The 57,671-nt window shown below is 74.4% G+C and carries 52 protein-coding genes (1 of these 52 only partly in view); 22 read left to right on the forward strand and 30 right to left on the reverse strand.

Annotated elements, in window-relative coordinates:
- Positions 1-48: 48 nt before the first annotated feature.
- Positions 49-204: a hypothetical protein gene (locus tag SJY06_RS18975; protein WP_380169094.1), complete on the forward strand. Its 156-nt coding sequence runs from the start codon at positions 49-51 to the stop codon at positions 202-204.
- A 22-nt stretch (positions 205-226) separates the two neighbouring features.
- Here the strand turns inward: SJY06_RS18975 and SJY06_RS18980 are convergent, their stop codons facing one another.
- Complete coding sequence (locus SJY06_RS18980) at positions 227-523, reverse strand: hypothetical protein (protein WP_380169095.1); 297 nt, start codon at positions 521-523, stop codon at positions 227-229.
- A 166-nt stretch (positions 524-689) separates the two neighbouring features.
- Complete coding sequence (locus SJY06_RS18985; RefSeq protein WP_380169096.1) at positions 690-1,997, reverse strand: hypothetical protein; 1,308 nt, start codon at positions 1,995-1,997, stop codon at positions 690-692.
- A 139-nt stretch (positions 1,998-2,136) separates the two neighbouring features.
- Here SJY06_RS18985 and SJY06_RS18990 point away from each other — a divergent pair, with 139 nt between their 5' ends.
- Entirely contained in the window at positions 2,137-2,865 is a 729-nt protein-coding gene (locus SJY06_RS18990) for an HAD family hydrolase (protein ID WP_380169097.1), read from the forward strand.
- On the opposite strand, the gene SJY06_RS18995 is transcribed toward SJY06_RS18990, so the two are convergent.
- Entirely contained in the window at positions 2,855-3,604 is a 750-nt protein-coding gene (locus tag SJY06_RS18995) for a helix-turn-helix domain-containing protein (RefSeq protein WP_380169098.1), read from the reverse strand. The genes SJY06_RS18990 and SJY06_RS18995 overlap by 11 nt on opposite strands.
- Before the next feature lie 159 nt (positions 3,605-3,763).
- Between SJY06_RS18995 and SJY06_RS19000 the strand changes: the two genes are divergently transcribed.
- Genes SJY06_RS19000 through SJY06_RS19020 form a run of 5 tightly spaced genes read left to right on the forward strand, consistent with a single transcriptional unit; the run spans position 3,764 to position 8,312 of the window.
- A complete protein-coding gene (locus SJY06_RS19000; RefSeq protein WP_380169099.1) occupies positions 3,764-4,186 on the forward strand; it encodes a hypothetical protein in 423 nt (140 codons plus the stop codon).
- Position 4,187: 1 nt separating this feature from the next.
- Positions 4,188-4,490: a hypothetical protein gene (locus SJY06_RS19005; protein ID WP_380169100.1), complete on the forward strand. Its 303-nt coding sequence runs from the start codon at positions 4,188-4,190 to the stop codon at positions 4,488-4,490.
- Positions 4,490-6,220, forward strand: coding sequence for an FtsK/SpoIIIE domain-containing protein (locus SJY06_RS19010; protein WP_380169101.1), 1,731 nt, complete (start codon positions 4,490-4,492; stop codon positions 6,218-6,220). Before SJY06_RS19005 ends, SJY06_RS19010 begins: the two co-directional genes overlap by 1 nt.
- The gene (locus tag SJY06_RS19015) at positions 6,217-6,585 is read left to right on the forward strand and encodes a WhiB family transcriptional regulator (protein ID WP_380169102.1); all 369 of its coding nucleotides are present in this window, start codon (positions 6,217-6,219) and stop codon (positions 6,583-6,585) included. The genes SJY06_RS19010 and SJY06_RS19015 overlap by 4 nt, the downstream gene beginning before the upstream one ends.
- The gene (locus tag SJY06_RS19020) at positions 6,582-8,312 is read left to right on the forward strand and encodes a replication initiator (protein ID WP_380169103.1); all 1,731 of its coding nucleotides are present in this window, start codon (positions 6,582-6,584) and stop codon (positions 8,310-8,312) included. The genes SJY06_RS19015 and SJY06_RS19020 overlap by 4 nt, the downstream gene beginning before the upstream one ends.
- Positions 8,313-8,571: 259 nt before the next feature.
- Here the strand turns inward: SJY06_RS19020 and SJY06_RS19025 are convergent, their stop codons facing one another.
- Together SJY06_RS19025 and SJY06_RS19030 are read right to left on the reverse strand one after the other, a co-directional pair.
- Positions 8,572-10,005 (reverse strand): recombinase family protein, encoded by a 1,434-nt coding sequence (locus tag SJY06_RS19025; protein ID WP_380169104.1) that lies wholly within the window; start codon positions 10,003-10,005, stop codon positions 8,572-8,574.
- 18 nt (positions 10,006-10,023) lie between these two features.
- Entirely contained in the window at positions 10,024-10,515 is a 492-nt protein-coding gene (locus SJY06_RS19030) for a hypothetical protein (RefSeq protein ID WP_380169105.1), read from the reverse strand.
- Between the two features lie 209 nt (positions 10,516-10,724).
- Here SJY06_RS19030 and SJY06_RS19035 point away from each other — a divergent pair, with 209 nt between their 5' ends.
- The 3 genes from SJY06_RS19035 to SJY06_RS19045 all read left to right on the forward strand — a co-directional run bounded on the left by SJY06_RS19035 (position 10,725) and on the right by SJY06_RS19045 (position 16,647).
- Complete coding sequence (locus tag SJY06_RS19035; RefSeq protein ID WP_380169106.1) at positions 10,725-15,176, forward strand: FtsK/SpoIIIE domain-containing protein; 4,452 nt, start codon at positions 10,725-10,727, stop codon at positions 15,174-15,176.
- Positions 15,177-15,331: 155 nt separating this feature from the next.
- Complete coding sequence (locus SJY06_RS19040; protein WP_380169107.1) at positions 15,332-15,808, forward strand: hypothetical protein; 477 nt, start codon at positions 15,332-15,334, stop codon at positions 15,806-15,808.
- A 2-nt stretch (positions 15,809-15,810) separates the two neighbouring features.
- On the forward strand, positions 15,811-16,647 hold the full coding sequence (locus tag SJY06_RS19045) for a SigB/SigF/SigG family RNA polymerase sigma factor (RefSeq protein WP_380169108.1): 837 nt from the start codon (positions 15,811-15,813) through the stop codon (positions 16,645-16,647).
- 18 nt (positions 16,648-16,665) lie between these two features.
- Here the strand turns inward: SJY06_RS19045 and SJY06_RS19050 are convergent, their stop codons facing one another.
- Entirely contained in the window at positions 16,666-17,124 is a 459-nt protein-coding gene (locus SJY06_RS19050) for a hypothetical protein (protein WP_380169109.1), read from the reverse strand.
- Positions 17,125-17,541: 417 nt separating this feature from the next.
- Between SJY06_RS19050 and SJY06_RS19055 the strand changes: the two genes are divergently transcribed.
- Entirely contained in the window at positions 17,542-17,790 is a 249-nt protein-coding gene (locus SJY06_RS19055) for a WhiB family transcriptional regulator (protein ID WP_380169110.1), read from the forward strand.
- Between the two features lie 83 nt (positions 17,791-17,873).
- On the opposite strand, the gene SJY06_RS19060 is transcribed toward SJY06_RS19055, so the two are convergent.
- Positions 17,874-19,394: a sensor histidine kinase gene (locus SJY06_RS19060; protein WP_380169111.1), complete on the reverse strand. Its 1,521-nt coding sequence runs from the start codon at positions 19,392-19,394 to the stop codon at positions 17,874-17,876.
- A gap of 18 nt (positions 19,395-19,412) precedes the next feature.
- Positions 19,413-24,548, reverse strand: coding sequence for an NAD-glutamate dehydrogenase (locus SJY06_RS19065; RefSeq protein ID WP_380169112.1), 5,136 nt, complete (start codon positions 24,546-24,548; stop codon positions 19,413-19,415).
- A gap of 86 nt (positions 24,549-24,634) precedes the next feature.
- Between SJY06_RS19065 and SJY06_RS19070 the strand changes: the two genes are divergently transcribed.
- Together SJY06_RS19070 and SJY06_RS19075 are read left to right on the forward strand one after the other, a co-directional pair.
- Complete coding sequence (locus SJY06_RS19070; RefSeq protein ID WP_380169113.1) at positions 24,635-25,117, forward strand: DUF2505 domain-containing protein; 483 nt, start codon at positions 24,635-24,637, stop codon at positions 25,115-25,117.
- 41 nt (positions 25,118-25,158) lie between these two features.
- A complete protein-coding gene (locus tag SJY06_RS19075) occupies positions 25,159-26,937 on the forward strand; it encodes a diguanylate cyclase (protein WP_380169114.1) in 1,779 nt (592 codons plus the stop codon).
- A gap of 32 nt (positions 26,938-26,969) precedes the next feature.
- On the opposite strand, the gene pruA is transcribed toward SJY06_RS19075, so the two are convergent.
- Positions 26,970-28,664, reverse strand: coding sequence for an L-glutamate gamma-semialdehyde dehydrogenase (gene pruA, locus SJY06_RS19080; RefSeq protein ID WP_380169115.1), 1,695 nt, complete (start codon positions 28,662-28,664; stop codon positions 26,970-26,972).
- A 113-nt stretch (positions 28,665-28,777) separates the two neighbouring features.
- On the opposite strand from pruA, the gene SJY06_RS19085 reads away from it, so the two are divergent.
- Positions 28,778-30,490: a diguanylate cyclase gene (locus tag SJY06_RS19085; RefSeq protein ID WP_380169116.1), complete on the forward strand. Its 1,713-nt coding sequence runs from the start codon at positions 28,778-28,780 to the stop codon at positions 30,488-30,490.
- An 8-nt stretch (positions 30,491-30,498) separates the two neighbouring features.
- Here the strand turns inward: SJY06_RS19085 and ccsB are convergent, their stop codons facing one another.
- The 17 genes from ccsB to SJY06_RS19170 form a co-directional block, all read right to left on the reverse strand.
- A complete protein-coding gene (gene ccsB, locus SJY06_RS19090) occupies positions 30,499-31,524 on the reverse strand; it encodes a c-type cytochrome biogenesis protein CcsB (protein WP_380169117.1) in 1,026 nt (341 codons plus the stop codon).
- Positions 31,521-33,227, reverse strand: coding sequence for a cytochrome c biogenesis protein ResB (locus tag SJY06_RS19095; protein ID WP_380169118.1), 1,707 nt, complete (start codon positions 33,225-33,227; stop codon positions 31,521-31,523). Before SJY06_RS19095 ends, ccsB begins: the two co-directional genes overlap by 4 nt.
- Complete coding sequence (locus SJY06_RS19100; RefSeq protein ID WP_380169119.1) at positions 33,224-34,126, reverse strand: cytochrome c biogenesis CcdA family protein; 903 nt, start codon at positions 34,124-34,126, stop codon at positions 33,224-33,226. The genes SJY06_RS19095 and SJY06_RS19100 overlap by 4 nt, the downstream gene beginning before the upstream one ends.
- Positions 34,123-34,782 (reverse strand): TlpA family protein disulfide reductase, encoded by a 660-nt coding sequence (locus SJY06_RS19105; RefSeq protein ID WP_380169120.1) that lies wholly within the window; start codon positions 34,780-34,782, stop codon positions 34,123-34,125. The genes SJY06_RS19100 and SJY06_RS19105 overlap by 4 nt, the downstream gene beginning before the upstream one ends.
- The gene (locus SJY06_RS19110; protein ID WP_380169121.1) at positions 34,779-35,408 is read right to left on the reverse strand and encodes a histidine phosphatase family protein; all 630 of its coding nucleotides are present in this window, start codon (positions 35,406-35,408) and stop codon (positions 34,779-34,781) included. Before SJY06_RS19110 ends, SJY06_RS19105 begins: the two co-directional genes overlap by 4 nt.
- Positions 35,405-36,781 (reverse strand): glutamate-1-semialdehyde 2,1-aminomutase, encoded by a 1,377-nt coding sequence (hemL, locus tag SJY06_RS19115; RefSeq protein ID WP_380169122.1) that lies wholly within the window; start codon positions 36,779-36,781, stop codon positions 35,405-35,407. Before hemL ends, SJY06_RS19110 begins: the two co-directional genes overlap by 4 nt.
- Positions 36,782-36,812: 31 nt before the next feature.
- Positions 36,813-37,271, reverse strand: a complete 459-nt coding sequence (locus SJY06_RS19120) for a MarR family winged helix-turn-helix transcriptional regulator (protein ID WP_380169123.1) — start codon at positions 37,269-37,271, stop codon at positions 36,813-36,815.
- Positions 37,272-37,339: 68 nt separating this feature from the next.
- Positions 37,340-38,329 (reverse strand): porphobilinogen synthase, encoded by a 990-nt coding sequence (gene hemB / locus SJY06_RS19125; protein WP_380169124.1) that lies wholly within the window; start codon positions 38,327-38,329, stop codon positions 37,340-37,342.
- Positions 38,326-39,957, reverse strand: coding sequence for a uroporphyrinogen-III synthase (locus SJY06_RS19130; RefSeq protein ID WP_380169125.1), 1,632 nt, complete (start codon positions 39,955-39,957; stop codon positions 38,326-38,328). Before SJY06_RS19130 ends, hemB begins: the two co-directional genes overlap by 4 nt.
- Entirely contained in the window at positions 39,954-40,949 is a 996-nt protein-coding gene (gene hemC, locus SJY06_RS19135; protein WP_380169126.1) for a hydroxymethylbilane synthase, read from the reverse strand. Before hemC ends, SJY06_RS19130 begins: the two co-directional genes overlap by 4 nt.
- Entirely contained in the window at positions 40,946-42,310 is a 1,365-nt protein-coding gene (locus SJY06_RS19140) for a glutamyl-tRNA reductase (protein WP_380169127.1), read from the reverse strand. Before SJY06_RS19140 ends, hemC begins: the two co-directional genes overlap by 4 nt.
- Complete coding sequence (locus SJY06_RS19145; RefSeq protein WP_380169128.1) at positions 42,307-43,140, reverse strand: redox-sensing transcriptional repressor Rex; 834 nt, start codon at positions 43,138-43,140, stop codon at positions 42,307-42,309. The genes SJY06_RS19140 and SJY06_RS19145 overlap by 4 nt, the downstream gene beginning before the upstream one ends.
- Before the next feature lie 87 nt (positions 43,141-43,227).
- On the reverse strand, positions 43,228-43,515 hold the full coding sequence (locus SJY06_RS19150) for a glutaredoxin family protein (protein ID WP_380169129.1): 288 nt from the start codon (positions 43,513-43,515) through the stop codon (positions 43,228-43,230).
- On the reverse strand, positions 43,512-44,972 hold the full coding sequence (locus tag SJY06_RS19155) for a lysophospholipid acyltransferase family protein (protein ID WP_380169130.1): 1,461 nt from the start codon (positions 44,970-44,972) through the stop codon (positions 43,512-43,514). The genes SJY06_RS19150 and SJY06_RS19155 overlap by 4 nt, the downstream gene beginning before the upstream one ends.
- Positions 44,969-46,039 carry an NAD-dependent epimerase/dehydratase family protein gene (locus SJY06_RS19160; RefSeq protein ID WP_380169131.1) on the reverse strand — a complete coding sequence of 357 codons (1,071 nt, stop codon included), beginning with the start codon at positions 46,037-46,039 and terminating at the stop codon, positions 44,969-44,971. Before SJY06_RS19160 ends, SJY06_RS19155 begins: the two co-directional genes overlap by 4 nt.
- 34 nt (positions 46,040-46,073) lie before the next feature.
- Entirely contained in the window at positions 46,074-46,172 is a 99-nt protein-coding gene (locus tag SJY06_RS19165; RefSeq protein ID WP_012085056.1) for a 30S ribosomal protein bS22, read from the reverse strand.
- Positions 46,173-46,281: 109 nt separating this feature from the next.
- Positions 46,282-47,373, reverse strand: coding sequence for an acetoin utilization protein AcuC (locus tag SJY06_RS19170; RefSeq protein WP_380169734.1), 1,092 nt, complete (start codon positions 47,371-47,373; stop codon positions 46,282-46,284).
- A 234-nt stretch (positions 47,374-47,607) separates the two neighbouring features.
- Between SJY06_RS19170 and SJY06_RS19175 the strand changes: the two genes are divergently transcribed.
- The 5 genes from SJY06_RS19175 to SJY06_RS19195 are packed head-to-tail and all read left to right on the forward strand — an operon-like array spanning position 47,608 to position 52,750.
- Positions 47,608-48,243 (forward strand): DUF3105 domain-containing protein, encoded by a 636-nt coding sequence (locus SJY06_RS19175; protein WP_380169132.1) that lies wholly within the window; start codon positions 47,608-47,610, stop codon positions 48,241-48,243.
- A 14-nt stretch (positions 48,244-48,257) separates the two neighbouring features.
- The gene (locus SJY06_RS19180; protein ID WP_380169133.1) at positions 48,258-48,971 is read left to right on the forward strand and encodes a DUF305 domain-containing protein; all 714 of its coding nucleotides are present in this window, start codon (positions 48,258-48,260) and stop codon (positions 48,969-48,971) included.
- Positions 48,972-49,011: 40 nt separating this feature from the next.
- Positions 49,012-49,791, forward strand: coding sequence for a potassium channel family protein (locus SJY06_RS19185; protein WP_380169134.1), 780 nt, complete (start codon positions 49,012-49,014; stop codon positions 49,789-49,791).
- Positions 49,788-51,302 carry a TrkH family potassium uptake protein gene (locus tag SJY06_RS19190; protein WP_380169135.1) on the forward strand — a complete coding sequence of 505 codons (1,515 nt, stop codon included), beginning with the start codon at positions 49,788-49,790 and terminating at the stop codon, positions 51,300-51,302. Before SJY06_RS19185 ends, SJY06_RS19190 begins: the two co-directional genes overlap by 4 nt.
- Before the next feature lie 5 nt (positions 51,303-51,307).
- Positions 51,308-52,750: a TrkH family potassium uptake protein gene (locus SJY06_RS19195; RefSeq protein ID WP_380169136.1), complete on the forward strand. Its 1,443-nt coding sequence runs from the start codon at positions 51,308-51,310 to the stop codon at positions 52,748-52,750.
- 18 nt (positions 52,751-52,768) lie between these two features.
- Here the strand turns inward: SJY06_RS19195 and SJY06_RS19200 are convergent, their stop codons facing one another.
- The 4 genes from SJY06_RS19200 to SJY06_RS19215 form a co-directional block, all read right to left on the reverse strand.
- Positions 52,769-53,125, reverse strand: a complete 357-nt coding sequence (locus tag SJY06_RS19200) for a hypothetical protein (protein WP_380169137.1) — start codon at positions 53,123-53,125, stop codon at positions 52,769-52,771.
- A 69-nt stretch (positions 53,126-53,194) separates the two neighbouring features.
- Positions 53,195-54,049 (reverse strand): pyrroline-5-carboxylate reductase, encoded by an 855-nt coding sequence (gene proC, locus SJY06_RS19205; RefSeq protein ID WP_380169138.1) that lies wholly within the window; start codon positions 54,047-54,049, stop codon positions 53,195-53,197.
- Positions 54,046-54,993: a proline dehydrogenase family protein gene (locus SJY06_RS19210; RefSeq protein WP_380169139.1), complete on the reverse strand. Its 948-nt coding sequence runs from the start codon at positions 54,991-54,993 to the stop codon at positions 54,046-54,048. Before SJY06_RS19210 ends, proC begins: the two co-directional genes overlap by 4 nt.
- 9 nt (positions 54,994-55,002) lie before the next feature.
- Entirely contained in the window at positions 55,003-55,815 is an 813-nt protein-coding gene (locus SJY06_RS19215) for a sugar phosphate isomerase/epimerase family protein (RefSeq protein WP_380169140.1), read from the reverse strand.
- A gap of 76 nt (positions 55,816-55,891) precedes the next feature.
- On the opposite strand from SJY06_RS19215, the gene SJY06_RS19220 reads away from it, so the two are divergent.
- The 3 genes in view from SJY06_RS19220 to SJY06_RS19230 are tightly spaced (at most 53 nt apart) and all read left to right on the forward strand, a layout consistent with a single transcriptional unit that may run on beyond the window.
- Complete coding sequence (locus SJY06_RS19220; protein ID WP_380169141.1) at positions 55,892-56,749, forward strand: hypothetical protein; 858 nt, start codon at positions 55,892-55,894, stop codon at positions 56,747-56,749.
- A gap of 32 nt (positions 56,750-56,781) precedes the next feature.
- A complete protein-coding gene (locus tag SJY06_RS19225; protein WP_380169142.1) occupies positions 56,782-57,153 on the forward strand; it encodes a hypothetical protein in 372 nt (123 codons plus the stop codon).
- A gap of 53 nt (positions 57,154-57,206) precedes the next feature.
- Positions 57,207-57,671 carry the beginning of a DNA repair protein RadA gene (locus SJY06_RS19230; protein WP_380169144.1) on the forward strand. Its footprint extends 996 nt past the window's final position, so 465 of the gene's 1,461 nt are visible here — the first part of the coding sequence; it begins with the start codon at positions 57,207-57,209; its stop codon lies off the right edge, out of view.

A 57,671-nucleotide genomic window follows, 5' to 3' on the forward strand; every position in this document is an offset into this window, starting at 1 on the left:
CGACGCCCGGCCGCGACGCGCGGAGCGCGGCGCCTTGATCCTTTAGAGGTGAACACAGCAACCATCGCTCAAGACATCGCTCAAGACATCGCTCAAGACATCGCTCAAGACATCGCTCAAGACATCGCTCAAGACATCGCTCAGAACGATGGCTCAGAGGACGCGTCTCGTGCTGCGGTCCCAGTCGGCGGTTCGGCGGACTGAGTGCAGTGACCGCCTTGAGCGTTCATCGTCGAAGCATCATGGCAATCCAACAAGAGACGCCTGCGAAACCCGTGAGTCCTGCCAATGTGCGGTAAGTCGCCCCCACCTGGTAGCAATCGCCGGAATTGTACCCGGTGTAGGTGTCGAGCGCGGTGCCACACGGTATCGCCTGCTGGCCCATGTTGAGGGAAGTGACGGTGCCGCTGATCGGCATCAGCGCCAGAAGTATGGCTGCGCCCAAGAGCGCGGCGCCCAGGAAGAAGAGCGGCCCGAGACCGCGCCCTCGTGGAGGAAGGGAGGAGGGAGGGTCGTGGCTCATGCCGCACAGTGTCGCGCCTTGTCAGGTTGGTCTGCCAGGCTTTCCGGAAGGTTGACTGCCCCAGGGCAATGTGTGAGTCCATGAGCTCGAACTCTGAGCCTTGACCACACCTGGAGCGATGAGCCGGATCAGGTGCAGAGGCAACCATATCTAGTTCTGTGGCGTTCTAGGGCGCTTCGAATCGCTGGGTCATGCGGTCGTAACTTAGGCCCCTCGCAAGATCCTCAGCAGGTACGCCAATACGGGAGGCGACCCAAAGACGGAAAATCAATCGAGCGTCTTGCACGGTATTCAGTAGGTCGATGTATTCGGGCATATCATGCTCGGCGTGCTTTACGGCTCGATAACTAATGCGCATCCGGTTAGTCCAGTCCCTCGGCTCGAAGGGTGGAGTCACCAAAAGGTCTTCCATGACTCTTTCAAGTTTGGTGGCGTGGCTGGCCTTACTGGCTTTCCCGACTTCATGACCATCATCCAACAAGAGACGGTAACCTAAGCCGTCTAGTCCAATGCCAAGTTGCGAGACGCTTGTCTCCAGCGCGCGCGGCGTCCGCAATGTGTCAAGTATGTGATTCATTCCACGTTCAAAATGCTGCCGCATTCTCAGCCATTCTTTTGCCCCCGCTGGCCCAACAGACGAAAAATCAAAGAGGAACTGCAACGACTGCGATTCATCATCGTTGGGACGAGTCCGGTAGCTGCGGACATGCGACCATTTGTCGCCGACGATTTTGCCTCCGATGGAGCGTTCGGGATCATCGTTACGCTGGGCCCACTGTGCTCGATATCCGAGCGGGCGCCAACATGCAAGACTTGGCAAGTCGACAAAAGCGCCATGCACCCTCGAGTGGGCCCACCAGTCCTGTAGTTGGGGCAGAGCAGTGTGAATCTCAAGAGTTTCTTGAATTTGAGTCGTATCCGGCCGTCCTGGAATTGTGTACGTGAAGTTCGGACGGATCTGGAGACCCACCTCCTCGTCGATAGGGATGGGATCCGGCGCTCGCAGACGCAAGGTGAGGGTTTGCAGGCGGTTCTCATGGTCAGTCGAAGCTTCATGCGTGAGCGAACGCAACCTCATCCACTGCCCTAGACCCGGCACGTCCGTTCGCAGGGCGTGGATCTGGCTGTAGTCCAGCTCCTCCTGAGCACCAAGAATTGCAGCACCAACTGTGATGACGCCTTGACCAAGGGGCCCCGGCTCCATCGAACTCCTCATCCGGCAGCCGATGAGCGCCACCGACCCAAGAACGTCCCTGAACCAGAGCGTCTCTGGCACGTCGTACGTGTAGCGATCTCGCCCTGGATCGTCCGCGAATTCGACAAAATGACCGTGGAACCAACGCAGATACGGGCTGTCTCGACTTTGCCATGGGACGGTGAGCGTTATCGCCTCACCATCATCGAGCAGCATGACGCTGACGTCAGGTGTACTGGCGTCCCTATCGTAGAGCCACCCAAGTCGGGGGGTGTTCACCCGGAGTACATTCTGGGTCATGCTTGAACACTAGCCCCGGTGTACCTCTCTTGACACGAGATTGGGTGGCCTCACCCGTCCCCCCGTCGTGAACGAGGCTCGTTGCTCGTGGCGAGCGGGGCCATGAGAGGCTTGGGTCATGACGAAGGCTGACCGTGTCTTGCTGCTGTGGGATGTCGATCACACGCTGATTGATAGCGGCGGCGTCAGTAAGATCAACTACGCGAGGGCCTTCGAACTGCTGGTCGGTCGCCCGCCGGCCGTTCCGGCGCGCACGGGCGGCCGCACAGACGTGCTGATCATGAGCACGCTACTAGCGGAGAACGGCATTAGTGAAGCCACCTTCTCCGTGAACGCCCAGTTGAGTGCATTGGCCCGTGCTGGGGCAACTAATCGAACCCTGCTGGGCGAACGCGGGCGCGCTTTACCTGGGGCTCACGAGGCTTTGCATGTTCTCCAGTCCGCGCCGGACATCATCCAATCCGTGTTGACCGGAAACATCCAAGCCAATGCATTCGTAAAGCTTGACACGTTCGGTCTCGCTGACGCTTTAGACTTTTCGGTCGGCGCCTTTGGACATGAGAGCAGTCGCCGCGCCGACTTGGTGCCCGTCGCGCAACGAAAGGCTGAGGAACGGTACGCCTTCGTTCCGGTATCCGAAGCCACCGTGATTTTGGGGGACACGACACGGGACGTGGAGGCCGGCCTTCAGGGAGGTGCACAGGTCATCGGTGTGGCAACCGGAGGGGTGTCCGTGGTGGACCTGCGCTCCGCCGGTGCGGTGGCCGCGATCGAGGACTTGCGGGATCTCGAAGGTCTGATACGTGGAATCGAAGACGCTAGGTCACGAGGGGCCGTCAATCCGTGAGCGACCGATCGAGCTCGTACGCCTGCTTCCAGCCGTGTTCAAGACTGCGTAGGTAAGTTGCAAATAGGTCGCCGGTTCCGGAGTCGCGCAGATGGAGGATGGGCGCCTGGTAGCCGTAAACGCCGAGTGCGTGTTGATTAATCAGCATCTCGTCGTCAAACCGGTAGAACGAGTTGTAGAGCGTAGTTCGGTGAAGTCGGAGATCCACACCGTCGGCGTCGGCCAGAGTCCTAAAGTAGTGCAACGACATGCTGACGCGCATCGGGATCTCGTCGGGCATCCCCTCCTCCCGACCGCGTAGCTTGACCTCTGCGCTGTGGGGGTCGCCGAGTGCAATACGTACAGCAACCCCGGTGGATGCTTTGTGCCTGATGAGCTCAATAACGTCGGGATTATCTTCGGCCAAGAAGAGTCCGGCGTAGGTAAAGACATCGATTCGCTGTCGCGCGCCGAGGACCTGGTCGAGCCATACATGGTTGGGCACCTGCGACCGGTGTGCGTAGAACGCCACCACCTCCCCCGCAGCAGACGACGCCGACTCGTCCGTCAGGCCAGGCCACAGCCAGCTGGACGCGACGCCTAGGAAAGCAGCGGCGTTGAGGGCGGTCACCCTGTGTGGCGTACGCCCCTTCGTGACCCACCGCTGCACCGTCTTTGGGTCCACTGCCAGCCTCGCGGCGAGGCCGGCCTCAGTGACGCCATTGGCGCGAAGCGTGGCCCTTAGCCGCTCGTTCACCATGTGTCCTTCTGTAGACGGTGGGGACGATTGGGACGTTGTGAAGGACGGTGTCACGCCGGGACGTGTCCGCACAAGTCCCGAGGACGACGTATGGGCGTCCCCCGCTCTTGCGGTCCCCTGAGCGCAGGCCGATCCCGGCCCAGACGAGAGGAGTGGGCGATGCCTGCGTATGTGGTGGACAGCAGTAAGCAGCCGATGGTCGCGACAGGGGTGGTGGACGCGAAGTTTGACTGGGTCGAGACCGCCGGTGGTGGCCGGGCGCAGTCGGAGGTGCAGACGCGGGACGACGTGACGGGGATGCCGGTGTGGGGGGTGGAGGTGATGTACCAGCAGGTCCAGTACGGCCGGACCAGCTCGGTGATCGCTTCCGTCACTCTCCCGGCCTACGACCGCCCGTACGTGACGGCGCTGGGCCCCGTCGGGTTCGAGAACCTGCGGGTCGAGGTCCGGGTCAACAAGAACACCGGCGGCCTAGTCGAGTACTGGTCCGCCGACAGCATCGCGGCCCCGGTGCCGGGCTCGGCCCGCCGGCCGTCGTCGAGCAGCAGCTCGTCTGGCTCGGCGTCCTCTGAGGCGGCCTGAGATGGCCACCGGCCTCACCTCCACCGGCAACGGGGGCGGAGCAGGTGGTGCCGCTCCCGGTCGCGTGGACGTCGTGGTCTGGGCCCGTGCGCTGGGGGTGCGGAACGCGGATGAGGTGTGGGAGCACGTCATCAAGACCAGCGCGGACATCGGCCGGGTCATGGACGACCTGTCGGCGGTCGTGCAGCGCATGAGCGACTACCCGGACGACGAGCTGCGGACGGACCTGCTGCGGGCGTTCGGTCTAATCGACAACGTCGGTCACGAGGTGCTGCGGGTCGCACGCTCGACCCACGCCGACTGATGACCACCGCGCCCACCACCACCGCGGCCCCCACGACCGGGGCGAGCGTCCGGCGGGGAGTGGAGGTCGGCCAGGTGGCTCGCGCGTCCTGGCGGCTGCTGGTGCGGGTGTGGCGGCGGGGTTGGTGGCTGTTCTGGCTCCTGCTGGCCGACGCGCTCCGCCGGCCGTTCCGCACCCTCCTCGGCACGAGCCTGCTCGCGTTCGGGGTGTACGTGTGGGTCCTCTCAGCCAGGTGGCAGGACCGGGCCGCGATGGCCGTCTTCGCCCTCCTGGTGGGGCTCCTGCTGGCTCTGTGGCGGTGGCGGGCTCGTCGGTCGTACGAGTGGGCGATCGGGCGCCGGTGGGGCTCCTGGTGGCGCCGCCGCTACGTCTACGGACCCTCGTGGAAGACGCTAGCGCTGCGGCACAACATGTACGTCACCGACCGCCGCCAAGACCCGGGCCTCGCTCGGGCTCTGGTCCTCGCATGGGCGGAAACCCCCCGAGCGTTGCGGAGGGAGGGGCAGTCGGTCGAGGTCGCCCATCTCAAGCGCGTCCGCTTCACCGGCCCCACCGACCACCTCCTCATCGCACTGCCCGCCGGCATCACCCCGGACACCGTGGCGGCGGCGTGCGACTCCCTCGCTCACGCCTGGCGGGTCCTCGCGGTGCGGGTCCGACCGGCGGGTCCAGGGTGGGTGTGGCTGGACATCACCCGCGCCGACACCCTCGCCCGCCCCCTCGTCCTGGGCGGCGTCCCGCAGCTGACCGACCCAGCATCGGTCCTCGCGGGGCTGGGTGCGCTGTCGGTCGGCGTGCTGGAGGACGGCACCTCCTGGCGCCTGCGACTGCGCGGCGCGCACGTCCTCATTGCCGGCACGACGGGCTCGGGAAAGTCGTCGCTGCTGTGGGCCATCGTCGCCGGCCTCTCGAGGGCCGTCCACGCGGGGCTGGTGCGGGTGACGTGGCTGGACCCCAAGGGCGGGATGGAAGCCACTCCCGCCCGACCCCTCGCCCAGGTCGTCGACCGGATCGACGACATGGCCGACACCCTCGAAGCCCTCGTCGTCGAGCTCGACCAGCGGGCCGCATCCCTCGCCGGCGCCAGCCGCCAGCACACCCCGTCGGTCAGCAGCCCGCATCGGGTGGTCGTCGTCGACGAACTGGCCACGCTCACTGCCCTCGCGGACAGCAAGACGACCCGCCGGGTCGAGGCCGCCCTCGGCGCCCTCCTGTCCCGTGGCCGGGCGGTCGGGTTCACCGTCATCACCACGACCGTCGACCCCAGCAAGGAGGTCGTGCGCTGGCGGGGCCTGCACGCGGTGCGGGTGGCGTTCCGCCTCGATGAGCCGATCCAGGTCGACATGGTCCTGGGCGACGGGGCCCTGCACCGCGGTGCCGCCTGCGACCGCATCCCGTTGGCCACGCCGGGTGTGTGCTTTGTCCGCCTTGACGGCGTCCCTGACCCGCTGCGGGCGCGGGCGGTGTACGTGCCGGACGAGACGATCGAGCAGCTGGGCCTCACCTACCCCGCCCCTCCGCTTTCGAGTGGGAACAAGGGGGGGCCCGTCTTCGCGGGCCGCTCGACCGGTGGGGGGATCGGTGGGGGTGAAGGGCTGTCCGGCAAGCCAGGCGAGGACGGGCAGCGGGGCCGAGTGGGGGGACTCGACCAGGACGCTGACGCTACGCCTCGACGGGCCGCGGCCACCAGGGGCCCGGCCGTGGACACCGGTCCGGCGGTGCGGTCGTGAACGCCCACGCACGCACCGTCACCCCGGAGACGTTGGCCAGCCTGGACCACCACTGGATGACCCGGGCCGCCTGCGCCCGGCGACCTGATTTGCCGTGGACGGAGGACGCGCACCGGGTGGAGGATGAGATCCGGGAGGTCATGGCCCGCATCTGCGCCCGCTGCCCCGTCCGCGGTTACTGCCGCCGCTACGCCAACAGGTCCTACGCCTCCGCGGGGTTCTGGGCCGGCGGGTTCCGTGGCGGCGCCTACACCGGGGACCTGCTCGACCTGCTCGCCGAGCTGCCCGACGACGAGGTCCAGACCCACTACGAACCCAACGCCCACAACGCCCGACAGGTGCACCGCAAGGCGCTGGCCTCATGACCGCCATCACCCTCGACCGGCCGCTCATCGACAAGGCTGGGACTGTCTGGACGACTGGCGAGCAGCGCGTCGTCGACGACCCCACCCTGCGGGTGGACGGGCGCATGGTGCGGGACTGGGCCGAGCACGCCGGCGTGTGCGTCCGCCCCCTGCTGCGGCTGGTCGTCGACCACGAGACCGGCGAGACCACCAAGGTCCCTATCCCCTGCAAGTCCACCCGCGAACGGGTCTGCCCACCCTGCGCGGCCAAGGCCCGGAAGGTCCGGCAGCAGCAGTGCCGTGAAGGCTGGCACCGGGAGGACGAACCCGATTCCGACGACCAGGCCGACGACGCGCCCGCTGACGTCGACGAGACGCCGAACGACGTCGAGCTGCCCGTCGGAGGCACCGACCGTCGGGTGCGATCGACCAGGCGACGTGACGACGTGTCGGACCTGCCGCGGGTACCGCAGGAGAACCGCACCATCGGCCGCACCTTCGCCGGCAACCACGGCCAGGTCTACCGACCCAGCATGTTCGTCACCCTGACCCTGCCGTCCTACGGGCGGATCACACCCGGCACCGGCACGCCCGTCGACCCGGACGGCTACGACTACCGGCGGGCCGCGCTCGACGCGATCCACCTGCCTCGGTTGTTCGCGCGGTGGGTGCAGAACCTCCGCCGCTGCGCCGGCTACAAGGCGCAGTACTTCGCCGCCATCGAACCGCAGAAGCGCCTCGCTCCTCACGTGCACGTCGCCATCCGCGGCGCGATCCCGCGACAGGTGCTGCGGGAGGTGACGAAGGCAACCTACGTGCAGGTGTGGTGGCCCGCCTTCGATCAGGTCGTCTACGACGAGGTGACGACGGGGTCTCCGGTTTGGGGTGACGGCGCGTACCGGGACCCACAGACGGGCATGCCGTTGCCGACGTGGGAGGAGGCGATGGACGACCTCGACGCCCAGCTCGATACTGATCCCGGGCAGCCAGCGGCGCACACGATGCGGTTCGGGCGGCAGACCGATGTCAAGGGCATCCTCGGCACCAGCGACGACGCCGACCGCACCATCCGATACCTGACGAAGTACCTGACCAAGAGCCTCGCGGACACGTTCACGCCCGAGGAACTGGACGACCCGGCCGTGGACCACGTCGGCCATCCTGACGAGTGGGACGCCAAGAGCGCCCGTCAGAGGGCCCGCACCGCCGCCCGCCGGGCCGCGTACGAGGCGCACGTGGACCGGTTGCACGAGACGGTGCGCTGGCTTCCCTGCTCCCCGGGGTGCGCCAACTGGCTCCGCTTCGGGATCCAGCCGAAGGACTGCCTGCCCGGCCTCCAACCGGGGCGGTGTGAGAGGCGGGCTCACGAGCGGGACAACCTTGGCTACGGCGGCCGCCGCGTCCAGGTCTCCAAGCAGTGGTCCGGCAAGACCCTGGCCGAGCACCGCGCCGACCGCGCCACGGTCGTCCGAGAGACCCTCCTCGCCGCCGGCATCGAAGCCCCCGAGGTGGATCGGATGGGCGTCGAGCACACCCTCGACGACGGCTCTCCGCGGTTCACGTGGGAGGACGTCCCGATGCCCGAGGCCGACTACGCCAGCGCGATCCTCGCCGCCGTCCAGGAACGGAACCGGTGGCGGGCCCAGTACGAGTCCGCAAAGCAACTGACGGCCACCACCGGACCCGGCGCGACCGGGCCACCCGGCGGGGCTGTGGATAACCCACAAGGCAACAGCACACGGGGGTGATGACGTGAGGCAAGAACCGGCCGAGGTGCCAGAAGAAGTCGGGCGCCAGAACCCCTCGTACGTGCCGATTGCAACGGCTGCGGGGGGCTGTCGGTGGCTCTGGGTGGACCGGGAGGCGGTCGCCGAGTGGGTGGTGCAGTCAAGGCGCGCACAGGGTCTGCCGCCGTTCGTTCGTGATGCGGCGACCAGGGCTCGGGTGCTTGAGGTGCTGCGGGGATCGTGTGTGGTCCCGCGCCGGTCGCCGTCCGACGCTGCGTGATCAGGTAATCCAGTGGATGTGGACGCGAGAGGGGTTGACCCGGTTGCCTCCGTGGCTCGCGGGATTCACGACGACGGCGTCGATGAGGCTCGCCAGGAGTGCCCGTTGCTGCTGGAGGGTCAGGCCGGCCCAGTAGGGGTCGAAGGCGGCGGGCTCTCGCGGCACGTCGGCCAGGAGTCTTGCCCGGGCGGTCGTGGTGTAGGTGGCTTCGATGGCGTCCAGGCGCTGGGCAAGGGCGGTTCGTGCGGTCATCCACTCCGCAGTGGTGATGGAGCGGTCTGCGTACAGGACGGCCAGTTCATCGAGCTGAGAGCGCACGCTGACGGCCTCGGTGTCGACGGGTTCCGGCGTGGCGGTGACGAGGGCTTGTGGGTCCGCCAGAGCTTGGGTGACTGCGGCCACCGTCAGTGTGTCGAGGGCGTCGGCGTTGATGGTGAGGCGGCCGCATCGGGCCAGCCCGGGTTGCTTGGAGCAGACGTAGCGGCGCACACCGGCGCCCTTGTCGTTGTGCCCAGTGAGAGCCGCGTTGCAGCGTCCGCATCGGGCCAAGCCTGCCGAGAGCAGGTAGGTGGCCCGGCCGGGCCGCCCGCCGGTTCGCCGGGCTGGGTCTTCGAGCAGGGCACGGAGACGTTCTGTGGTGTCCCGGTCGAGGATCGCGGGCCAGTCGCCCTTCGCGACCAGCTCGCCGGTGCCTCGTCCACGGCTTCGTTCGCCGCGGGCTGGCGTGGGGGTGTGTTCGCGCCAGCCGCAGTAGCGGGCTGCGGTCACCATCGCCCGGAGGTTGCCTGCTCGCCAGTTCCCAACGCCGCCCTGCGGGGTCGGCACCTGCCGGTGGTTGAGCGAGGTCGCGATGCTGCTGAGGCTGTCCCCTCGCAGGAGACGATCCGCCATTTCGCGGACGATGGCTGCCTCGTCCTCCTGGACGGTCCACGAGCCGTCGGTGGACTGCCGGTAGCCGTACCCAAGCCGGCCCTGGACCTTGCCGGCATGCGCCTCTTGCAGCCGTGCTCGGCGGATGCGTTCGGACTTCTGCTCGCTTTCATGTCGGGCTGCGGCGCCGAGCATGCGCGCGACCATGCGGCCTGCGGCGGTGGCGAGGTCGAGCTCGCCGGCCCGAACGGTGAGCGTGGTGACGTTGTTGCGTTCACAAGCCTCGATGTAGGCCTCCAGCTCCGTTGGCGAGCGGTGGAGGCGGTCGGTGTGCCAAGCGATGACGGCGTCGAGGTTGCCGGCCCGGACGTCGGCCAGCAGGGACTGATAGCCGGGGCGGGTGCGGCCGCTATAGGCGGAGATGTCGTTGTCCTCGTAGACGGCCACGACGGGCCACCCTCGCTGCGCAGCGAGGCGCATGCAGTCGTCGCGCTGCCGCTCGACACCGAGGCCCGCGCCCGCGCGATCGTGCGAGATGCGGCAGTAGACACCCACCCTGGTCATCCTGGCAGTGTAGGACGCTTAGTGATGGGCTGTCTTGACCGCCCAGTGGCGTCGGGTGATGTCCGGGATCACCACGTGCAGGCGGGACCCGTCGGGCAGCGTCGCGTCCACGAACGGGCTGCTCAGGTCCACGCGACGTCCGGACGAGCGCAGCATCCGCTCCACCAGGTCCCGGACCGCGGTGTCGGTCAGGATCGTGGTGGTCAGCTCGGAGACGCCCCGACGGGCGACGAACACCTTGCCCGGCTCGTTGATCCAGACCTCCTCGACCTCCGGGTCGTCGAGGTAGGGCTGGAGCTCGCCGAAGCCGACCACGGCGTCCAGCACCTGCTTGACCGTCGTGCCCGTGTCCAGCACCGGGGCCAGGGTCCCCGACAACGACCGCTCGTCGTAGTCGGCCACCAGGTCCTCGACCAGTCGCCGCATGCCGGCCGGGTCCGTGCCCGGGTCGAGGTTCCGGCGCCGGATCAGCTCCCTCGCCTCGCCGGTCACCGCCGCGACTGCGTCCACGTCTCCCCCTCCAGCCCGACCCACCCCGAGCCGTGGTCGCAGACTACGAACGACGGCCGGGCGAGGGAAGGGCGGCCGCGCCGGCCTGTGGACGGGCCTGGTCGTCCACAGATGCCCCGGGGCGTGCCTACCGGGGCCGGTCGGCCCCCAGGCTGGGTGCCGGGGACCGGTGCGGACGGAGCACCGGCGACAGGGTCGGGAGGGCCGGGGTGCGGTTGCGGTGGACCGTCGTGCTGCGCGGGACCGGGGGCACGACGGGAGTGCTGCCCGGCGCCCCGGCCCGATCCGAGGTGCTGGTGCAGTGCCCGACCGGGACGCCGCTGCGGCACCTGCCCGGTCTGGGGCTGGACACCGGGGAGCACCTGGTCACGGTCCACGGAACCCCCCTGGACCTCCGCACGGCGGTCGTCGGCCGGCCCCCGCTGCTGGACGGGGCCGTGCTGGTGGTGGCCGGCCCCGGTCGACGGCCGCGGCGCGAGCAGGCCCCGCCCACCCCGCACCTGCTCGAGCTGGTGGTCGTCGCCGGGCCCGACGCCGCCGCCGCGCACGCGCTGCGCCAGGGCCGGGCGGTCGTCGGCCGGGCCGGACGCAGCGACGTCGTGGTCCGCGACCCCCGGTTGTCCCGTGAGCACTGCCGGCTCGACGTCGGGCCGGGCGGGGTGGCGGTCACCGACCTGGGGTCCACCAACGGGACCGCCCCGGCGCCCACCGCGACCGGGTCGGGCCCGCCGGAGGCGGCGGCCCCGGACGGTGCTGGGGACCGTGACCGTCGTGGGGACCGGGACGGTCCGACGTGTACCTGGCGGCTCGGCCAGGAGTGGACCCTGGGTGCGAGCCGGGTTGCACTGCGAGCCGCCGGCCAGTCGTCGACGCCGACGCCGACGCTCGCCACCGACGAGGGGACGGTGCTGGTGCCACGCTCGCCCCGGCTGCGCCTGCCCGAGAACGCGCACGAGATCGCGCTGCCGCCCCCGCCCCGGCGGCACCGGTCGACGGGTTTCCCGGTGCTGGCGGTGCTGCTGCCGGCCCTGGCCGCCGGTGGGCTCGCCTGGTGGACCGGCTCCCCGGTCTACCTGCTGCTGGCGGGGCTGGGGCCGCTGCTCGCGGCCGGGAGCTGGCTGAGCGCCCGCCGGGAGTCCGGCCGCGAGGGCGCGCTGAGCCGGCGGGAGCACGCCCGTGAGTGCGCAGCCGGCCAGGACCGCGCCGCGGCCGCGGCCGAGGCCCTGGCCGCGGCCCGACGGGCGACGATGCCCGACGCGGACGTCGTCCTGCGTCTGGCCACGGGTCCGGCGGGCCGGCTGTGGGAGCGCGACCGCGGTGACGACGACGCCTTCCGGGTGCGGCTGGGCCGGGCCGACGTCGATGTGGCGGCGGCCCACCGGCTGGTGCCACGCGTCACGCTGCTGCGCCCCGGCGGAGAGCGCGGGCCCGTCGCCACGGCCGACGACCTGCTGTCGGTCGACCTCGGCGCGGGAGCACTGGGGCTGGTCGAGCCCGGGGACCCGTCGGCCGCCCGCTTCGTCGTGGGGCAGCTCGTCGTGGCCCTGGCCCCGTCGGCGCTGCAGGTCACGGCGGTCGTCGGGACGGCCGCCGCCGAGCGCTGGCGGTGGTTGACACTGCTGCCCCACTGGCTGGAAGGGCCGGCACGTACGGCCGACGGACCGGCGGCCGGCGCCGCCGCGCGGTGGGTCGCCGACCTCGTCACCGCTCGCGCCTCGTCCCAGTCCGCGTCGACCGCGGACCGCCCGGCGCCGGTGCCGCTGCTCGTGGTGGTCGACGACCCCGACGCGGAGCTGACCGGCGGTGACCTCGGCTGGGTCGGGTCGGCGGGGGACGCCGGGATCCGGGTGGTCGCGGTCTCGCCCCGGCCGGCCGGGCTGCCGCACGGCTGCGGGACCGTGGCCGTGCCCGCGGCGGCCGACGGGGTACAGCTGCAGGTCACGCTCGTCGACGGCAGCGGCTCGGCCGGCTGCGTCGCGGACCGGGTGGGGCCTTGGTGGTCCGAGCGACTGAGCCGGGCGCTGGCTCCGTTGCGCGGTGCGCCGACTGACAGCGGTCACCGGCTGCCGGACCGGGTCCGGCTGGCCGACCTGGTCGACACCGCCCCACCTGCCGTCCTCGCGCGCTGGGACCGGTCCGGCGCCGGGCTGGCCGTCCCCCTCGGGGTGGGGCCCGGTGGGCCGGTCACCGTCGACCTGGTCTCGGCCGGCCCCCACGCCCTGGTGGCCGGGACCACCGGATCGGGCAAGTCGGAGCTGCTGCGGGCCTGGTTGCTCTCGCTTGCCCTCTGCCACCCACCGGAGTCCGTCGCGTTCCTGCTGGTCGACTACAAGGGCGGGGCCACCTTCGACGACCTGGCCCGGCTGCCGCACACGGTGGGCGTGCTGACCGACCTCGACGGGGCGGCCACGGCTCGGGTCCTGCACTCCCTGCGGGCCGAGGTCCGCCGCCGGGAGCGCGTGCTGGCCGACGCCGGGGCCCGCGACCTGGACGAGCTCAGGCGCACGGCCCCTGCCGACCTCCCCGACGTCCCGCGCCTGCTGGTGGTGGTGGACGAGTTCCGCGTCCTGGCCGAGGACGCACCCGAGGTGCTGGCCGAGTTCGTCCGGCTCGCCGCCACGGGGCGGTCGCTCGGGCTGCACCTGGTGCTCGCCACGCAGCGCCCCTCGGGGGTGGTCTCGGCGGACATCCGCGCGAACGCGGCCCTGCGCATCGCGCTCCGGGTGCAGGACCCGGCGGAGTCCCGGGACGTCGTGGACCGGGCCGACGCGGCGTGGCTGCCCCACGACCGGCCGGGCCGGGCCGTCGTCGTGGGGGCCGGGGTCGACGTCACGCTGCAGTCCGCCTGGGTCGGCGCCGGCGAGCCGGAGGCGGCCGACGAGCTCTGCGTCAGCGTCGTCCACCCCCGGCCCCTGGGTCCGTTCCGCGCCGGGGCCGCCAGGAGGACCGACGCGGGCACGGGCACGGACGGCTCCGGGGGCGCCCCCGCGGTGGTGGACCGGGTGCTGGCCTCCCTGGCCAGGTCGGGTCGGTCCGGTGCGGTGAGCCCGTGGTTGCCGCCGCTGCCGGCCCGGCTGAGCCGGGACGACGTGACGCTTCACGCCGCCGTGGGCCACGGGGCGTCGGGACAGCAGGACCAGGACGGCACGGCGACCACCGCCCAGGAGGCGTCTCCGGCGGCGGCCCCCGAAGTGCACGCGGCGGGGGCCACGCGGCTGCTGCTCGGTCTCACCGACCTCCCCTGGCTGCAGCGACGGGGCGTCCTGGCCTGGGCTCCGACCGGCGACGGTCCGGCGCTGGTGCTCGGTGGCCCCCGCAGCGGGCGCAGCACGACGCTGGCGGCCATGTCCCGCGCGGCCCAGGAGGTCGGGGTGCCGGCGGCGCTGGTCGACGCGGCCCGGGACGACCCCGACCACGTTGCGGACCTGCTGGCCGCGCTCACCGCCCTCCCCGCCCCCGAGGACGGACGGGATGGGGCGCTGCGGGTGCTGCTGCTGGTCGACGACTGCGACACGCTGCTCGACCCCGCCACCGACCCGACCCCGGTCGACCTGCTGCTGCGGGTGCTGCGCAACGGTCACGGGCACGGCATCGGGGTCGCCGTGGCGGGCGGTCGGCCCACCGCCGCGTCCAGGCTGGCGGCGGGCGCCCGCGTCCGCCTCGTGCACCGGACCACCGACGCCGCGGACCTGGTGGTCGCGGGTGTGCCCCGCGGCCTCGCACCGACCGCGCTGCCGGGGCGTTGCCTGGTCGTCGGCCTCCCCGTGCCGGAGGCGGGTACAGCGGGCGAGGCGCCGGCTGCGGTCGAGGCGCACGTCGCGACCTCCGACGCCACGACGGACCACCCCGGTACAGCCGCCCCGATGGCCACCGACCCCACGACGGCCACCCCCTCGACCACCGACCCCACGACGGTCGCTCAGCACCCGCCCGGGGCGCCCCGGGGCCCGCAGCCCGGGTCGGTGGCGGCGGTCCGGCTCCCCCGGCCGCTCCCGACGCTCGTCGACCGGGCCGAGCTGGGTCCGGTGAGCCCCTCGCGCCTACCCCTGGGGGTCCTGGCCCCCGACGGGGTCCCGTGGCTGCTGGACCTGGACGACACCCGGTTGCTCGTCATCGCCGGTCCGGCCCGCAGCGGGCGCAGCAGCGCCCTGGCGACGCTGGCCGCCCAGTCGCTCACGGGCGGCGTGGGGTTCACGTGGCTCCCCGACCCCGACGCCGACCCCGACGCCCGGCTCGACCCCGACCCGGGCCGCACCGCCGGACCGGGTCCCGGCGGCCGGCCCGCCCCGCAGGGCCTCCGCCACGCACCTCCGGGAGCCCGCCTGCTGCTCGTCGACGACGTGGAGCGCCGCCCGGAGTCGCAGCACGCGGCCGTCGAGCAGTGGCTCGCGGACGGCACCGGCCCCCTGGCGGCGTCCCTGGCCCCGGGCGCGACGGTGGTGGCCGCCGGGTCCAGCGAGTGGTTCGCCGGTGAGTTCCGGGGCCTGGCGGCCCTGGCCCGGCGCCACGGCAGCGGGGTGGTGCTCTCCCCCGGCCGCACGGACGTCCGCGACGTGCTCGGGGCCCGTGACCCGCTGCTGCAGGTCAGCCGCCGGCCGGGCCGCGGGCTGCTGGTGGACCGGGGGCGCACCCGGCGCATCCAGCTGGCGTGGCCGGGGTAGGGAGGGAGAGCACCCCCGCCGGGCTCGCGCCCGACCTCCTCGACCTCCCGAGCTCCTCGAGCACCCCGTGCGGGTCAGTTGTCGCGGTAGCGGAGCACGGCGGGTCCCCGGAGCACTACCGTTCCGGGGGACGCACAGACAGGAGACCCGCCCCGATGACGCCCGCCCCCTCGACACCGCACCAGCGCGACGGCCACGGCCCGGCCGACGACGAGCGCCCGGTCGAGGACCTCGCGCCCGGCCGGGCCCCGGCCCCGGACGTCGTGGAGATCGAGCTGCCCGCCGACCCCGCCTACCTGGGGGTGGTGCGCACCGCGTGCGCCGGCCTGGGCGCCCGGCTGGACCTGACCCTGGACGAGATCGAGGACCTGCGGATCGCCGTGGACGAGGCGTGCACGCTGGTCCTGCCCAAGGACACCTCGACCCACGACGTCGAAGTCCGGCTCCGGGCGTCCTTCGCGGTCTCCGACGCCTCCCTCGCGGTCCGGGTGCAGGGACCGAACCCGCTGCTGCCCGGCGACAGCAGCTACGCCTGGGCCGTCCTGGAGGCCCTGGCCGGTGACGTGGACTCCGGGGTCGAGCCGGCCGGGTCGTGGATCTCGCTGACGCACACCCGCGCGCGAGCGGTCTGAGCATGGCCGCCCGCACCGACCTGTCGACCGACAGCCCCGACACGGGTCCGCTGCCGGTCGTCGCCGACCCGCCGCCCGGGCGCCGGACCCGGCAGCAGTCGGGCCCGGACACCGACCCCCTGCTGGAGCGGCTCGCCGGCCTGCCCGAGGGCGACCCCGAACGCAACCAGCTGCGCGACACCGTGGTCACCAGCCACCTGCCACTGGTGCACCACATCGCCCGCCGGTTCGCCGGCCGGGGCGAGCCGCACGACGACGTGGTGCAGGTGGGCACCATCGGTCTGATCAAGGCGGTCGACCGCTACGAGCCCGGCCGCGGCGTCCCCTTCGCGGGGTACGCCGTGCCCACGGTCACCGGGGAGATCCGGCGCTACTTCCGCGACCGGGCCGGCACGGTCCGCCTGCCGCGACGGGTGCAGGAGGTCCAGGTCGCGGTCACGCAGTCCCGGGAGTCACTGACCCACGAGCTCGGCCGGACCCCCACGGTGGAGGAGGTCGCCCACCGCTCCGGCCTGGACACCGACACGGTGCTGGAGGTGCTGGAGAGCGCCTACTCCCTGACCACGGTGCCGCTGGACGTCGACAACGGCGTCAGCGACTCCCTGGGCGAGGAGGACGTGGCCCTCGACGAGGTCCTGACCCGGGAGACCCTGCGTCCGGTGCTGGCCAAGCTGGAGCCGCGGGAGCGCCGGATCATCGCCCTGCGCTTCGTGCGGGGGATGTCCCAGGCGCAGATCGCCGAGGAGGTCGGCATCAGCCAGATGCACGTGTCGCGGCTGCTCAGCCGGACGCTCACCCGGCTGCGCGCCGACATGACCCGGCCCGACCCCGCCCCCTGAGCCGTAGCGACCCCGGCCCTACAGCACGGCCGGGCTGCCGCCCCGGCGGGTGCGGCCCGCCATGAGCACCGCGCCCGCGACCCCGGTCAGACCCACCAGGACGGCGAGCAGCGTCAGCCCGCCCACCCTCGGGTTGTCCAGCAGGGACAGCACGGCCCGGGAGCCCACGCTCAGCGCCACCAGGACCACGAGCACCTGCACCGTGAGGAAGATGCCGGTCGGCCAGGCCCGCCAGACCGCGAACGCCCGCGCCACCTCGATCAGCAGGTAGGCCACGGCCGCGCAGGCCGCCCCCACCCCCAGGCCCAGCGGCAGCGACCCGCCCTGCAGCCCTGTCACGACGGCGACCACCCCGGCCGCGGCCACGGCGAGCGCCTCGAGCAGCGCGACGCCGACCGCGAGCGCCCGCCCCGCCCGGGCCCGGGCGAGGCCCGGGTCCCCCGCCGGGACGGGCTGGTCCGGCAGCTCGGCAGACATGGCACCCACGTTAACCGGGACGGGTCCTCGCCTCACCCGCGGCGGATGTTTCAGGGGTAGGTCAACCTGGGAAAGACCTGTCAATGGCGCATCTGGGCTGGCTGCGGCCGGGACCGGCGCCTAGCGTCGACCTCATGACGGACCGACGTGATGACGACCGGGTCACAACCGGTCGACAGAACGGTTACGAGCATGTGACGTAGTTGGCACAACTAACTGCTCCGCAGCTCTTGTGAAGGCGTTCACGAAGTGGTCTCCTAGTACCAGGAAGGCACGGGTTCCGACGTGCCGAGCGACAAGGGAGACAGCGGCCAGCAGTGCGCCGCTGCCATCGGTCCGGCATCCCGACGACCGGTGCACCACCCCGACGTGAAACTCGCACGGCTACCCGTGCGTTGACGTGAGATGGAGATGACGATGGACTGGCGTGACCGTGCAGCGTGCCTCGAAGAGGACCCCGAGCTGTTCTTCCCCATCGGCAACACCGGGCCGGCGATCCTGCAGATCGAGGAGGCCAAGGCCGTGTGCCGCCGTTGCGACGTGGTCGACACCTGCCTGAAGTGGGCCATCGAGTCCGGCCAGGACTCGGGCGTCTGGGGTGGCATGTCCGAGGACGAGCGCCGCGCCCTCAAGCGCCGTGCCGCTCGCGCCCGCCGCGCCGGCTGACCCGGTAGCAGCCGACCCGCTCGTAGCCCGACCGAAGGGCGCCCCACCAGCTGGTGGGGCGCCCTTCGTCGTCCGCCCCGCCGTCAGCGGAGCAGGACCTCGACGGTGGCCCGGGTACCGCCCTCGGGCCCGGGACCGCGGCTGAACGTGCCGTTGAGCTCGGTGCGCACCAGGTTGTCGACGATGCGGCTGCCCAGGCCCGGCTGGGCGGCGGGGTCGATGCCCTGGCCGTCGTCGTCCACGTGCACCACCAGGGTGGCGCCGTTGCGCTCCGCGGTCACCCGCACCGTGCCCGAGCCGATCACCCCGCCGGGGCCCTCCACCCCCGCCATGGGGAAGCCGTGCTCGGCCGCGTTGCTGACCAGCTCGTTGAGCACGAGCACCAGCGGGGTGGCGTCGGCCGCCTGCACCCGGCCGAACGTGCCCACCCGCTCCAGGCGCACCCGGTGGGGGCCCGTCGCGGTGGCCAGCTCCAGCGCGTTGGCCAGGCCCGTGTCCACCACGGAGTCGAACGGGACGGTCTCGTCGATCTCGTGGGCCAGGGTGTCGTAGACCCCGGCGATGGCCGCGATCCGGCGGCCCGCCTCCTGCAGCTCGGCCCGGGCCTCGTCGCTGGAGGTCCGCCGGGCCTGCATCCGCAGCAGCGCCGACACGGTCTGCAGGTTGTTCTTCACCCGGTGGTGGATCTCCCGGATGGTCGCCTCCTTGGTCATCAGCGCCCGCTCCGAGCGCCGGACCTCGGTGACGTCGCGGACCAGCACCAGCGCACCGACCCGCTCCGGCGACGCGCCGGCCCCACGCATCAGCGGCACGGCCCGCAGCGACAGCACCGACCCGCGCATCTCCAGGTCGCAGCGCCACGGCGCGCGCCCCATCACCACCAGCGGCAGCGCCTCGTCCACCGGGTCGCGCTCCTGCAGGCTGGCCGTGACCACCTCGGCCAGCGAGCGGCCGCTGACGGTGACGACCCCGACCCGCCGGAAGGCCGACACGGCGTTGGGCGAGGCGTAGGTGACCACGCCGTCGGCGTCCATCCGCAGCAGGCCGTCGCCCACCCGCGGTGCGCCGCGGCGCGGCCCGGTCGGGGCCGAGCTGTACGGGTAGGTGCCCTCGGCGAGCATGCCCAGCAGGTGCGAGCCGCTCTCCCGGTAGACCAGCTCGAGCCGGCCGGGGGTCCGGGTCGAGCTGGGGTCCGTGCTGCGCGCCACCACGCCGATGACCTCGGTCAGCCGGGCGGCCTCGCGGCGGCGGACCGGGAACAGGTCCACCTGCCAGGGCTGGTCCTCCGCCAGCACGGGCGGCTCGTCGGCGGGCGCCGCGACCTCGGGGGCCGCCGTGCCGGCGGCCACGTCGTCCAGGCGCTCGGCCAGGCCGGGGCGGGCCACGGTGCCGACCACGTCGTCGTAGAACACCGTGGCCCAGGTGCTGGGGCGGGCGTGGGCCACGGCGGACCAGCCGCCGGAGCGGTCGCGGACCCAGAGCACCAGGTCGGCGAAGCACAGGTCGGATACCAGCTGCCAGTCCCCGACCAGGGTGCGCAGCCACTCCACGTCGGGCTCCGACACGTCGGCGTGGCGGCGGACGATGTCGGTGATGGTGGTCACGCGGGCATCATCGCGCAGTCACCGGGCGTCGTCCGCCGACCCGCTCTTGACCACGCTGCGCAGGGTCCGCAGCGCGACCGACAGCGGGGCCAGGTCGTGCCCGGACAGCCGCTGCACCTCGTCCAGCGTCACCCGCGCCCGGTCCAGGGCCGCGGTGTTGGCCGACTCCCACTCCCCGATCCGCGCCGCGGCCCCGGGCCCCGTGGTGGTCCGCACCACCACGGTGGTCAGCTCCTCCAGCGCCGCGTACAGGTCGTAGCGCAGCGCGGCCCGGGCCAGGGCCTGCCAGCGGTCGGTGCGCGGCAGCGCCGTGATCCGGGTCAGCACGCCGTCCACGGCGTAGCGGTCGGACAGCGCGAAGTACACCGCCACCACGTCCTCGGCCGGCTCGCCCTCGCGCAACGCGATCTCGGCCACGTCGAGCAGGCAGAACTCCTCGAGGAACCCGGCCGAGCGCTCGGCCAGCGCCGCGGGCACCCCCTGCTCGGTCAGCTCGTCGACGCGGGCGGTCATGTCCCGGCCCTCCTGGCCCGCCACCACCTCGCGCAGCGCGCCGCGCAGCTGCTCCACGACCGGGGCGAGCCGGGCGATCTCGGCCTCCACGTCCAGCGGGTCGGGCCGGTTCTGCAGCAGCCAGCGGCAGGCCCGGTCCAGCAGCCGCCGGAAGGACAGCAGCAGCTCCAGGCGCACGTGGGTCGGCAGCCCCGCCGCCTGCTCGGCGACGTCGGCGTGCCAGCGCGCCTGCCCGAACACCTCCCGGGCCACCGCCCAGGCCCGTACCGCCCGGTCGGTCGAGGCGTTCAGCTCCTCGGCCAGCCGGAACACGAAGGTCGTGCCGGAGGAGTTCAGGACGGCGTTGGTCAGCGACGTCGCGACGATCTCGCGGCGCAGCGGGTGGGTGCGCACCTGGTGCGGGTACTGCTCGCGCAGCCGGGCCGGGAAGTAGTCGACCAGGTAGCGCTCCGACCACGGCTCGTCCGGCACGGCCGAGGCGACGAGCTCCGCGGTCAGCGTGAGCTTGCTGTAGGCGGAGACGACGGCCAGCTCGGGCGAGACCAGGCCGCGGCGGCCCTCGGCCCGCTCCTCCCAGCCGGTGTCGTCCGGCAGGAACTCCAGGGCCGGGTCCAGCGCCCCCGAGGCCTGCAGCGACTGAACGAACCGCCGGTGTACCGGCAGCATCTCCGCGGCCTGGTGCCGGGCGTTGCCGAGCTGCACGTTGGCCTCGACGTTGTGCCGGAGCACCTGCGCGGCCACGTCGTCGGTCATGTCCGCCAGCAGGGCGTCGCGCTGCTTGTCGGTGAGGTCGCCCGCGGCGACCACCCGGTCGAGCAGGATCTTGATGTTGACCTCGTGGTCGCTGGTGTCGACGCCGGCGGAGTTGTCGATGGCGTCGGTGTTCAGCCGGACGCCGGCCCGGGCCGCCTCGATGCGGCCGAGCTGGGTCAGGCCCAGGTTGCCGCCCTCGCCCACCACGCGGCAGCGCAGGTCGCGCCCGTCCACCCGCAGCGCGTCGTTGGCCTTGTCGCCCACCTGCGCGTGCGACTCGTCGGCGGCCTTGACGTAGGTGCCGATGCCGCCGTTCCACAGCAGGTCCACCGGCGCCCGCAGCGCCGCCCGGATGACCTCCGTCGGGGTGAGCGTGGTCTCCTGCGCGGACAGCCCGACGGCGGCCGCGGCCTGCGCCGACAGCGTCACCGACTTGGCGCCGCGGCTCAGCACCGCCCCGCCCTCGGACAGCAGCGACGTGTCGTAGTCGGCCCAGGACGACCGGGGCAGCGCGAACAGCCGCTCCCGCTCGGCGTACGACGTCGCCGGGTCGGGGTCCGGGTCGATGAACACGTGCCGGTGGTCGAAGGCGACCACCAGCCGGGTCGCGCGCGACAGCAGCATGCCGTTGCCGAACACGTCGCCGGACATGTCCCCCACGCCGACCACGGTGAACGGGTCGGTGTCGACGTCCAGGCCCAGCTCGTCGAAGTGGAACCGGACGCTCTCCCACGCCCCGCGGGCCGTGATGCCCATCGCCTTGTGGTCGTAGCCCTTCGACCCGCCCGAGGCGAACGCGTCGCCGAGCCAGAAGCCCCGCTCCACCGCGATCGCGTTGGCCACGTCGGAGAAGGCCGCCGTGCCCTTGTCGGCCGCGACGACCAGGTAGGAGTCGTCGCCGTCGTGGCGCACCACGCGCTGCGGCGGCACCACCGGCGCGGGGTCGGTGCCGGCGGTGAGGTCGCGGTCGTCGGTGACGTCCAGCAGCGCCCAGATGAACGTGCGGTAGCACTCCTTGCCCGCCTCGTACCAGGCCTCGCGGTCCTTGGTCGGGTCGGGCAGCCGCTTGCCCACGAAGCCGCCCTTGGCGCCGGTGGGCACGATGACGACGTTCTTGACCTGCTGCGCCTTGACCAGGCCCAGGATCTCCGTGCGGAAGTCCTCCTGCCGGTCGGACCAGCGCAGCCCGCCGCGGGCCACCGCGCCGAAGCGCAGGTGCACGCCCTCCACGTCGGGCCCGCACACCCAGATCTCGTGGGCGGGGCGCGGCTCGGGCAGGCCCGGGACCTGCTGCGGGTCCAGCTTGACCGCCACGGTCGGCCGGGGCCGGCCGTCCGGGCCGGGCTGGTAGAAGTTGGTGCGCTGGGTCGCGACCACCGTGGCCAGCAGCGAGCGCAGGATCCGGTCCTGGGTCAGGTTCTCCACGTCCTCCAGCGCGGCCTCGACGGCCGCGACCGCCCGCCCGGCCGCGCCGAGCCGGGCCGGCGACGGGTGCTGGCCCTCGGCCTGGGCGAACCGGTCCGGGGCGAACCGGGTCTCGAACACCGCGACCAGCAGCCGCGAGACCTCGGGGTTGCCGGCCAGGACGCCGGCGATGTAGTCCTCGGAGAACGTGGTGCCGGTCTGGCGCAGGTAGCGGGCGTAGGTGCGCAGCACGACGACCTGGCGCCAGGTCAGCCCCGCCCGCAGCACCAGCCGGTCGAACCGGTCGGACTCGCTGGTGCCGGTCCAGGCGGAGGTGAACGCCTCGGTGAAGCGCCGCGCCAGCCGGGCCGGGTCGGTCGTGGTGCCCGGCTCGACCGCCACCGACGGCAGGTGCAGGCCGAAGTCGTAGACCCAGTGGTCGACGGCCTCGTCCGGCGCCCGGCCGTCGCCGACGGCGTCACCACCCTCCCCGCTGGTCAGGTGGTAGGGCCGCTGGTCGACGACCTCCACCCCCAGGTGGTCGAAGAACGGCAGCACCTCCGACAGCCCCAGCGGCTCGCGCCGGTACAGCTTGAGCCGGGACGTGCGGGCCGGGGAACCGACCGGGGAGTACAGCAGCAGGTCCAGCTCGGCCGCGGGACCGCTCGCTCGCTCCATCGCCTCCAGCCGCACCAGGTCGCCCACCGCGACCCGCGGCGAGGTGTCCTCCTTGTAGCCCTCGGGCAGCGTGCTGGCCCAGCGCCGGCTCATCCGGACGGCCTCGGCCTCGCCCAGCTCGCTGCGCAGGCCGTCGGCCAGGTCCTCCTCCCAGGTGCGGGTGGCCGCGACCAGACGCTGCTCCACCACGTCCAGCTGCACGTCGGGGGCCTCGCGCCCGCCCAGGCGGACCACGAAGTGCAGCCGGGCCAGCACGGACTCCGACACCCGCGCCGAGTGCTCGATGTAGGTCCCGCCGAAGGCCTGCAGCAGGATCTCCTGCATGACCAGGCGCACCTCGGTCGTGTACCGGTCGCGGGGCAGGAACACCAGGCAGGACACGTAGCGGCCGAAGTCGTCGTGCCGCACGAACAGCCGGGTGCGCCGCCGCTCCTGCAGCTGCAGCACGCCCAGGCTGATCCGGGTCAGCGTCTCCACGTCGGAGGCGAACAGCTCGTCGCGGGGGTACGTCTCCAGGATGGTCAGCAGGTCCTTGCCGGAGTGCGTGCGCGGGCCGAACCCGGAGGTGGCCAGCACCGTGGCGACCTTGCGGGCCACGACGGGGACCAGGCTGACGCTCTGGGTGTAGGCCGCCGAGGACAGCAGCCCCAGGAACCGGCGCTCCCCCACCACCTCGCCCGCGTCGTCGTAGACCTTGACGCCCACGTAGTCCAGGTAGGTCGAGCGGTGCACGGTGGCCCGGCTGTTGGCCTTGGTCAGCACCAGCAGGTCGTGGCGGCGCGCGTGCGCGGTGACCGCGGGGCTCAGCGGGTTGACGGTCGGCCGCTCGTCGCCGTGGCGCATGATGCCCAGCCCCGTGCCCGGCAGCGACTCCAGCACCGCGGTCCGGGGCGAGTCGCCCGGGCGCAGGGCGTACTCGCGGTAGCCCAGGAACGTGAAGTGCTCGTCGGCCAGCCAGCGCAGCAGCTCGGCGGCCTCGGCGGCGTCGTCGGGGTCCAGCGCCCCCGCCGGGAGCCGTCCGGCCAGCCCCTCGACGTCCGCGGCGAGGCCACGCGCCCGCTCCCGCATGGCGGGCCAGTCCGTCACGGCCGAGCGCACGTCGCGCAGCACCCCCTGCAGCGCGGCGGCGAGCGCGCCGTCGGGCCCGGCCCCCCCGTCGTCGTCCGCGTCGGCCCCGGTGGTGCCGGCCCCGTCCGCGTCGTCCCCGTCCGCGTCGTCCCCGTCCGCGCTGTCGGCGTCGGCGCCGCCCACCGCCCGCGGCCCCGCACCGCGCCCGGCCTCCTCGCGCCGCGGCGACAGCCGCCCGGGCGCGGACCGGTCGATCTCCACGTGGATCCAGGACTCCACCACGACGTCCTCGCCCACCGTGGCCGGGTCGGTCTCGCCGTGGGTGACGTCCAGCACGTCCAGCAGCACCCCGGCCTCGTCGCGGCGGACCACGACCTGGGGGTGCACCACCAGGTGGATGCCGCGGCCCTGCCGGGACAGCTCGTTGGTCACCGAGTCGACCAGGAACGGCATGTCGTCGGTGACGACGTGGACGACGCTGTGCGCGGTCGTCCAGCCGTCGCCCTCGACCGTGGGGGTGAACACCCGCACCAGCGACGTGCCCGCGGGCCGGGTGCCGGCCAGCCAGCGGTGCGCGAGCACGGCCCCGCACACGTCCGTCGGGTCCCGGTCGACGAGGTCGGCGTCGGAGACGTCGGCGAAGTAGCCCGACAGCAGCACCTGGTCCCCGGTCGAGCACCCCCGCTCCCTAGCGATGGCGCCGGCTCGTCCCAGCAGTGCCGCCCGTTCGTCGACCATGCCCCCGACCGTAGTCCCGCGCGCCACCGGAGGACGACGACCCCTTCGACCGACCGTGACGCCCCGCTCTGCTCTACCGTCGGGGGGTGGACATCCGGACGACCTTGCACTGGCCCGTTCCTCCCGCCGACGTCGTGGCCGCGCGCTGCGACCCCGCCTACCTGGAGACGCTGTGCCGGCGCACCGGGGCCGTGGACCACTCGGTGGAGGTCGACGGGCTGCGCACCGTCGTGCGCCGGGTGATGCCGACCGACCGCTTCCCCGACTTCGCCCGCAAGATGACCGGCGAGCGGATCACGCTGGTGGAGACCACGACGTGGCGCGCCGAGGCCGACCCCGACGGGGCGCGCCGGGCCGACACAGCCATGCACGTGGAGGGGGCACCGGTCACGTCGGCCACCTCGACCGTGGTCCGGCCCGAGGGCGACGGCGCCGTCGAGCAGGTCACGGGCCAGGTCACCGCCAAGGTGCCGCTGGTCGGCGGCCGGATCGAGAAGGCCGTCCTGCCGGCCCTGGACGCGGCCCTGGAGGCGCAGGTCGACGCCTACGAGCAGTGGCGGGGGCGGTGACGACCGGTGGAGCACAGCAGCGGGCCGGGCGTGGCTGAGGCATGCCCACCCGACCCGGACCGGTGACCGCCTCCGGCCGGCCCCCGGCGCGGGGCGCCGGTCCGGCCGGGCCGCCGGGGTCGCACGGGTCGCACGGGTCGCCCCTGGGGGTGCAGGACCTCGCCGAGGTCGACTCCCGGGCCCGGGCGCTGCTCGGCGAGGACCCCGACGCGGCCGAGGAGCTGCTCAGCAGCACCCTGCGCCACCTGGACCGGGCCGTCGAGGTGGGTCCGGAGGCCGCCGGGGTGTCGGTCGAGGTCGACCTGGCGCACTGGCGCGCCCAGCTGCTGTACGCCCGGTCGGCCCAGCGCCACTACCGCAACGAGCCCAAGGCGCTGGCCGACCTGCAGCAGGCCGCGGAGATCGTCGACCCGCGCACCAGCCCGCTGCTGGCCGCGCTCGTGCTGAACGGCCGGGCCATCTGGGAGGGCTTCGAGGGGCGCATCGAGGAGCAGATCGGCACCCTCACCCAGGCCCTGGACATCGTGCAGCGGGCCGACCGGGAGCGGTCGGTGCCGGTGCGGGTGGCGGTGCGGATCAACCTGGCCGAGATCCTCGCCGACCTCGGCGACATCGAGCGCGCCCTGTCGCTGCTGACCGCGGCGCTGCCGGACAGCCACACCCTGGGCGACCCCGAGCTGATGGAGCAGATCCACTTCACGGCGGTGGCCGTGGCCGGGCTGTGGCTGGTGCGCCCCGACGGGGTGGAGCGCGCCCCCGACGACCGGCGCGCCGGGCTGGAGCGCGACGTGCAGGTGTGGGCCGAGGCCGCGGCGAGGGCCGGGGAGGCCGCGGCCGCGCGCGACCCGCTGCTGTCCAACCGCCGCCACGCCACCTACGCCGCCGCCCGGGCCGCCCACGTGCGCGGCGACCTCGAGCAGGCCCTGGGCCTGGCGGAGGAGGCCATCCGGCTGACCGCCGAGCGCGGCGAGCCCGACCACGTGGTCCGCTGCCGGGCCCTGGCGGGGGAGCTGCTGGTGGCGCTGGGCCGGCACGAGGAGGCGCTGCTGCACCTGCAGGAGGTCGTGGCCGGGCGCGGCGTCATCACCACGGCGTTCCAGCTGACCGCCTGGTACCTGGTGGCCGACTGCCTGGAGGCGCTGGGCCGGCACCGTGAGGCCATCACCGCCCTGCACGAGTACGTCCGGCACAGCGGGGTGTCGCGCGACGTCCGGCTGCGCAACACGGCGTCGATGGCCGCCGTGACGGTCATGCGCGAGCGGGCCGAGGCCGAGCGCGACCTGGCCCGCGAGGACAGCCGCCACCTCAGCCGGCTGGCCCGGATGGACCCGCTGACCGGGGTCGGCAACCGGCTCGCGTTCGAGGACGAGCTGACGGCGCTGGCCGCCACCGGACGCACGACGTACCTGGCCCTGCTGGACCTGGACCACTTCAAGGTGGTCAACGACGTGCACGGGCACCTGGTGGGCGACGAGGTCCTGCGGGCCTCGGCCGCCACCATCAGCGACCGGCTGCTGGCCGGCGACCCGCGCGCCCGGCTCTACCGGATCGGCGGGGAGGAGTTCGCCGCGGTCCTGGGCCCGGACGAGCCCGGCGCGACCGAGCAGGCCCTGACCACCCTGGAGGACGTCCGGCGGGCCGTGGCCCGGCAGGAGGTCCGTACCGGCGGCTCCACCATCACGCTGACGGTGTCGGCCGGGCTGGCCGTGGGCACCGTCGGCGCGGTGGGCGACCGCTCGCACCGGGCGCTGCTCAGCCACGCCGACCAGAACCTCTACCGCGCCAAGCGGCGCGGCCGGGATCGCGTCGTAGCCGACTGAGGCCGCGCCGTCCCGACCGCGCCGTGCGCGGCTCAGCCCATGTGCGGGTAGCGGTGGTCCGTGGGGGCGTCGAAGGTCTCCTTGATGGTGCGCGGCGACACCCACCGCAGCAGGTTGTGCACGGCGCCCGCCTTGTCGTTGGTGCCCGACGCCCGGCCCCCGCCGAACGGCTGCTGGCCGACCACGGCCCCGGTCGGCTTGTCGTTGACGTAGAAGTTGCCCGCCGCGAAGCGCAGCGTGGACATGGCCTCCTCCACCGCGTACCGGTCGCGCGACAGGACGGCCCCCGTCAGGGCGTACGGCGCGACCGACTCCATCTGCACGAGCATGTCGCCCCAGGCACCCGGTCGGGAGTCGTCCCACACGTGGACGGCCAGGACCGGGCCGAAGTACTCGGTGGAGAACACCTCGTCGGCCGGGTCGGCCACCTCGAGCACCGTCGGGCGCACGAAGAACCCCTCCGAGTCGTCGTACGTGCCCCCCGCGACCACGTCGATGCCGGCCGTCGCGTGGGCCCGGTCGACGGCCTGGGCGTTGCGCGCGAACGAGCGGGCGTCGATGACCGCGCCGCCGAAGCCGGTCAGGTCGTCCACGGGGCCGAAGGTCAGCGCGTCGGTCGTGGCCACCAGGGCGTCCCGCACCCCGCCGCGCCACAGCGAGGCCGGCACGTAGGCGCGGCTGGCGGCCGAGCACTTCTGGCCCTGGTACTCGAAGGCGCCGCGGACCAGGGCCGTGACCAGGACGTCGGGGTCGGCGCTGGGGTGGGCGACGACGAAGTCCTTGCCGCCGGTCTCGCCCACCAGGCGCGGGTAGGAGCGGTACGAGGCGATGTTCTGCCCCACCGTGCGCCACAGGTGCTGGAACGTCGGGGTCGAGCCCGTGAAGTGGATCCCGGCCAGGTCAGGGGCGGCGAGCATGACGTCGCTGACGGCCAGCCCGTCCCCGGTCAGCAGGTTGACGACCCCGTCGGGCAGACCGGCCTCGCGCAGCAGCTGCATGGTGAGCACCGCGGCCAGGGTCTGCGTCGGCGAGGGCTTCCACACCACTGTGTTGCCCATCAGCGCGGGGGCGGTCGGCAGGTTGCCGGCGATGGCGGTGAAGTTGAACGGCGTGATCGCGTAGACCGGGCCCTCGAGCGGGCGGTGGTCGAGCCGGTTCCACACCCCGTCGGAGCTGCGCGGCGGCTGCTCGGCCAGCATCTGGCGGGCGTAGTGGACGTTGAAGCGCCAGAAGTCGGCCATCTCGCAGGCGGCGTCGATCTCGGCCTGCTGCGCGGACTTGGACTGCCCCAGCATGGTGGCGGCGTTGATCCGGGCCCGCCACGGCCCGGCGAGCAGGTCGGCGGCCCGCAGCAGGACGGCCGCCCGGGCGTCGAACGGCAGCCGCCGCCACGGCCCGGCCGCCTCGCGGGAGGCCGCCAGCGCCTGCTTCGCGTCGGCGTGGGTGGCGCCGCGGCCGCGGCCCAGCACGTGCCGGTGCCGGTCGGGCCGGACGACGTCGAACGGCTCGCCCCCGCCCGGGCGCACCTGCGAGCCGACGAACACCGGCAGCTCGGTGACCCCGCCCTGCAGGTCCTGCAGCGCCTGCTCCAGCGCCCTGCGCTCGGCCGAGCCCGGGGCGTAGCCCAGGACCGGCTCGTTGCGCGGCGGCGGCGGGCTCGTGACGGCGTCGAAGCCCCCGCCGGGGGCGGTCGTCGGGTGGGGCCGGGACTCCGCGGGGCTGCTCATGGCAGGGCACGCTACGCGCTGGCCGGAGCCGGGACATCCGGACCTCGGGTGTGCGCAGGCGCCCGGCACGTACATACTTCCCCTCGACGACGCCGACGACGGAGGTGAGCGCCGTGCCCAGCGAGCCGGGGACGGCCGTACCGCTGCCCGACGACGTCGGTGACCTGGTGGCCCTGGTCGACACCGACCCCGTGCGGGCCGTGGCCGAGCTCGACGTGGTCCTGACCGAAGCCGTCGGCCCCGACCGGGACCGGCTGGACGGCCTCGAGGGCGAGGAGCGCACCCGCGTCGCGCACCTGCTGCTGCTGCGGGCCCGGGCCGGGCACTTCCGGCGCGACCTGGCCGCGCACGAGGACACGGCGGCGGCGCTGCAGCTGCTGGACGCGGAGGAGGAGCCGCTGCTGGCCGCGCAGGCGCTGAACATGCACGCGATCTCCTCGGGCTACCTGGGTGACCTGCACGCCCAGCTGCGCTGCCTCGACCGGGGGCTGGAGGCGCTGCTGCGGGCCGAGGGACCCGAGGCGACCCGGCTGCGCTCGGTCATGCGCCACAACCTGGCGGTGGCGCTGTACGACCTGGGCGACGCCCGCGGCGCGCTCGGGCTGCTGGCCGACGCCCGCCGGGAGGCCCGCGTGCTGGGCCACCCCCGGCAGCAGGAGTGGGTGCTGATGAGCTCGGTGGCCGCGGCGTCGTTCCTGCTGCGCGGCTACGAAGGCCAGGCGCCGCTGCAGGGCGAGGAGCGCGAGCGGCTGCTGGCCGACATCGGCCGCTGGACCGAGGAGGCCGCGGTCGCGGCCGACCGGGCCGTGCAGGTCGGCGAGGGCCTGGCCAACCGGCGGGGAGCGTCCTGGTGCCTGGCGCGCCACGCCCAGCTGACCGGCGACCTGGAGACGGCCCTGGCCCACGCCCGGGCCGCGGTGTCGCTGGTGGGCACGCTCGGCGAGGTGGACGTGCTCGCCCGGGCCCGGGCCCTGCTGGCCGAGATCCTCATGGACCTGGGCCGGCTCGACGAGGCCGAGTCCATCCTGGTCGAGGCCACCGAGGCCACCGACCGGCTCGGCTCGGTCACCAGCGTCATGGTCTGGCACATGCTCGCGGTCTGCCGCGAGCGCCGGGGCGACCTGCGCGGCGCCCTGGCCGCGATGCGCCGCTACGTCACGGCCGTCACCGCCTCGCGCGACATGCAGGTGCACAACACGGCCTCGGTCAACGCGGCCCGGCTCCGCCGCGAGGAGGTCGAGCGGGAGCGCGACACCTGGCGTCGGACGTCGGAGCACGAGCGCCGGGCGGCCCGGGTGGACCCGCTGACCGGGATCGAGAACCGCCGGGCCTTCACCGACGCCATGGTCGAGCACGCTCAGGCGGGCACCCGGCTGGCGCTGGCCATCATCGACCTGGACCACTTCAAGTCCGTCAACGACCGGTTCGGCCACGTGGTGGGCGACGAGGTCCTGGTCCGGGTCGGCGCCGCCATGACGGCGGCGCTGCCCGCCCCCCGGGGCGCCACACCCACCCCGGGCATCGGCCTGTACCGGGTGGGCGGGGAGGAGTTCGTCCTGGCCTTCGCGGTCGAGGGCCTGGACGACCCCGCGGTGGCCGCCGTCGTGGAGCGGGTCCGCACCTCGGTGTCGGCGGTGGACTTCTCCGACATCGGCGTGCCGGTGCGGGACGAGTACTCCGGCGACCTGGCCGTCACGGCGTCGGCGGGCGTGGCGATCGGCGTCCCGGTGGACGCCGCGTCACCGGCGGGTGACCTGCTGCGGGCGGCCGACCGGCAGCTCTACACGGCCAAGCACAAGGGGCGCGACCGGCTCGTCGGGCCCTGACCGACCGCTCAGAGCGCGTAGGAGTGGTTGCCCACGAACAGGTAGTTGACGCCGAAGAAGTTGAACATCAGGCAGGCGAAGCCGAGGACGGCGATCCAGGCCGACCGGGGCCCGGCCCAGCCGGCGGTCGACCGGGCGTGCAGGTAGGCCGCGTAGACGACCCAGATGACGAACGACCAGACCTCCTTGGGGTCCCAGCCCCAGTACCGGCCCCAGGCCTCGGCGGCCCAGATCGCGCCGGCCACCACCGTGAACGTCCACAGCACGAACGCCACGGCGTGCAGCTGGAACGAGGTCTGCTCCAGGGTGCGACTGTCGGGCACCCGGGCCAGGAACCGGCTGGGCGACACGCCCGCGGCCAGGACGGCCTCCTGCCGGTGCTGCACCAGCTGCACCACGGCCAGGCTGAAGCCGATCGTGAGCAGGGCCGAGGCCAGGAACGCGATCGACACGTGCACCACGAGCCAGGAGTCCTGCAGCGCCGGGGACAGCGCGCTGGCCTCGGTGTAGAAGAACGACGTCGCGACCATGAGCGCCAGCAGGACGGGGACCACGACGAACGAGCCCAGCCAGCTCCACCGCTGCGCGCGGCGCAGCAGCACGACGAACACCAGGCTGACCAGCACCGACCCGGTCAGGGCGAACTCGTACGCGTCGCCCCAGGGCACCCGGTGCACCGACAGGCCGCGGGCCACGATCGCCCCGACGTGCAGCAGCGTGGCCAGCACGAACAGGCTCGTGCCGATGCGGGCGGCCTTGCCCTGCCGCTCCTGCCCACCGGCCCCGACCGGGTGGGGCGCCTCGACCGTCGTCACACCCTCCTGGCCGGCCGCGCCCGCCGCCACCAGCGTCCGCTCCCTCGGCCGGGCCCGGCGGGCCCCCAGGTCCAGGGCGTAGGCCACCAGCGAGGCGGTGTAGACGGCCATGGCCGAGTACACGAGGGCGTCGCTGATCCCGGCCAGGCCCTCGTCGGCGGCGCGGCCGGTGACGAGGACGGCGGGGAGCACCAGCAGGTCCAGGGGTGACGCGGTCATCGGTCCTCGCTCGTGGGTGCTGGCCCGGGGCCGGGCGGGTGGGTGCTGCGCGGTGGCTGTCCGGGCGTGGGGCCGTCGGGCTCGGCCGCCAGCAGGAGGCGGTCCACCTCGGCCTGCAGCCCGGCGTCCCGGCTGCGGGACAGGCCACCGACCTCGACCACGGTACGCCGCCCGTCGGCCCCGTCCGGCTCCGGGGTGAACCGCACCCACAGCCGCCGGCGCGGCAGGAACAAGCTGACCACCAGACCGACCATGGCCAGCGACGCCGAGACCAGCGCCAGCGGGCCCGACGGGTCGGAGCGGACCTGGAAGGCCGCGAACCGGGGCAGGTCGACGAACGTGACGCTGCCCGCGCCGTCCGGCAGGTCGACGGTCTCCCCGGGCGCGAGCAGCAGCAGCGCCGGCTCGCCCGCGTCGTCCACCAGCTGCGTCATGTCGTCGGTGTCCAGGTCGTAGACCGACTGCGGCGTGCCGTCGCCGAGGCCGATGTCGCCCACCCAGGGCGTCAGGACCAACCGCGGCGCCCGCGCGTCGGGGAAGAACGACACCGGGGAGCCCAGCGGGTCGGGCCCGGCCGTGGGCAGGAACACCCCGGTCAGGCCGATGTCCTCGCCCCCGGGCACGGCCGCCTTGACGACACCGGTCGAGGTGTAGCCACCGTCCTCGGGCAGGAACGGCACCGGCCCGGAGAACCGGACCTCGCCCTGGCCGTCGCGGACCTCGACCACGGGGGCGTAGCCGTTGCCGGTCAGGAACAGCCGCGTGCCGGAGACCTCCAGCGGGGAGTTGACCCGGATGGTGCCCGGCTCGCCCTCGGCGCCCGGGGTCGGGGTGACGGTGACGGCCGCCTCGAAGTCGCGCGGCGAGCCCAGCTGGTTGACCTGCTCCTCCTCGAAGGCGACGTCGAGGGCGTCGAGGCGCAGCGAGAACGGCGGCAGCGCGGTGGCGTCGAACCGGGCCCCGGGGTTGATGGAGTCGTACTGCTGCAGGACGTTGCTGAACGACTCGCCCTCGACCACGAGCGCCTCGCCGCGGTAGGAGTACAGCGACCCCGTGGCCATGGCCACCAGCACCCCGACCAGGCTGACGTGGAACAGCAGGTTGCCGGTCTCGCGCAGCCGGCCGGTCTCGGCCGCCAGCGACCGGGCGCCGGGGGCGCGGTCGGCCTCGTCGTGGGCGTCGACCCGGTGCCCGAGCAGCGGCCCGCCCCGGCCGCGCCGGCGCAGCGCCGCGGTCAGGCGGCCCGCCACCTCGTCGACGGGCGCGTCCACCGTGGTGCGGCCGTGCCCGGGGAGCCGCTCGAGCCGGCGCGGGGTCGCGGGCGGGCGGCGGCGCCACTCGGCGGCGTGCGCCCGGGCCCGCGGCACGATGCAGCCCAGCAGGCTGACGAACAGCAGCAGGTACACCGCGGCGAACCACGGCGAGGAGTACACGTCGAAGAAGCCGAGCCGGTCCAGCCACTCCCCCGTGGTGCCGTTCTCGCGCAGGTACGTGTTGACGGCGGCCAGGTCGACCCCGCGCTGCGGGAACAGCGAGCCCGGGACGGTGGCCACGGCCAGCAGCAGGAGCAGGACCAGCGCGGTGCGCATGCTGGTCAGCTGCCGCCAGAGCCAGCGGGCGGTCCCCCGGGCCCCGAGCGGCGGCGGGCTGGGCGGCGCCGGTGAGGCCCCGGTGGCGTCGGGGGTCCGGGTGGGTGCGCTCACAGCAGCACCGGGAACCGGCTGATCGGGGCCCGCATCCACTCGACCATGGCCTCGTACAGGCCGGACAGCAGCAGCAGCCCGACCACGACCAGCAGCACCCCACCGACCCGCTGCACCAGCAGCCGGTGCCGGCGCAGCGGCGACAGCACGCGCAGTCCGCGGGCGTAGCCCAGCGACACCAGGACGAACGGCAGGCCGAGGCCCACGCAGTAGGCCGCACCGAGCAGCGCCCCGCGCGCGGCCCCGCCGTCGACGAACGACAGCCCCAGCACGGCGGCCAGGGTCGGGCCGACGCACGGGATCCAGCCGACCCCGAAGGCCGCCCCCAGCAGCGGGGCGCCCGCCAGCCCGACGGCCGGCCGCCAGCGCGGCCGCCGCTCGGTCCGCAGGAACGGCAGCGCCCCCATGAACACCAGGCCCATGACCACGGCCAGCACACCGGCGCCGACGTAGACCAGCCGCAGGTTGGGGACCAGGGCGCCGGCCACGCCCGCCACGGTGCTGATGGACACGAAGACCACGCTGAACCCGGCCACGAACAGCACGGTGCCCAGCACGAGCCGGGAGGTCGGCACGGTGCCGGGGTCGGCCAGGACCGCCGTCCCGGTCGACGACCGCGGCGCGCTCGAGACCTCCGCCCCGGTCGAGGCGTCCGTCCCGGTCGAGGCGTCCGTGCCGGTCGACGGCCGCGCGCCGGTCGAGGCGTCCGGGCCGGCCAGGCCGGAGACGTAGGCCAGGTAGCCCGGCACGAGCGGCAGCACGCAGGGCGAGGCGAACGAGACCAGCCCGGCCAGCACGGCCAGCGGCACGGCCAGCAGCAGCGAGCCGTCCAGGACGGTCTCGGCCACCACCGACGACCCCGCGGCGAGCAGGTCCACCGGCCCGGGCCCCGCGCTCACGCCCCGTCCCCTCCGGCGACGACGTCCTCGACCACCCCGACCAGGGTGGCCTCGTTCACCTGCGACAGCAGCCGGGCGGCGACGCGGCCCTCCTGGTCCAGGACCAGCGTGGCGGGCACGACGTTGGTCGGGATCTCACCGGCCAGGCGGAGCAGCAGCGCGGAGTCGGGGTCGTACAGGCTCGGCCAGCCGATGCCGTACTCCTCCTCGAAGCCGGCCGCGGCCTCAACGGACCGGTCCCGGATGTTCAGCCCCACGAAGGCCACGTCGGCGCCGGGACCGTCGGGGCCGGTCAGCCGCTGCTCGGCGGCGACGAGGTCGGGGGCCTCGCCGTGGCACGGCCCGCACCAGGAGCCCCAGACGTTGAGCACGACCAGGCCGCCGCGCAGGTCCGCCACGTCGAGCTCCTCGCCCTCCAGCGTGGACCCGACCAGCCCCTCGACGGGCTCGCCGCGCTCGGCGACGGGCAGCACCTGCACCGTGCTGTCGCCGGACACGAACGCCTCGCCCGCCGCCTCGCGCAGGCCGGGCACACCGGCCTCGCCGGAGCTGCAGCCGGCCAGCAGCAGCGCCGCCAGCCCTGCCGCCAGCCCTGCCGCCAGCCCCGCCGCCGGCCTCGCCGTCCGCCCCGCCGCCCCGGCACCGGTCCGCCTCACAGGTCCGCCGCGGGCTCGCGGTAGCCCACGCCGACCAGCCGGTCGCCGTCGTAGGTGAACGAGGTCATCGAGGCCAGGCCGCACTCGCGCCGGCGCGGGTCGTGCCACAGCCAGCGCCCCTCGGCGGCCGAGCGGGCGGTCCAGATCGGCAGCTGGTGGGACACGCAGACGACCTGCCGTCCCGGGGCCAGGTCGCGGGCGGCCTCGACCGCGGCGAGCATGCGCGCGGCGATCTCGCGGTAGGCCTCGCCCCAGGACGGGCGCAGCGGGTTGTACAGGTGGCGCCAGTGCCGGGGGCTGGACAGCGCGCCGTCCCCGACGCCGACCGTCAGGCCCTCGAACACGTTGGCGCTCTCGATCAGCCGGTCGTCGGTGCGGATGGCCAGGCCGTGGCCGGTCGCGACCGGGGTCGCGGTCTCCTGGGCCCGCTGCAGGGGGCTGGCCACCACGGCGCCGACGTCGGCGTCGGCCAGGTGCTCCGCCACCCGCCGGGCCATGGCGTGGCCGCGCTCGCTCAGCCCGTACCCGGGGATGCGGCCGTACAGCACGCCCTCGGGGTTGTGGACCTCGCCGTGGCGCACCAGGTGCACGACGGTGCGCACGGCCGGCGTGCCCGGGCCGCTCACGCCGCACCGCCCGAGGCCGCGGCCGCCGCCGCCCGCGCCGCGCCGCGCAGCGCCGCCAGCACGTGCTCGACCGCCTCGTCGTCGTGGCTGGCGGAGACGAACCACGACTCGAACGACGACGGCGGCAGGTGCACCCCGGCGTCGAGCATGGCGTGGAAGAACGCGGCGAACGCCGTGGAGTCCTGGGTCCGGGCCGTGGCGTAGTCGTCGACCCGGCCGTCGGCGCCGGCGGTGAGGAAGACGCTGAACATGCTGCCGGCGTGCTGCACCACGTGGGGCAGACCGACCGCGGTGAACGCCTCGTCGGCCGCGGCGGAGACCGTGCGGGCCACCTCGTCCACCCGCGCGTACACGGCGGCGTCGGCCAGGCGGAGCGTGGTGAGGCCCGCGGTGACCGCCACCGGGTTCCCGCTCAGCGTGCCCGCCTGGTAGACGGGGCCGAGCGGGGCCAGGTGGCCCATGACGTCGGCGCGCCCGCCGAAGGCCGCCACGGGGAACCCGCCGCCCATGACCTTGCCGAACGTGAACAGGTCCGGGGCGGGCAGCGGGTCGCCACCGGCCGCGGCGCAGTCCTGCTCCAGGCCGTGCCAGCCACCGGGCCCGACCCGGAAGCCGGTCATCACCTCGTCGTAGACCAGCAGCGCGCCGTGGGCGGCGGTGACCTCGCGCATCAGCGCGGCGAAGCCGGGCCGTGGCGGCACGACGCCCATGTTGCCGGCCGCGGCCTCGGTGATCAGGCAGGCGACGCGGTCGCCGTGCTCGGCGAACACCGCCCGCAGCGCGTCCGGGTCGTTGTAGGGCAGCACGACCGTGTCGGCCGCGGTGGCCCCCGTGATGCCGGGGCTGGAGGGCAGCCCGAAGGTCGCGAGCCCCGAGCCGGCCTCGGCCAGCAGGGCGTCGACGTGGCCGTGGTAGTGACCGGCGAACTTGACCACGACGGGGCGGCCGGTGAACCCGCGGGCCAGCCGGACGGCGCTCATGGTCGCCTCGGTGCCGCTGTTGACCAGGCGCACCTGCTCCACCGCGGGGACGCGGCGGACGATCTCCTCGGCCAGCTCCACCTCCAGCCCGGTGGGTGCGCCGAAGCTGAAGCCGTGCCCGGCGACCTCGCGCACGGCCCCGAGCACCTGCGGGTGGGTGTGGCCCAGCAGCATCGGGCCCCAGGAGCAGACCAGGTCGACGTAGCGGTTGCCGTCGGCGTCGACCAGCCACGGGCCCTGCGCCGAGGCCATGAAGCGCGGCGTGCCGCCCACGGCCCGGAAGGCTCGTACGGGGGAGTTCACGCCGCCGGGCACCACCCGGGAGCCACGCTCGAGCAGGGCCCGGGAACGGGTCGTCGTACCGGGGGCGGAGGTGCTCGCGTGGGCTGTCACGCCTCCCAGTGTCCCAACTGCCCCGGCGTGCTCAGGCCAGGGGTCGCAACCGGTCGCGGACCTTGGCCATCGCGGCCCCCAGGGCGAGGAACTCCTCGCGGGTCAGCGGGTCGACCAGGTGCGCCCGCACGCTGCCGACGTGGTGCGGGGCCGCGGCGACCAGGGCGGTCATGCCCGCCTCGGTCATGGTGCACCGCACCCCGCGCTTGTCCTCCTCGCAGGGCTCGCGGCGGACCAGGCCGCGCGACTCCATCCGGCTGACGGTGTGGGTCAGCCGGGAGCGGGAGTGCAGCACCAGGCCGGCGAGCTCGCTCATGCGCAGCGAGCGGTCCTCCTGCTCGGACAGCTGCACGAGGATGTCGTACTCGCTGAACGTGAGGCCCACCGCGACCAGGTCCCGGCTCAGCGCGTCGTCCAGCAGCGCCGAGCCCTCCAGCCAGGCCCGCCAGGCGTCCTGCTGCGCCGCGTCGAGCCACTCTCCCCTGGTCACAGGGCCGGAGCCTACCGTCCGCGATGCGGACACCCCCGGACCGCGCGCCGGGGAGCCCGCCCCGGCGCTCACGCGCCGTGCAGGGCCCGGGCCACGTCGAGCGCCGCGTAGGTCAGCACGACGTCCGCCCCGGCCCGCCGGATCGACAGCAGGCTCTCCAGCATGACCCGGTCGCCGTCGACCCAGCCGTTGGCGGCCGCGGCGGCGACCATGGCGTACTCCCCCGACACCTGGTAGGCCGCCACCGGCACCGGGCTGGCGTCGGCCACGCGCCGCAGCACGTCCAGGTAGGGCAGGGCGGGCTTGACCATGACGACGTCCGCGCCCTCGGCGAGGTCCTGCTCGACCTCCAGCAGCGACTCCCGGGCGTTGGCGGGGTCCTGCTGGTACGTGGCCCGGTCGCCCACCAGGGTGGACTCCACGGCGTCGCGGAACGGGCCGTAGAAGCCGGAGGCGTACTTGGCCGCGTAGGCGATGACGCCGACGTCGGCCAGTCCCGCGCCGTCCAGCGCGGTCCGGACCACGCCGACCTGGCCGTCCATCATCCCGCTGGTGCCCAGCAGGTGCGCCCCCGCCCGGGCCTGGGCCAGCGCGGCCGAGGCGTACCGGTCGAGGGTGGCGTCGTTGTCGACCCGGCCGCGGGCGTCCAGGACGCCGCAGTGGCCGTGGTCGGTGAACTCGTCCAGGCACAGGTCGGCCATGAGCACGGTCTCGTCGCCGACCGCGTCGGCCAGGTCGGCGAGGGCGACGTTCAGCACGCCGTCCGGGTCGTCGAGGCCGGTGCCGGTCGCGTCGCGGTGCGTGGGCACCCCGAACACCATGATCCCGCCGACGCCCGCGGCCACGGCCTCGCGCGCGGCCGCGACGACCGAGGTGCGCGAGTGCTGGACGACGCCGGGCAGGCTGCCGATCGGGCGGGGCTCGTCCAGGCCCTCCTTGACGAACACCGGCAGCACCAGGTCGGCCGGGTGCAGCCGGGTCTGCGCCACCAGCCGGCGCAGCGCCGGGGTGCCGCGCAGCCGGCGCGGCCGGCGGACCGGGAACGCGCCGGCCGTCACCGGGCGCGCCGCCGCGCCGCCGGTGTGCGCTGCGAGGGCCGGGTCCAGCTCTGCCCGTCCGCCTCGGCCGCCAGCCGGCCGGCCCGGCCGTGGTCGGCCAGGGCGTCCACCAGGGCCCGCACCTCCGGCACGGGGGCCAGCACGTCGACCCGCAGGCCGTGCTCCTCGGCCGTGGCAGCCGTCCGCGGGCCGATGCAGGCGATCACGGTGGCCGCGTGCGGCTTGCCCGCGATGCCGACCAGGTTGCGCACCGTCGAGCTGGACGTGAACAGGACCGCGTCGAAGCCACCGGTCTTGATGGCCTCGCGCACCGGCGCGGCCGGCGGCGCCGCCCGCACGGTCCGGTAGGCCGTGACGTCGTCGACCTCCCAGCCCATCTCCTGCAGACCGGCCACCAGGGTCTCGGTGGCGATGTCGGCCCGGGGCAGCAGCACGCGGTCGATCGGGTCCAGCTGCGCGTCGTAGGCGGGCCACACGTCGAGCAGGCCGTGGGCCGACTGCTCGTCGGTGGGCACGAGGTCGGGCTCCAGGCCCCACTCCCGCAGCGCGTCGGCGGTCACGCCGCCGACCGCGGCGATCTTGAGCCCGGAGAACGACCGGGCGTCAAGGCCCAGCGCGTCCAGCTGCTCGCGCACGGCACGAACGGCGTTGACGCTGGTGAAGCCGACCCACTCGTAGCGGCCCGTGACCAGGCCGCGCACGGCCTTGTCCATCTGCTGCGGGGTGCGCGGCGGCTCGACCGAGATGGTCGGCACGACCACGGGGTCGGCACCGAGCTCGCGCAGGTGCTCCACGACCGAGGTCGACTGGTCCTTGGTGCGGGGCACCAGGACGCGCCAGCCGAACAGCGGGCGGGTCTCGAACCACGACACGGCCTCGCGCTGCCGCACGGCCTCGCCCACGACCAGGCTGACCGGCTCGGGCAGCTCGCCGACGACGTCGCCCACCTTGGCCAGGGCCGACTCGACGCTGCGCTGGCGGGTGGTGGTGGCCTGCGAGACCACGACCGCGGGCGCGTCGGGGTCCCAGCCCATGGCCACCATCCGCTCGGCGGCCCCGCCCAGCAGGGACGCGGCCCCCAGCACCACGACGGTGTCGGCGCCGCCGCGCCCGGGCGCGACGACCTCGGTGCCCGGGTCGGTGACGTGGACGACGTGCACGCGCTCGGTGCCGGTCGGGGCCACGGGGACCCCCGCGTACAGGGGCACGGCGAAGGCGGCGGACACCCCGGGCACGAGCTCGACCTCGGCCCCGGCCGCGCGCGCGGCCTTGACCTCCGCCGAGACCGAGGAGAACGTCGTGGCGTCCCCGGCGACCAGGCGGACCACCCGGGCCCCGGCCACGGCCAGGCGGGCCACGGTGCGGGAGCGGGCCGCCCGGTCCAGCGGCGTGCCGTCGGCGTCGGTGCCCAGCTGGACCACCTCGACCCCGGGCCGGGCGCAGCGGGCGAGCAGGTCGGCGGGGTCGGCCAGGTCCGTGACCACGACGTCGGCCACCTCGAGCAGGGCCGCGGCGCGCAGCGTCAGCAGCCCGGGGTCCCCGGGGCCGGCGCCGACGAACCCGACGTGGGCGCGGCGGCCGGCGTCGGTGGGCTTGACGGCCCGGTCGTCGATGCTGTGCGTGCTCATCGCAGGGTCTCCTCGTGGTCGGTGCGTGGGTTCTCCAGCCGTGCCCGGAGCAGCTCGTGCCCCGCTCGCTCCCCCACCGACGCGGCGTCGGTCACCGCCCCGGTGCTGCGCAGGCGCAGCAGCCGGGGCACCCCCGACGGGTGCTCCCCGTCCGTCACCCGGTCCGTCGAGCGCGACGCGTCCCCGACGTCGTCCTGGGCCACCGCGGCCTCGAGCTCCAGCCGGTCCCCGACCACGGTCGCCAGGGCCCCGACGGGGGCCGAGCAGCCGGCGTCGAGCACCCGCAGCACGGTGCGCTCGGCCGTGACGGCCGCCCGGGTGGCGGCGTGGTCCAGGGCGTCCCGGACCCGGCCGCCCAGCGGGTCCCCGGTCCGGGTCTCCACGGCCAGCGCGCCCTGGCCGGGCGCGGGCAGCAGGACGTCGGCCCCGAGCACGTCGCTGACCTCGCCGTCGCGGCCCAGCCGGCGCAGGCCGGACAGGGCCAGCACGACGGCGTCCAGGTCCTCGCCCACCCGGGCCAGCCGGGTGTCGACGTTGCCGCGGACGTCGACCACCTGCAGCCGGCGACCGCGCCGGGCCGCGTCCACGGCGAGCATGGCCGCCCGGCGGGGGGAGCCGGTGCCCACGCGGGCGCCGTCCGGCAGGTCCACCAGGCGGGCCCCGCCCACGGCGACCAGGGCGTCGCGCGGGTCCTCGCGCTCGGGCACGGCGGCCAGGTCGACCCCGGCGGCCGGGGCCGTGGGCAGGTCCTTGAGGGAGTGCACGGCCACGTCTACGCGCCCGGCCAGCAGGGCCTCGCGCAGGGCCGAGACGAACACCCCGGTGCCGCCGGTCTGCTGGGCCAGCGCCCGCAGCGGCTCGCCGGAGCGGTCGCCGTGGGTCGAGACCAGCACCAGCTCGCAGTCCTCGCCGAGGGCCTGGCCCAGGGCGTCGGCGACCAGCTGCGACTGGGTCCGGGCCAGGGCGCTGGCCCGCGTGCCCACGCGGATCACGCGCCGGTCCCGTCCGGGCCACGACCGGTCAGCGGCCGTTCGGCGCCGGCCCCGGTCCCGCGGTCCGCGTCGAACCGGTGCACCGGCTCGAGGGTGTCGGCGACCTGCAGGCCGAACAGGGTCTGCAGCGCCTCGGCGTACATGGAGCCGTCGGGTCCGCCCGCCAGCTCCTTGACCCGCACGGTGGGCGTGTGGAGCACCTTGTCGACCACGCGCCGCACGGTCCGTTCCACCTCGGCGGCCACGGAGGGGTCCAGCTCGCCGAGCCGGCCACGCAGCCGCGTCAGCTCGGCGGCGACCACCGCGTCGGCCTGCGAGCGCAGCGCCACCACGGTGGGCGTGACCGTCGCGGCCTCGACCTCGGCCCGCCAGATCCGCACCTCGTCGGCCACCACGCCGCGGGCGCGGGCGACCTCGGTGGTGCCGTCGCCCTCGGCGGCCAGCACGCCGCCCAGGCCCTCGAGGTCGACCAGGGTGACCCCGGCCAGGCCGGCGGGCAGCGGGCCGACGTCGCGCGGCAGGGCCAGGTCGACGAGCACCAGGGGACGGCCGTGCCGCTCGGCCACGGCGGCGGCGACGTCGTCGGCCTCGACCACGTGGCCCACCGAGCCGGTGCAGCTGACGACCACGTCGGCCTCGCGCAGCAGCCGGGGCAGGTCGGCCAGCGGCGCCACGGCCCCGTCGACCGAGGCGGCCAGCCGCTCGGCCCGGTCCCGGGTGCGGTTGAGCACCGTGACCGCCCCGACGCCGCGTCGCGCCAGCGTGGCCGTCACCAGGGCGGCCATCCCGCCGGCCCCGACCACCGCGACGTGCGCCTGCTCCAGCGGACCGACCCGGGCGGCGGCCTGGTGCAGCGCCTCGACGACCATGCGGTTGCCGAGCCGGTCCAGGCCCGTCTCGGCCCGGGCCCGGCGCCCGACCCGCAGCGCCCTCTCGACCACCGCGGCCAGCCCACCTCCGGCCTGGCCGGCCGCCCGGGCGCGGCTGTAGGCGCCGCGGACCTGCCCGAGGATCTGGGCCTCGCCCAGCGCCATGGAGTCCAGCCCCGCGACCACCTGGAACACGTGCTCGACGGCCGCCCCGTCGTAGTGGGCGTACATGTGCTCGCCCAGCTCGGCCGCGTCGACGCCGGAGCCCAGCGACAGCGCCCCGGACACCGCGGCCACCCCGGAGTGGAACCGGTCGACGTCGACGTAGATCTCGACCCGGTTGCAGGTCGACACCACCATGGCCTCGTTGACGTACCGCTCCTCGAGCACCCGCTGCGCCAGGGCCGCGGGGTCGGCCGCGGCCGCGGCCAGGCGCTCCAGGGCGGGCAGGGGGCAGGTGCGGTGGCTGGCCCCGACGACGAGCAGGGTCACCGGGCACCCCCGCCCACGACGTGGTCGATCCCGTGGTCGGCCCCGTGGTCGGCCCGGCCGGGGCGCAGCGGGCCCAGCACGTCGCTGCGCTTGCGCTGCTCGTGGAAGCCGAGGATCTGCAGCTCGCTCGACAGGTCGACGGCCCGGACGGTGACGTCCGCGGGCACGCGCACGGCGGCCCCGGCGAAGCACAGGATGCTGGTGACGCCCGCGGCGACCAGCACGTCGCTGGTGGCCTGGGCGGCCCGGGCCGGGGTGGCGATGACGGCGATGCGCACGTTGCGCTCCGCGACCAGCGCGGCGACCTCGTCGACGTGGTGCACCGTGTGCCCGTTGACGACGGTCCCGACCACGGCCGGGTCGGCGTCGAACAGCGCCGCGATGCTGAGGCCCCGGCTGGTGAAGCCGCCGTAGTGGGCCAGGGCCCGGCCCAGGTTGCCGACGCCGACGATGGCCACGGGCCAGTCGTGCTCCAGGCCCAGCACGGCGGACATCTCGTGCACCAGGGTGGCCACGTCGTAGCCCACGCCGCGGGTGCCGTAGGAGCCGAGCTGCGACAGGTCCTTGCGCAGCATGGCGGCCGAGACGTGGACCAGGTCGGCGAGCTCCTGGCTGGAGACGGTCGAGGTGCCGTCCTCGGCCAGGGCGTGCAGGGCCTGCAGGTAGGTGGGCAGCCGCGCGACGGTGGCCTCCGGCACGCCCTTGGCCTCGGCGGCGCGGGCGACGACCTCGTCGGACGGCACCCGTCGCAGGGCCTCGCCCTGGCCCCGGGAGGCCGCACGGGCCCCCGTGCGGGGCAGTCGCAGGCGCTGCAGTGGCAACTGGCTCATCTCCTCGGCCGTGGACCGTCAGCGTACGTGCTTGTGACGACGTGCACAAAGTGACGAGGAGGCCCCCGGGGGCTCAGCCGGTGACCCTCACCACAGCAGGCGGCGCCGTCGCCCCGGCCGCAGCAGCGCCCGGAGCCTGGTCCCGTCGACCCTCAGGTGATCGACCGTCACGCCGTCCACCTGAACCACCGGGATGGTGTCCCAGTACCGCGCGTGCAGGTCCGGGTCGTCGAGGATCGACACCTCGACCAGCTCGGCCCCGGCGCGGCGGCACTCCTCGGCCACCACCGAGCGGGCCTCGTCGCACAGGTGGCAGCCCGGCTTGCCGATCAGGCGGACCTGCGTCGGCGGGGTCCGGGGGGTACGCGCCCTCACCCGAGGAACACGCTGCGACGCTGCACCAGCAGGGCGTAGAGGGTCTGCTGGATGACCTCCCGCACCCGGTCGGTGATCTCGAACACGACCATGGGGTCCTCGGCCGCGCCGGGGTCGAGCTCGTCGGTCGGGATGGGCTCGCCGAACTCGATGAGCCACTTGCTGGGCAGCGGCACCAGGCCCAGCGGACCTAGCCAGGGCCACGTCGGCGTCACGGGCCAGTAGGGCGCCCCGGTGAGCCGGGCCAGCGGCCGGACGTCGGCCAGCATGGGGTGGATCTCCTCCGCGCCCACGATGCTGACGGGCACGATCGGCACCTGGGTGCGGATGGCCGCCGACACGAAGCCGCCGCGCCCGAAGCGCTGCAGCCGGTAGCGGTCCCGGTAGCTCTTGCCGATCCCCTTGAACCCCTCCGGCCACACCCCGACGAGCTCGCCGGAGGACAGCAGCCGCTCGGCGTCGCTGCTGGCGGCCAGGGTCGCCCCCATCCGCCGGGCCACGTCGCCCACGACCGGGGTGGCGAACACCAGGTCGGCCCCCAGCAGCCGCAGGAACCGGCCGCCGGTGCTGTCGTGCACCGCGACCTGGGTCATCAGGGCGTCCCAGGCGACCGTGCCCGAGTGGTTGCCGACCAGCAGCGCGCCGCGGTCGGCCGGGATCCGGTCGGCGCCGCGCAGCTCGACCCGGAACCAGCGGCGGTACACCGGCCGCAGCACCGCGAGCAGCACCCGTTCGGTCAGCTCGGGGTCGAAGCCGAACTCGTCGACGGCGTAGTCCCCCTCGAGGCGGCGCCGCACGAAGTCGAGCGCGTCCAGGAGCAGCTCGGCCAGCTGGGCGCCGTCGGCGGGCGGCCCTGCGTCGGCACCTGGGTCGGCACCGGTCTGCCCCGCGACGGCCGGGTCGTCGGCCGCGCCGGTGGCGTCAGCAGCGTCGGGGGCGGCGCCGTCGTCGGGATCGGCGCCGCCGGGAGCGGCGCCGTCGTCGGGGACCACGCTGAGCCGGGGCGGGCCGGCGGGCTCCAGCGCCTCGACCATCCGCTGGCCGGCCTCTTCGGCGACCAGGTCGATCACCGTCTCGACCGGGTCGTCCCGGCGCAGCGGGGTGACGACGGGCGACCGGCGGGGCCGGGGACGCGGGCGACGGGTCCGCGGCGTCGCCTCGGCCCCGGCCTCCCCGGGTACACCGGGCCCTCCGGGCCCACCGGGCCCCCCGGGCACACCGGGCGTCCCGGTCGCCACGACCCCGGCGTCCGGGACCTGCCCCCGGGTCACGGGCGAGGGCGCCACCGGCTCGAGGTCCGAACCGTCCGGCCCGCCGGCGCGCGGGCCGTCCCCGGTGGCGTCGTCGCGCCCCGGCCCGGGGGCCAGCAGCGGCGTGCCCCGGCGACGCCGACGGGCGCGCTCCGCCGCGGCGCGGTCGGCGCCGAGCAGGACGGGGTTCCCGCCGCCCGGGCTCACCGCTGCCCCGCGGTGCCCGCGCGACGCGACCCGGCCGGCCGGCCGGCGCCGACGGTCTCGACGACGGCCTTGCCCACCTCGTCGGCCACCAGCTCGACGGCCGGTCGCAGGCCGCGCAGCCGGTGCGCGGCCAGGAACTCCACGAACGCCTGGCGGGTGGTCCGCGCCGGGTCGAAACCCATCACCTCGCGGCAGCGGGTGGTGTCCAGCACGCGGCCGTAGCCCAGCAGCCGCAGGTCCTCCGACGACAGCTCCGCCGCCCCGAGGCGGGTCAGCCAGCGCGCGGCCACCGGGGCCATCGCCTCGGGCAGTCCCACCACGGGACGGCCCGCCATGGCGGCGGCCTGGGAGGTGGTGAGCACGCCGTCGCCGGCCACGTTGACCGGGCCGGTGACCTCGCCCAGGCTCGCCACGACCATGGCGTCGACGGCGTCGACCTCGTGGACGAACTGCAGCCGGCCGTCGTGGCCCAGCAGCCCGGGCACGACCGGCAGCGCGAAGGCCCGCGACAGCGGGGTCTCCAGCCCGGGCCCGACGATGCTGGCGAACCGCAGCAGGGCGACCGAGGCGTCGGGGCGGCGCCGGGTGAAGCCCCGGACGTAGCCCTCCACCTCCAGGCAGTCCTTGGCCCAGCCGGTGCGCGGCGGGCTGGCCGCGACGGACTCCTCGGTGAACATGGCCGGGTCGCCCGGACCGGCCCCGTAGACGCCGGCGGTGGACTTGACGACCAGCCGCCGGACGTCGGGGACCTTCTGCAGCGCGGCGAGCAGCTGCATGGTGCCGATGACGTTGATCTCCTTCATCGGCACCCGCCCGCCCGCCGAGCGCGGCGTCGCGATGACGTTCATGTGGACGACGGTGTCCACCTGCTCGTCGCGCATCAGCCGGGCGATGCCGGGGCTGCGGATGTCGGCCCGGACGAACCTGGCCCCGCCCAGCGAGGCGTGGGGCGGGACGACGTCCAGGCCGAGCACGTCGGGGCGGGAGGGGTGGGCGGCCAGCGCGGCCGCGACCTTGCCACCGAGGTATCGCGACACCCCGGTGACGAGCACGACGCGCCGGCTCACGGCTCCCCCGGTCCCGACGGGCCCGACCGCCCGACTACTTCTTGTTGCGGCGCTGGTGACGGGTACGACGGAGCAGCTTGCGGTGCTTCTTCTTGGCCATCCGCTTGCGACGCTTCTTGATGACAGAGCCCACGTGGGTCCTTCTTCCGCAGAAAGTGCTGAGGGTCGGGCACGCCTGGGCGGGCCCCTGGTCCGAGGACCAGGCTACCGCCCCACGCGAACCGGCCCGCCCGAGCCGTCGCTCAGTCGAACCAGGGGTCCAGGCCCAGCAGCGGGAAGACGGCCTTGCGGGTGGCCATGACGGCCTGGTCGACGGGGTCGGCCGGGTCGTAGCCGGACTCCCAGGTCGCGAACGAGGCGCTCTCGCCGTCGGTCATCCGCCGCGGGCCCGGCTGGCCCAGGGCCGCGGTCACGTAGTCCAGCCAGGAGTCCGGCACGGCGGTCGTGGGCGGCACCGGGTGGTGGCCCGCCACCCCCACCAGGTGGGCCCACGCCCGGGGCACCACGTCGACCAGCTCGTACCCGCCGCCCCCCAGGGCCAGCCAGCGACCGCCGGCGACCTCGTGGGCCAGGTCGTGCATCATCACCGCGGCCGCCCGCTGGCCGTCGACGCTGACCCGCAGGTTGGCCAGCGGGTCCAGCACGTGGGTGTCGCAGCCGTGCTGGGTGACGAGCACCTGCGGGCGCACCTCCCGGACCACGGGCCGGACCACGGCGTGGATGGCCCGCAACCACCCGGCGTCCCCCGTGCCCGCGGGCAGGGCGACGTTGACCGCACTGCCCTCGGCCCCGGGCCCGCCGACGTCACCGGGGTAGCCCGTGCCGGGGAACAGGGTGTGGCCGGACTCGTGCACCGACACCGTGGTCACCCGCGGCTCGTCCCAGAAGATCGACTCGGTGCCGTCGCCGTGGTGCACGTCGGTGTCGACGTACACGACCCGCTCCACGCCGGCCGCGAGCAGGGCGTGGATCGCCCCCGCGCAGTCGTTGTAGACGCAGAAGCCCGAGGCGGCGTCGGCCGAGGCGTGGTGCAGCCCGCCCGCGAAGTTGACGCCGTGGTCGATCTCGCCCGCGGCGAGCGCCCGCGCCAGGCCCACCGAGCCGGCGAACACCCGGGCCGCGGAGTCGTGCATGCCGGTGAACGACGGCGTCTCCATGGTGCCCACGCCGTGGCCGACGACCGCCCGGGTGTCGAGCGAGGCGTGCCGGACCGCCTCGACCAGCGCCGCGGTGTGCACGGTGCGCAGCAGGTCGTCACCGGCCACGTCGGCGTCGACCACGTCCACGTGCTCGAACAGGCCCAGGTCCCGGCACAGCCGGGCGGTCAGGGCGATGCGGACCGGGGCGAACGGGTGCCCGGGACCGAAGTCGTAGCGCACGAAGTCCTCGTCCCAGACGACGCGCGTGCGACGGGTCATGGCCTCACGCTAGCCCGGCCGGACCCCCCGGGCGCACGGCCGCGTGCCGCGGCGGGAACCGGGACAGGGCACCATGTGTTGTGCAGGCGGACCGTGACGTCCGTCCCCGCAGCCGATGACCCGCCCCGATCCTGACCGAGGAGCCCGACCGTGGCCGCCACACCGCCCAACGACCGACAGGCCCGCCTGGCCAAGATGCAGGCCGCCCAGAAGAACCAGGAGCGACGCCGCTCCTTCCTGGTCATCGGGCTGGCCGCCGCCCTGGCCGTGGTCCTCGTCGGCGTCGTCGTCGCCGTCATCGTGCAGAGCGAGGGCGAGCGCAGCCAGGTCGAGCAGGCCGCCGAGGCGGACATCGACGGCGTCGAGGACTTCGGCGAGCAGACCGCCAACCACGTCACCACCCCGGTGGACTACGAGGTCATGCCCCCGGTCGGCGGCGACCACCTGCCGCAGTGGCAGAACTGCGGGTACTACGACGCGCCGATCACCACCGAGGCGGGCGTGCACTCCCTGGAGCACGGGGCCGTCTGGTTGACCTACGACCCCGAGCTGCCCGCCGACGACGTCGCCGAGCTGCAGGCCCTGGCCGATGCGAACACCTACCTGCTGGTCTCGCCCATGGCGGACCTGCCGAGCCCGGTCGTCGCGAGCGCCTGGGGCCTGCAGCTGCAGCTGGACTCCGTCGACGACGAGCGGCTGCCCGTGTTCCTGGTCAAGTACCTGCAGGGCGAGCAGACCCAGGAGCCCGGCGCGGCCTGCTCCGGCAGCATCGACACGACGGCCTGAGCGGTCGGGGCACCATGACCGCACGCACCTCCCCGCTGCTGGCGCGGCCGTTCCTGACGGCCCTGGCCGTGGTGGCCGCCGCCCTGCTCGTGGTGGCGGGGCTGCTGCTCGGCTCGGCTCTGGCCGCCCCGGCGGGGGCGGCCACGCCCACCGAGGACAGCGTGGACGCCGGCTTCGCCCGCGACATGCAGGTCCACCACGGCCAGGCGGTCGAGATGTCGGTCATGGTGCGCGAGCGCAGCGACGACCCCACTCTGCGGCAGATCGCGCTGGACATCCTGCTGACCCAGCAGAACCAGCAGGGGCAGATGGCGGGCTGGCTGCAGCTGTGGGGGCTGCCGCAGACCTCGACCCAGCCGATCATGGGCTGGATGTCCGGGCCGTTCGCGGACTCCATGACCGGCATGCCGGGCATGGAGATGGCCGAGGACGAAGCGGCCGGCGGTGCGGACGAGCCGGCGGGCAACCCGATGGAGGCCATGGGCCTGGCCACGCAGGAGCAGATGACCGCGCTGCGCGACGCCGACGGGGTCGAGGCGGAGCGGATCTACCTGCAGCTGATGATCCCGCACCACGTGGGCGGGGTGCAGATGGCCGAGGTCGCCCAGCAGCAGGCCGACCAGCCCCAGGTCCGGCGCCTGGCGACCTCGATGGTCAACGCCCAGAGCTTCGAGATCACCGTGCTGCAGGACCTGCTCGACGCCTGTGGGGGGCCGGTCGGGCTGTAGTGCCCGCAGCACGCTACGGGCGGGCGTACCGTGACCCCTCGTGGGAAACGGGAAGCTGCACTCCGACGCCGTCCTGGTGGTCGGTCTCGGCCGGTTCGGGGCCGCGGCGGCCGAGGCGCTGCACCGGCTGGGCCACGAGGTCCTCGCCGTCGAGCGCAACCCCGAGCTGGTCCAGGAGTGGTCGGGCCGGCTGACCCACGTGGTCGAGGCCGACTCCACCAACCTGCAGGCCATGAAGCAGATCGGGGCCGGCCAGTTCCCCATCGCGGTGGTCGGCATCGGCACCTCGATCGAGGCCAGCGTGCTGTCCACGCTCAACCTCGTCGACCTCAAGGTCGGCCAGATCTGGGCCAAGGCCATCTCGCACGCGCACGGCAAGATCCTCGAGCGGCTGGCCACCGAGGCGGAGGCCGAGCACATCACCGGCGACGCCGACCTGGCCGAGATCGCCCGCCGCAGCCGCGAGGCGCGCCAGCGCAAGGAGGCGGTGATCCGCCGCACCGGCAGCCGCGTGACGGTCGTCTACCCCGAGGCCACCATGGGCGAGCGCACCGCCCACCTGGTGACGGGCAAGCTGCTGGACTACATCGAGTTCGACGACGGCTTCGCGATCGTCAAGATGGCCCCGCCCAAGGAGACCCACAACTTCACCCTCGACCAGGCCGGGGTGCGATCCAAGTACGGCATCACCGTGGTCGGCGTGAAGCGGCCCGGCAACGACTTCACCTACGCCATCCCGACCACCAAGGTCCACCCCGACGACGTCCTGATCGTGTCGGGCCACGTGGACCAGATCGAGGCCTTCGCGGCGCGACCGTGACGGGACCCGACGCCCCGGACGACCCGGTGGGCCGGCCGGACGACCCCCGCGGCGAGGTGGCCGCCCGCGGCCCGCGGCGTCGCCGGCGTGACCGGTTCTCGCCCCGCCGGCTGCTGCCCGGGGGCGACCGGACGCCCTCGGCCCTGGCCCGGCGGGCGGGCCTGGAGGCGTTCCTCTCCCCGGTGCGGATCATCCCGCTGGGGCTGCTGGCCGTCATCACCGTCGGGGCCGCGCTGCTGCACACCCCGCTGGCCGTGCAGTCGGTCAGCGAGGGCGGGATCGGGCCCGAGGGCATCCCGCCCACCGTGGTGGCGGTGTTCACCGCCACCAGCGCCACCGCGGTCACCGGCCTGGTCGTGGTGGACACCCCGACGTACTGGTCGACGTTCGGCCACGTGGTCATGCTCGTGCTGTTCCAGGTGGGCGGCCTGGGCATCGCCACGCTGGGGTCGCTGGTCGGCCTGGCCGTGCTGCGGCGCTTCGGCCTGGGCAGCATGCTGGCCGCCCGGCAGGAGACCAAGGGCTTCGACCTGGGCGAGATCCGGACGATCCTGCCGCGGCTGCTGCTCACCACGGCCGCCATCGAGGCGATCGTCGCGACCGCGCTGGCCCTGCGGTTCCTGCTGCACTACGACGAGCCGCTGGGCCGGGCGGTCTGGCTGGGCGTGTTCCACGGCGTCTCGGCGTTCAACAACGCCGGCTTCGCGCTGTTCAGCGACAGCCTGATCGGCTTCGTGGGCGACCCCTGGATCGTCGTGCCCGTCATGGTCGCCGTGGTCCTGGGCGGGCTCGGCTTCCCCGTGCTGGTCGAGCTGGCCCGGTTCCGGCGCCCGGCCGCCTGGTCGCTGCACACCCAGCTGGTCATCGCGACCTCCGCGGTCCTGCTGGTGGGCGCCGCCCTGACCCTGGGCGCGCTGGAGTGGGGCAACGAGGCCACGATCGGCGAGCTCGCCATGCCGACCAAGCTGCTGGCCATCGCGTTCATGGCGGTCACACCGCGCTCCAGCGGCTTCTCGACCATCGACTACGGCGGCGTGGGCGAGGCGGGCCGGTTCGTCACCGACGCCCTGATGTTCGTGGGCGCGGGCTCGGCCGGGACGTCGGGGGGCATCAAGGTGGGCACCCTGGCCGTGCTGGCCCTGGCCGTGTACGCCGAGGCCCGCGGCGACACCGACGTGCACGCCTTCGGCCGCCGCATCGCCACCGCCACGGTCCGCCAGGCCCTGGCCGTGCTCGGCTTCTCGATCGCGCTGACCGGCGTGGCCATCGTCGTGCTGCTGCAGCTGACCGACTTCGAGCTGAGCGACACGATCTTCGAGGCGGTGTCGGCCACGGCCGTGGTCGGGCTGTCGACCGGGGTGACCGCCGACCTGCCGGAGGCCGCCATGTGGTTCGTCACCGGCTGCATGTTCGTCGGCCGGGTCGGCCCGGTGGCGGTGGCGGCGGCCATGGCCACCAAGCAGCGCCGGCGGCTCTACCGCCTGCCCGAGGCCCGTCCCCTGATCGGCTGACCGGGGTGGACGAGGACACCCCTACCCCGCGACGACCCTCCCGCCGCCGCCCCGACCGCTCACGGCCGCGGCCCGCCGGCGCCCCGCGCGGCCCGCTCTGGCGCCGGCGCCGGCTGCGGGCCCTGCTCACACCCGCCCGCGTCATCCCGCTGGGCTTCCTGGCCGCCATCGCCGTCGGCACGGTGGCCCTGCTGGGCCCGTGGGCGGTGGCCGCGGGCCAGGCGCCCGACGGCGTGCCGTTCGTGACCGCGGTCTTCGTGGCCACCTCCGCGGTGTGCGTGACGGGTCTGACGCTGGTCGAGACGGGGACCTACTGGTCGACCACCGGCCAGACGCTGATCCTCGCGATGATCCACGTCGGCGGGCTCGGCATCGCGACCATCTCGGCCCTGCTGGCCCTGGCCGTGACGCGCCGGCTCGGCCTGCAGAGCCGGATCGCGGCCGGCATGGCCACCCGGGTCGGCACGATCGCCGACGCCCGCTCGGTGCTCGTCGGCATCCTCCGCACCACGCTGGTGGTCGAGGCCGCCGTGGCGCTGGTGCTGACCCTGCGCTTCGCCCTGCACCACGGCGAGCCGCCCGGGCGCGCGCTGTGGCTCGGCGTGTTCCACGCGGTGTCGGCGTTCAACAACGCCGGGTTCTCGCTGTTCCGCGAGAACGCGCTGTACGACTACGCCACCGACGAGTGGGTGACCGGGCCGATCATGGTCGCGATCGTGCTGGGCGGGCTCGGCTTCCCCGTGGTGCTGGAGGTGCTGCGCCGGACCCGGCTGCCGTGGAGCGTCAACACCCGGCTGGTGCTGATCGGCACCGCCGTCCTGCTGGTCGGCGGCACGCTGGCGTTCCTGGTCCTGGAGTGGGACAACCCCTCGACCCTGGGCGGGGTCCAGGGCTCGGACAAGCTGTGGACCGCGGTGTTCCTGTCCGTCACGGCCCGCACCGCGGGGTTCAACACCGTCGACTACGGCCAGGTGAGCGACGCCTCGCTGTTCCTGACCAACGCGCTGATGTTCGTCGGCGGCGGCTCGGCCGGGACCGCGGGCGGCATCAAGGTCGGCACGATGGCGGTGCTGGTGGCCGCGGTGCTGGCCGAGGCGCGCGGCGACACCGACGCCGACGTGTTCGGTCGCCGGATCGGCCCCGAGACCATCCGCCAGGCGCTGGCCGTCATCGGGCTCTACCTGGCGGTGGTGGGGACGGCCACGACCCTGCTGCTGCACCTGTCGGGCGAGCGGATGGCCGACGTGCTGTTCGAGGTGATCTCCGCCACCGCGACCGTGGGCCTGTCGACGGGCATCACCCCCGACCTGCCTCCGGGCGGGGACTGGGTGCTCATCGTCTGCATGTTCCTGGGCCGGCTCGGACCGGTCACGGTGGCCGGGGCGCTGGCCCTGCGCGAGCGGGCCCGGCTGTTCCGGCTGCCCGAGACCCGGCCGCTGATCGGCTGAGGGCCCCGGCCGGGTGCGTCAACGCGGGCCGAGCCGCCGCTCGGGGTGGTTGCGGCTCCACTCCTTCATGCGCTTCGGGTAACCGGTCACCCCGGCCTCGTAGACCGGGGCGTTCAGGCTGCTCGCCAGCCGGCCCGCGGTCCTCGGCGAGCCGACCCGACGCCGGGTCCACTCCCCGTCGTGGGCCACGGCGACCATCGTGGTGTCGAAGCCGTCGGTCTCGGGCTCGAGGTAGAACTCCACCCCGCGCCGCGTGGTCGCGAAGTCGCGCAGGTGGGCCAGGTCCTCCTCCAGCCGGCTCGGACCCGCGGTCCCGGGACGCCCGGGGCGCCCGGACCGCTCGCGCCCGCCGAACACCCTCGACAGCCAACCCACGTCACACCTCCGTCAGCCGGGCGGACCCGTGCCCTCGGGTCGTCGGCTCCTGCCCACGACCGCTCATCGTCAACTACCGGCGAGCCGTCCCAGTTCCGCAGAGCGGTCCCGCGCGGCCTCCATCGCCGTGACGAACGCCGCCCGCACCCGGTGGTCGTCGAGCACGCGGATCGCCGCGATCGTCGTGCCGGCCGGCGAGCAGACCTGCTCTCGCAGCACGGTCGGGTGCTGCCCCGTCTCGGCCACCATCGTCCCGGCCCCACGCACGGTCTGCACGGCCAGCGTGGTCGCCACGTCGCGGGACAACCCCAGCAGCACACCCGCCTCGATCATGGCCTCGACCACGTAGAACACGTACGCCGGGCCCGAGCCGGACACGGCCGTCACGGCGTCCATCTGGTGCTCGGGCACCCGCACCACCTCGCCCACGCTGGCCAGCAGCGCCTCGGCCGCGTCCAGGTGGTGGGCATCGCACCGGCTGCCCGGCGACACGGCGCTCATCCCCATGTCGACCAGCGCCGGCGTGTTCGGCATGACGCGCACCACGGCCACGTCGGCGGGTGCGCCGGCGGCGTCGAGCGCGGCCTCGATCGACGCGGTCATCACCCCCGCCGCCAGCGACACCACCAGCGCGCCCGGGGCCAGGTGGGGGGCGACCTCGGCGAGCAGGCCGGGCACGTCCTGCGGCTTGACCACCACCACCGCCGTCCCGGCCTCCGCCACGGCGCCGGCGTTGTCCAGGACCCGGACGCCGTAGCGGCCGGCCAGCTCCTGCGCCCGCTGCGGCCGGCGCTCGCTGATGCGCAGCGCGTCCACGCCCCGCCCGGCGCGCAGCAGCCCGGACAGCAGGGTCTCCCCCATCACCCCGGCCCCCAGGACCGCCACGACGTCCTCGCGCGGGGTGGGCCCGGCCCCGCCGCTCACCGCCGGCTGCCCAGCGAGCGCAGGAGCAGGGCCAGGTTGGCGGGGCGCTCGGCCAGGCGCCGGACCAGGTAGGCGTACCAGTCCTCGCCGAAGGGCACGTAGACCCGCATCCGGCGCCCCAGGGCGGCCAGGCGGGTCTGCTCCTCGGGCCGGACCCCGAGCAGCATCTGCAGCTCCCAGCTGGACTCCTCGCGGCCGACGTCGCGGGCGAGCGCCTGCGCGATCTCGATCAGGGTCGGGTCGTGGCTGGCGACCATCGGGTAGCCGTCGCCGTTCATCAGGACCTTGAGGCAGCGGACGTAGGAGCGGTCCACCTCGTGGGCGACGTCGAAGGCGTCGGGGTCGGTGGGGGCGTAGGCGCCCTTGCACAGCCGGACCCGGGAGCCCGCCGTGGCCAGGTCCCGGCAGTCGGCCTCGGTGCGGCGAAGCTGCGACTGCAGCACCGCGCCCACCCAGGGGTGGTCGGCGCGCAGCTGCTCGAGGACCCGCAGCGTCGAGTCGACCGTGGTGTGGTCCTCCATGTCGAGGGTGACGGTGGTGCCCGCCAGCGCGGCCGCCTCGACGATGACGCGGGCGTTCTCCAGCGCGACGGACTCCCCCGTCGAGCCCAGCGCCTGGCCCAGCGCCGACAGCTTGACCGAGACCTCGACGTCGCCGTCGTCGGCGAGCCCCACGGCCGACAGCCGTCCCAGCAGGCCGACGTAGGCGTCGCGCACCGCCTCGGCGTCGGCCTCGTCGGTGACGTCCTCGCCGAGGCGGTCCAGGGTGACCAGCAGGCCCTGCGAGCGCAGGTCGGCGGAGACCTCCAGGGCGTGGTCGTCCCCGGTGCCCGCGACGAAGCGGCGGACCAGGTCGCGGGTGACGGGGGCCTTCTCCACGACGTCCCGCAGCCGCGAGTTGCGCGACGCGGCCAGCAGCACTGCCCGTTGGGCCTCGGCGATCACCTCAGCAGGCTAGCCGCCCTGCAGATGACGCCGCGCGAAGGCCAGGCTGCGCTGCAGGTCCAGCTCGCGGCGGGGCTTGTCGCGCCGGGTGTTGATCTCCGCCACCACGTGGCCGGTGAAGCCGCCCGCGGCCAGCTTCTCCAGCACCTCGGCCACGGGCTGGGTGCCGTCGCCGGGCACCAGGTGCTCGTCCTTGAGCGACCCGCTGCCGTCGGTCAGGTGGATGTGCGCGATCCGCTCGCCCAGCACCTCCAGCAGCTGCATGGCGTCCTGCCGGGCGGTGGCGGCGTGCGAGAAGTCGAGCGTGCAGTGCTCGTAGCCGTGGTCCAGCAGGTCCCAGCCGGGGGCGTAGGCGCGCACGTCCTTGCCGCCGACCCGCCACGGGAACATGTTCTCGACCGCGAAGGTGCAGTGGTGCTCCTCGCCCAGCGCGGCGATGCCCTCCTCGAAGCCCGCCCCGTAGGTGCGCTGCCAGCGGAACGGCGGGTGCACCACCACGGTGTCGGCGCCCAGGGCCTCGGCGTGCTCGGCCGTGCGGACCAGCCGGGCCCAGTTGTCGCGGCCCCAGACGCCCTGCGTCAGCAGCAGCGTCGGCGCGTGGATGCTCATGATCTCGACGTCGTAGGTGGCGGACAGCCGCAGCAGGGCGTCGGCGTCCCGGCTGACCGGGTCCGACCACACCATGACCTCGACGCCGTCGTAGCCGAGCTCGGCGGCCAGCCGGAAGGCCTCCTCGGCGGGCTCGGGGTACACCGAGGTCGTCGCCAGGCCCACGAGGGGGCCGGCAGGCGCTCCGCCGTCGGAGCCGGGGGCACCGGTCACGAGCGCTCAGCCTACGTCGCGCGGACGGGGCCCGGCACCGCGACCGGCCGACCGGGCGCGGGGCTACCCTCCCCGGGTGGCAGGCCCCGACCTACCGAGCGAGCGACCGACCGACGAGGTCCCCTCCCCGACCGACCGGTTGTGGCTGGAGCTGTCCGACGAGGGGGACCAGCCGGACACCGTCCACCGCTTCGACCTCACCTGGTTGACGTCCTCCTACCGCTGCATCTTCGGCGCGGGCTGCCCCGGCATCGACGCCTCGGTGCCGGACGCGGGCTGCTGCGTGCACGGGGCCTACTTCTCCGAGCCCGACGACGAGGCCCGGGTGGCGCAGGCCGTGGCGCGGCTGGACCCCTCGACGTGGGCCAACCACGACCACCCCGAGCACGGGGCCGGCGCCGAGTGGGCCGAGGCGGACGAGGACGGCGACCGGCGAACCGCCCGCGTGGCCGGGGCGTGCGTGTTCCACAACCCGCGCGACTTCGCGGGCGGGTACGGCTGCGCGCTGCACGCGCTGGCCCTGGCCGAGGACGTGCCGCCGCTGAGCACCAAGCCGGACGTGTGCTGGCAGCTGCCGCTGCGGCGCACCTACGACACGGTCGAGCGGCCCGACGGCTCGCAGTACCTGCAGGTGACGGTCACCGAGTACACCCGGGGCGGCTGGGGCGGCGGCGGGGCGGACTTCGACTGGTACTGCTCGAGCAGCCCCTCGGCCCACGTGGCGCCCGAGCCCGTGTGGCTGTCGCTGCGGGACGAGCTGGTGGAGCTGGTCGGCGAGGACGTCTACGAGCGGCTGGCGGTGCACTGCGAGCAGCTGCGACCGGCGCGCGGCCGTCGCCGGCTGCTGCCGCTGACCGTGCACCCCGCCACCGCGGCCGCGGCGTCGGCCACCGGCGGGGCCCGACTCACCCGCCCGGGGTCGGCGTCCGACTAGCCACGACGGCCACGGCGCGGGAGGCTTGTCCCATGACCGAGACCCGATACAGCGACGGGACCGCGCGGCGGGAGGCGGAGTACACCGCCCGCGGGCACCGGCCGACGCGCTGGCCGCACCCGGACGTCCGCTCGATCGGTCTGTTCGCGATCTGGACCCTCGGGGTCGCCGTGTCCACGGTGGTGCCGTTCATCCTGGTGCCGCCCACGTCGGCCGCGCCGGACCCGGGCCAGGTGGGCCTCGCCTTCGCCGCGACCATGCTGGGCGTGGCCATCTTCGTCGGGGCCGGGCTGCTGCTCTGGCGCCACCTCAAGGTCCAGTCCGTCCTGGTGTTCGCGCTGGTGCCGGCCGTGTCGATCGTCAGCGGCGGCGTCATCCTGACCGCCACCCTGCTCGCCCTCTGAGCCACCCCCGGCCGGGCGCCGGGTTGTGTCCGGGGGCTGCGTAGGTTGGACCGGTGGCCACCTCCCGCAACCGCCGCGCGGTCTTCGCCTGCACCGCCTGCGGCGCCGAGCACCCCCGCTGGGCGGGACGCTGCACCCAGTGCCAGGGGTGGGGCACGGTCGAGGAGGTCCCGGCCGGCCTGACCGCCGCCGCCCCGGGCGTGCGCGGTCCCGGGGGGCGTGCGCCCCGGCCGGCGCGCCGGCTGGGCGACGTCGACGAGGTCCGGACGGAGCGCACCCCCACCGGGCTGGGCGAGTTCGACCGGGTCGTCGGGGGCGGTCTGGTGGCCGGCCAGGTGGTGCTGCTCGCCGGGGAGCCGGGGGTCGGCAAGTCGACCCTGCTGCTCGACGTCGCCCACCGGTTCGCGCTGGGGCTGCCGGTCGGGCCGGTCGGCGGCTCGGCCCGGCCCGCCCTGGCCGCCGAGCCGGCCCGGCCCCGCACGGTGCTGTACGTCTCCGGCGAGGAGTCGGCCGAGCAG

It is taken from the genome of Jannaschia sp. R86511, assembly GCF_042466345.1.
In the GTDB taxonomy this organism is placed as follows: Bacteria; Actinomycetota; Actinomycetes; order Actinomycetales; family JBBAYJ01; genus Aquipuribacter.

Bases quoted from the DNA above. Each gene is read 5' to 3' on its own strand.
- SJY06_RS19005 (WP_380169100.1), top strand. From the start codon at position 4,188: ATGGCCACCGGCCTCACCTCCACCGGCAACGGGGGCGGAGCAGGTGGT.
- SJY06_RS19020 (WP_380169103.1), top strand. From the start codon at position 6,582: ATGACCGCCATCACCCTCGACCGGCCGCTCATCGACAAGGCTGGGACT.
- ccsB (WP_380169117.1), bottom strand. From the start codon at position 31,524: ATGACCGCGTCACCCCTGGACCTGCTGGTGCTCCCCGCCGTCCTCGTC.
- SJY06_RS19180 (WP_380169133.1), top strand. From the start codon at position 48,258: ATGACCGCACGCACCTCCCCGCTGCTGGCGCGGCCGTTCCTGACGGCC.
- SJY06_RS19025 (WP_380169104.1), bottom strand. From the start codon at position 10,005: ATGACCAGGGTGGGTGTCTACTGCCGCATCTCGCACGATCGCGCGGGC.
- SJY06_RS19065 (WP_380169112.1), bottom strand. From the start codon at position 24,548: ATGGTCGACGAACGGGCGGCACTGCTGGGACGAGCCGGCGCCATCGCT.
- pruA (WP_380169115.1), bottom strand. From the start codon at position 28,664: ATGAGCAGCCCCGCGGAGTCCCGGCCCCACCCGACGACCGCCCCCGGC.
- SJY06_RS19000 (WP_380169099.1), top strand. From the start codon at position 3,764: ATGCCTGCGTATGTGGTGGACAGCAGTAAGCAGCCGATGGTCGCGACA.
- SJY06_RS19225 (WP_380169142.1), top strand. From the start codon at position 56,782: ATGACCGAGACCCGATACAGCGACGGGACCGCGCGGCGGGAGGCGGAG.
- SJY06_RS19055 (WP_380169110.1), top strand. From the start codon at position 17,542: ATGGACTGGCGTGACCGTGCAGCGTGCCTCGAAGAGGACCCCGAGCTG.
- SJY06_RS19045 (WP_380169108.1), top strand. From the start codon at position 15,811: ATGGCCGCCCGCACCGACCTGTCGACCGACAGCCCCGACACGGGTCCG.
- SJY06_RS19010 (WP_380169101.1), top strand. From the start codon at position 4,490: ATGACCACCGCGCCCACCACCACCGCGGCCCCCACGACCGGGGCGAGC.
- SJY06_RS19145 (WP_380169128.1), bottom strand. From the start codon at position 43,140: ATGAGCCAGTTGCCACTGCAGCGCCTGCGACTGCCCCGCACGGGGGCC.
- SJY06_RS18995 (WP_380169098.1), bottom strand. From the start codon at position 3,604: ATGGTGAACGAGCGGCTAAGGGCCACGCTTCGCGCCAATGGCGTCACT.
- SJY06_RS19130 (WP_380169125.1), bottom strand. From the start codon at position 39,957: ATGAGCACGCACAGCATCGACGACCGGGCCGTCAAGCCCACCGACGCC.
- SJY06_RS18980 (WP_380169095.1), bottom strand. From the start codon at position 523: ATGAGCCACGACCCTCCCTCCTCCCTTCCTCCACGAGGGCGCGGTCTC.
- SJY06_RS19075 (WP_380169114.1), top strand. From the start codon at position 25,159: ATGCCCACCCGACCCGGACCGGTGACCGCCTCCGGCCGGCCCCCGGCG.
- SJY06_RS19050 (WP_380169109.1), bottom strand. From the start codon at position 17,124: ATGTCTGCCGAGCTGCCGGACCAGCCCGTCCCGGCGGGGGACCCGGGC.
- SJY06_RS19040 (WP_380169107.1), top strand. From the start codon at position 15,332: ATGACGCCCGCCCCCTCGACACCGCACCAGCGCGACGGCCACGGCCCG.
- SJY06_RS18990 (WP_380169097.1), top strand. From the start codon at position 2,137: ATGACGAAGGCTGACCGTGTCTTGCTGCTGTGGGATGTCGATCACACG.